The 57388-nt window shown below is 70.6% G+C and carries 53 protein-coding genes (1 of these 53 cut by a window edge); 37 read left to right on the forward strand and 16 right to left on the reverse strand.

What is annotated here, in order from left to right:
- A partial coding sequence (locus FB561_RS38130) for a hypothetical protein (protein WP_170284962.1) occupies positions 1-1072 on the forward strand: 1072 nt, incomplete at its 5' end.
- On the opposite strand, the gene FB561_RS36575 is transcribed toward FB561_RS38130, so the two are convergent.
- Together FB561_RS36575 and FB561_RS36580 are read right to left on the reverse strand one after the other, a co-directional pair.
- On the reverse strand, positions 1041-2651 hold the full coding sequence (locus tag FB561_RS36575) for a GxGYxYP domain-containing protein (RefSeq protein ID WP_145814692.1): 1611 nt from the start codon (positions 2649-2651) through the stop codon (positions 1041-1043). The two genes, FB561_RS38130 and FB561_RS36575, sit on opposite strands and share 32 nt — an antisense overlap.
- A 112-nt stretch (positions 2652-2763) precedes the next feature.
- The gene (locus FB561_RS36580; protein WP_145814693.1) at positions 2764-3378 is read right to left on the reverse strand and encodes an HAD-IA family hydrolase; all 615 of its coding nucleotides are present in this window, start codon (positions 3376-3378) and stop codon (positions 2764-2766) included.
- A gap of 198 nt (positions 3379-3576) precedes the next feature.
- On the opposite strand from FB561_RS36580, the gene FB561_RS36585 reads away from it, so the two are divergent.
- From FB561_RS36585 to FB561_RS36600, 4 genes are read left to right on the forward strand one after another with little or no spacing between them, the layout of a single operon-like run.
- On the forward strand, positions 3577-4860 hold the full coding sequence (locus FB561_RS36585) for an ABC transporter substrate-binding protein (RefSeq protein ID WP_145814694.1): 1284 nt from the start codon (positions 3577-3579) through the stop codon (positions 4858-4860).
- Between the two features lies 1 nt (position 4861).
- Positions 4862-5896, forward strand: coding sequence for a carbohydrate ABC transporter permease (locus tag FB561_RS36590; RefSeq protein ID WP_145814695.1), 1035 nt, complete (start codon positions 4862-4864; stop codon positions 5894-5896).
- A complete protein-coding gene (locus tag FB561_RS36595; protein WP_145814696.1) occupies positions 5886-6713 on the forward strand; it encodes a carbohydrate ABC transporter permease in 828 nt (275 codons plus the stop codon). The genes FB561_RS36590 and FB561_RS36595 overlap by 11 nt, the downstream gene beginning before the upstream one ends.
- A 22-nt stretch (positions 6714-6735) precedes the next feature.
- Complete coding sequence (locus tag FB561_RS36600; RefSeq protein WP_145814697.1) at positions 6736-8733, forward strand: aldo/keto reductase; 1998 nt, start codon at positions 6736-6738, stop codon at positions 8731-8733.
- 351 nt (positions 8734-9084) lie between these two features.
- Here the strand turns inward: FB561_RS36600 and FB561_RS36605 are convergent, their stop codons facing one another.
- Genes FB561_RS36605 through FB561_RS36640 form a run of 8 tightly spaced genes read right to left on the reverse strand, consistent with a single transcriptional unit; the run spans position 9085 to position 16669 of the window.
- Positions 9085-10599 (reverse strand): ABC transporter substrate-binding protein, encoded by a 1515-nt coding sequence (locus FB561_RS36605; RefSeq protein WP_145814698.1) that lies wholly within the window; start codon positions 10597-10599, stop codon positions 9085-9087.
- Between the two features lie 29 nt (positions 10600-10628).
- The gene (locus FB561_RS36610; RefSeq protein ID WP_145814699.1) at positions 10629-11426 is read right to left on the reverse strand and encodes an endonuclease/exonuclease/phosphatase family protein; all 798 of its coding nucleotides are present in this window, start codon (positions 11424-11426) and stop codon (positions 10629-10631) included.
- Entirely contained in the window at positions 11423-12067 is a 645-nt protein-coding gene (locus FB561_RS36615; RefSeq protein WP_145814700.1) for a histidine phosphatase family protein, read from the reverse strand. The genes FB561_RS36610 and FB561_RS36615 overlap by 4 nt, the downstream gene beginning before the upstream one ends.
- On the reverse strand, positions 12064-13080 hold the full coding sequence (locus FB561_RS36620) for an ABC transporter ATP-binding protein (RefSeq protein ID WP_145814701.1): 1017 nt from the start codon (positions 13078-13080) through the stop codon (positions 12064-12066). Before FB561_RS36620 ends, FB561_RS36615 begins: the two co-directional genes overlap by 4 nt.
- A complete protein-coding gene (locus FB561_RS36625; RefSeq protein ID WP_145814702.1) occupies positions 13073-14080 on the reverse strand; it encodes an ABC transporter ATP-binding protein in 1008 nt (335 codons plus the stop codon). Before FB561_RS36625 ends, FB561_RS36620 begins: the two co-directional genes overlap by 8 nt.
- A complete protein-coding gene (locus FB561_RS36630) occupies positions 14080-14979 on the reverse strand; it encodes an ABC transporter permease (RefSeq protein WP_145814703.1) in 900 nt (299 codons plus the stop codon). The genes FB561_RS36625 and FB561_RS36630 overlap by 1 nt, the downstream gene beginning before the upstream one ends.
- Positions 14976-15905 (reverse strand): nickel ABC transporter permease, encoded by a 930-nt coding sequence (gene nikB / locus FB561_RS36635; protein WP_145814704.1) that lies wholly within the window; start codon positions 15903-15905, stop codon positions 14976-14978. Before nikB ends, FB561_RS36630 begins: the two co-directional genes overlap by 4 nt.
- Entirely contained in the window at positions 15905-16669 is a 765-nt protein-coding gene (locus FB561_RS36640) for a helix-turn-helix domain-containing protein (RefSeq protein ID WP_145814705.1), read from the reverse strand. The genes nikB and FB561_RS36640 overlap by 1 nt, the downstream gene beginning before the upstream one ends.
- A 200-nt stretch (positions 16670-16869) precedes the next feature.
- Between FB561_RS36640 and FB561_RS36645 the strand changes: the two genes are divergently transcribed.
- From FB561_RS36645 to rpmB, 4 genes are all read left to right on the forward strand, one after another.
- The gene (locus FB561_RS36645; protein ID WP_145814706.1) at positions 16870-17814 is read left to right on the forward strand and encodes a DUF6772 family protein; all 945 of its coding nucleotides are present in this window, start codon (positions 16870-16872) and stop codon (positions 17812-17814) included.
- 5 nt (positions 17815-17819) lie between these two features.
- Positions 17820-18137: a hypothetical protein gene (locus FB561_RS36650; protein WP_145814707.1), complete on the forward strand. Its 318-nt coding sequence runs from the start codon at positions 17820-17822 to the stop codon at positions 18135-18137.
- Between the two features lie 37 nt (positions 18138-18174).
- Positions 18175-19221, forward strand: coding sequence for a LacI family DNA-binding transcriptional regulator (locus FB561_RS36655; RefSeq protein ID WP_145814708.1), 1047 nt, complete (start codon positions 18175-18177; stop codon positions 19219-19221).
- Between the two features lie 106 nt (positions 19222-19327).
- Complete coding sequence (gene rpmB / locus FB561_RS36660) at positions 19328-19549, forward strand: 50S ribosomal protein L28 (RefSeq protein ID WP_145814709.1); 222 nt, start codon at positions 19328-19330, stop codon at positions 19547-19549.
- A gap of 92 nt (positions 19550-19641) precedes the next feature.
- Here rpmB and FB561_RS36665 read toward each other — a convergent pair whose 3' ends face one another.
- A complete protein-coding gene (locus tag FB561_RS36665) occupies positions 19642-20652 on the reverse strand; it encodes an SAM-dependent methyltransferase (protein ID WP_145814710.1) in 1011 nt (336 codons plus the stop codon).
- Positions 20653-21988: 1336 nt separating this feature from the next.
- Here FB561_RS36665 and FB561_RS36670 point away from each other — a divergent pair.
- From FB561_RS36670 to smc, 10 genes are all read left to right on the forward strand, one after another.
- Positions 21989-23620, forward strand: coding sequence for a DAK2 domain-containing protein (locus FB561_RS36670; RefSeq protein ID WP_145814711.1), 1632 nt, complete (start codon positions 21989-21991; stop codon positions 23618-23620).
- Entirely contained in the window at positions 23617-25863 is a 2247-nt protein-coding gene (gene recG, locus FB561_RS36675) for an ATP-dependent DNA helicase RecG (protein WP_145814712.1), read from the forward strand. The genes FB561_RS36670 and recG overlap by 4 nt, the downstream gene beginning before the upstream one ends.
- A complete protein-coding gene (gene rsmD, locus FB561_RS36680) occupies positions 25860-26447 on the forward strand; it encodes a 16S rRNA (guanine(966)-N(2))-methyltransferase RsmD (protein WP_145814713.1) in 588 nt (195 codons plus the stop codon). Before recG ends, rsmD begins: the two co-directional genes overlap by 4 nt.
- On the forward strand, positions 26444-26914 hold the full coding sequence (coaD, locus tag FB561_RS36685) for a pantetheine-phosphate adenylyltransferase (RefSeq protein WP_145814714.1): 471 nt from the start codon (positions 26444-26446) through the stop codon (positions 26912-26914). Before rsmD ends, coaD begins: the two co-directional genes overlap by 4 nt.
- A gap of 152 nt (positions 26915-27066) precedes the next feature.
- On the forward strand, positions 27067-27588 hold the full coding sequence (locus FB561_RS36690; RefSeq protein ID WP_202881028.1) for a YceD family protein: 522 nt from the start codon (positions 27067-27069) through the stop codon (positions 27586-27588).
- A gap of 67 nt (positions 27589-27655) precedes the next feature.
- The gene (gene rpmF / locus FB561_RS36695; RefSeq protein WP_077012766.1) at positions 27656-27847 is read left to right on the forward strand and encodes a 50S ribosomal protein L32; all 192 of its coding nucleotides are present in this window, start codon (positions 27656-27658) and stop codon (positions 27845-27847) included.
- A 34-nt stretch (positions 27848-27881) separates the two neighbouring features.
- Positions 27882-28613, forward strand: coding sequence for a ribonuclease III (rnc, locus tag FB561_RS36700; protein WP_145814716.1), 732 nt, complete (start codon positions 27882-27884; stop codon positions 28611-28613).
- Positions 28614-29468 (forward strand): bifunctional DNA-formamidopyrimidine glycosylase/DNA-(apurinic or apyrimidinic site) lyase, encoded by an 855-nt coding sequence (gene mutM, locus FB561_RS36705; protein WP_145814717.1) that lies wholly within the window; start codon positions 28614-28616, stop codon positions 29466-29468. It abuts the gene before it with no gap.
- 187 nt (positions 29469-29655) lie between these two features.
- Positions 29656-29808 (forward strand): hypothetical protein, encoded by a 153-nt coding sequence (locus tag FB561_RS36710; RefSeq protein WP_238335336.1) that lies wholly within the window; start codon positions 29656-29658, stop codon positions 29806-29808.
- A 348-nt stretch (positions 29809-30156) separates the two neighbouring features.
- Entirely contained in the window at positions 30157-33714 is a 3558-nt protein-coding gene (smc, locus tag FB561_RS36715; RefSeq protein ID WP_170284963.1) for a chromosome segregation protein SMC, read from the forward strand.
- Positions 33715-33747: 33 nt separating this feature from the next.
- On the opposite strand, the gene FB561_RS36720 is transcribed toward smc, so the two are convergent.
- Positions 33748-34071, reverse strand: coding sequence for a nuclear transport factor 2 family protein (locus FB561_RS36720; RefSeq protein ID WP_145814720.1), 324 nt, complete (start codon positions 34069-34071; stop codon positions 33748-33750).
- Positions 34072-34165: 94 nt separating this feature from the next.
- Between FB561_RS36720 and FB561_RS36725 the strand changes: the two genes are divergently transcribed.
- The 4 genes from FB561_RS36725 to FB561_RS36740 all read left to right on the forward strand — a co-directional run bounded on the left by FB561_RS36725 (position 34166) and on the right by FB561_RS36740 (position 37220).
- Positions 34166-34708: a COG4315 family predicted lipoprotein gene (locus FB561_RS36725; protein WP_170284964.1), complete on the forward strand. Its 543-nt coding sequence runs from the start codon at positions 34166-34168 to the stop codon at positions 34706-34708.
- 138 nt (positions 34709-34846) lie between these two features.
- On the forward strand, positions 34847-35404 hold the full coding sequence (locus FB561_RS36730) for a sigma-70 family RNA polymerase sigma factor (protein ID WP_238335337.1): 558 nt from the start codon (positions 34847-34849) through the stop codon (positions 35402-35404).
- Entirely contained in the window at positions 35401-36087 is a 687-nt protein-coding gene (locus tag FB561_RS36735) for a zf-HC2 domain-containing protein (protein ID WP_145814723.1), read from the forward strand. The genes FB561_RS36730 and FB561_RS36735 overlap by 4 nt, the downstream gene beginning before the upstream one ends.
- A 32-nt stretch (positions 36088-36119) precedes the next feature.
- Complete coding sequence (locus FB561_RS36740; protein WP_145814724.1) at positions 36120-37220, forward strand: threonine aldolase family protein; 1101 nt, start codon at positions 36120-36122, stop codon at positions 37218-37220.
- 153 nt (positions 37221-37373) lie between these two features.
- Here the strand turns inward: FB561_RS36740 and FB561_RS36745 are convergent, their stop codons facing one another.
- Together FB561_RS36745 and FB561_RS36750 are read right to left on the reverse strand one after the other, a co-directional pair.
- Complete coding sequence (locus tag FB561_RS36745; protein ID WP_145814725.1) at positions 37374-38279, reverse strand: M56 family metallopeptidase; 906 nt, start codon at positions 38277-38279, stop codon at positions 37374-37376.
- A complete protein-coding gene (locus FB561_RS36750) occupies positions 38276-38680 on the reverse strand; it encodes a BlaI/MecI/CopY family transcriptional regulator (RefSeq protein WP_145814726.1) in 405 nt (134 codons plus the stop codon). Before FB561_RS36750 ends, FB561_RS36745 begins: the two co-directional genes overlap by 4 nt.
- An 83-nt stretch (positions 38681-38763) precedes the next feature.
- Here FB561_RS36750 and FB561_RS36755 point away from each other — a divergent pair, with 83 nt between their 5' ends.
- The 7 genes from FB561_RS36755 to FB561_RS36785 all read left to right on the forward strand — a co-directional run bounded on the left by FB561_RS36755 (position 38764) and on the right by FB561_RS36785 (position 48302).
- A complete protein-coding gene (locus tag FB561_RS36755) occupies positions 38764-40182 on the forward strand; it encodes a cytochrome ubiquinol oxidase subunit I (protein WP_145814727.1) in 1419 nt (472 codons plus the stop codon).
- Between the two features lie 10 nt (positions 40183-40192).
- Positions 40193-41188, forward strand: coding sequence for a cytochrome d ubiquinol oxidase subunit II (cydB, locus tag FB561_RS36760; RefSeq protein WP_145814728.1), 996 nt, complete (start codon positions 40193-40195; stop codon positions 41186-41188).
- A complete protein-coding gene (gene cydD / locus FB561_RS36765) occupies positions 41185-42837 on the forward strand; it encodes a thiol reductant ABC exporter subunit CydD (RefSeq protein ID WP_145814729.1) in 1653 nt (550 codons plus the stop codon). Before cydB ends, cydD begins: the two co-directional genes overlap by 4 nt.
- Positions 42834-44450 carry a thiol reductant ABC exporter subunit CydC gene (cydC, locus tag FB561_RS36770; protein ID WP_145814730.1) on the forward strand — a complete coding sequence of 539 codons (1617 nt, stop codon included), beginning with the start codon at positions 42834-42836 and terminating at the stop codon, positions 44448-44450. Before cydD ends, cydC begins: the two co-directional genes overlap by 4 nt.
- Positions 44451-44493: 43 nt before the next feature.
- Entirely contained in the window at positions 44494-45675 is a 1182-nt protein-coding gene (gene ftsY, locus FB561_RS36775; RefSeq protein WP_202881029.1) for a signal recognition particle-docking protein FtsY, read from the forward strand.
- Between the two features lie 56 nt (positions 45676-45731).
- Positions 45732-47033, forward strand: a complete 1302-nt coding sequence (locus tag FB561_RS36780; protein ID WP_145814731.1) for an NAD(P)/FAD-dependent oxidoreductase — start codon at positions 45732-45734, stop codon at positions 47031-47033.
- A gap of 69 nt (positions 47034-47102) precedes the next feature.
- Positions 47103-48302, forward strand: coding sequence for an RNA polymerase sigma factor (locus FB561_RS36785; RefSeq protein WP_238335338.1), 1200 nt, complete (start codon positions 47103-47105; stop codon positions 48300-48302).
- A 45-nt stretch (positions 48303-48347) separates the two neighbouring features.
- Here FB561_RS36785 and FB561_RS36790 read toward each other — a convergent pair whose 3' ends face one another.
- A complete protein-coding gene (locus FB561_RS36790; RefSeq protein ID WP_145814733.1) occupies positions 48348-48926 on the reverse strand; it encodes a helix-turn-helix transcriptional regulator in 579 nt (192 codons plus the stop codon).
- Positions 48927-49005: 79 nt separating this feature from the next.
- Between FB561_RS36790 and FB561_RS36795 the strand changes: the two genes are divergently transcribed.
- The 3 genes from FB561_RS36795 to FB561_RS36805 are packed head-to-tail and all read left to right on the forward strand — an operon-like array spanning position 49006 to position 51683.
- A complete protein-coding gene (locus FB561_RS36795) occupies positions 49006-49962 on the forward strand; it encodes an NAD(P)/FAD-dependent oxidoreductase (protein WP_145814734.1) in 957 nt (318 codons plus the stop codon).
- A 27-nt stretch (positions 49963-49989) separates the two neighbouring features.
- Complete coding sequence (locus FB561_RS36800; protein WP_145814735.1) at positions 49990-50442, forward strand: sigma factor-like helix-turn-helix DNA-binding protein; 453 nt, start codon at positions 49990-49992, stop codon at positions 50440-50442.
- On the forward strand, positions 50439-51683 hold the full coding sequence (locus FB561_RS36805; RefSeq protein WP_145814736.1) for a hypothetical protein: 1245 nt from the start codon (positions 50439-50441) through the stop codon (positions 51681-51683). The genes FB561_RS36800 and FB561_RS36805 overlap by 4 nt, the downstream gene beginning before the upstream one ends.
- A 9-nt stretch (positions 51684-51692) precedes the next feature.
- Here FB561_RS36805 and FB561_RS36810 read toward each other — a convergent pair whose 3' ends face one another.
- Positions 51693-52289: a TetR/AcrR family transcriptional regulator gene (locus tag FB561_RS36810; RefSeq protein ID WP_145814737.1), complete on the reverse strand. Its 597-nt coding sequence runs from the start codon at positions 52287-52289 to the stop codon at positions 51693-51695.
- A 253-nt stretch (positions 52290-52542) separates the two neighbouring features.
- Between FB561_RS36810 and FB561_RS36815 the strand changes: the two genes are divergently transcribed.
- The 4 genes in view from FB561_RS36815 to FB561_RS36830 are tightly spaced (at most 10 nt apart) and all read left to right on the forward strand, a layout consistent with a single transcriptional unit that may run on beyond the window.
- A complete protein-coding gene (locus tag FB561_RS36815; protein WP_145814738.1) occupies positions 52543-53898 on the forward strand; it encodes an ammonium transporter in 1356 nt (451 codons plus the stop codon).
- Positions 53895-54233, forward strand: coding sequence for a P-II family nitrogen regulator (locus tag FB561_RS36820; protein WP_145814739.1), 339 nt, complete (start codon positions 53895-53897; stop codon positions 54231-54233). The genes FB561_RS36815 and FB561_RS36820 overlap by 4 nt, the downstream gene beginning before the upstream one ends.
- Entirely contained in the window at positions 54234-56492 is a 2259-nt protein-coding gene (locus FB561_RS36825) for a [protein-PII] uridylyltransferase (protein ID WP_145814740.1), read from the forward strand.
- Between the two features lie 10 nt (positions 56493-56502).
- Positions 56503-57388, forward strand: partial view of a DUF2332 domain-containing protein gene (locus FB561_RS36830; RefSeq protein WP_145814741.1) — the 5' portion only. Its footprint extends 158 nt past the window's final position; the window shows 886 of its 1044 coding nt (coding positions 1-886); its start codon is at positions 56503-56505; its stop codon lies off the right edge, out of view.

Below are 57388 nucleotides of genomic sequence, written 5' to 3' on the forward strand. Positions count from 1 at the left end.
GTCGTCGGCGTTCGCGATCGGGCTGCTGATCGTGGCGGCCGTCGGTCCGTTCGTCCTGCGCTCGGACGCGCGCATGCTCGTACTGCGGGCCGGCGCGCTCGTCTGCGCGAGTGGCGCGGTGCTGCTCGCCGTGGCGCCGAGTCTGGTGATCGCGTTGCTCGGCGGCCTGCTGATCGGGCTCGGTGGGGCCCTGATGCTGCTGGTCGTCCCGCTGATGCTGAACGGCCCGGACGCCGCGAGCCGGATCGCCCGGGCCAACGCGATCTCCAGCAGTCTGAGCATCTTCGCCCCGCTCATCATCGGAGCCGTCGACGCCTTCGCGCCGACCGGTCGCCTGGCACTCCTGCTGACCCCGCCGCCCCTCATCCTCCTCACCTTCCTCTGCGGCAGAGTCTCAACGGTCGGCGTTGCTGGAGCGGACGCCGACCGTACGGTCTACGCGACTCCCGCGCCGGACGGATCGGTCTCGGCCAGCCCGGCACCCTCAAGGCAGCGGCGGATGCGTACTCCGGCCGGTACAGCGTTCACCCGGTGGTCACGGGTGGTCCTGGCGGTGAGTGTCGAGTTCTGCTTCGTCATCTGGGCGGTGGCCCGGCTTGTCGACGCGGGCTTGCCGGCTCCGACGGCCGCGGTGCTCGGCAGCGCCTTCCCGCTCGGTATGGCAGTCGGCCGGTTGATCGGTCCCGTACAGCTCGGCCGCTGGCCTGCAGTCGCTCCCGGGGTCGCGGTGGCCGCGGTGGGGACGGTGATCGTCTGCGCGAGCGACTCGGCCGCGCTCGTCACGGTCGGGCTTGCCCTGGCCGGGCTGGGCGTCGCCACGCTCTACCCGATCACCGTCGCCGACCTGATCGGTACTCCCGGCGTGCGGCCCGCGCAGCTCGCGTCGTTGAGCGCGTTCGCCTCCGGTACGGCGATCCTCGTGGCTCCCGCTGTGCTGGCCGCGTTGGCGGGGGTGGTGGACCTGCGGACCGCCTTCCTGTTCGCGCTTCCGCTGTTGGCGGTGCTGCTGGTGATCCGGGTCCACCACCCCGCGTCGGCGGCTACGGGCGAGCGTTGCGGCCAAGCATCCTGACCAGGGTGTCGGGCGGGATCACCTTGACGTGCGGGGCCAGGCCGTCGACCACGGTCATCACGTCGTCGAGGGTCTTGCTCCACGCGTGCCAGAGGACGATCGAGTACCCGGCGGTCGAGGACGGGTCACGGGGCGCCGCGTTGAGTTCGGCCGTCACGCTCGCCTCGTCCGCGCCGGGCAGGCCGTCCCACAGCATCGTCCGCGCCGACACGACCGGCTTTCCTTCGGCCCAGACCACCTTGCCCTTGTGCTGGTCGTACCGCGAGTACTCCAGATAGATCAGCCCGTCGATCTCCGGCTGCCGCAGGTACGACGACCAGAGCCGGGTGTCCGGGAACGAGTCGAAGTCGATGATCTGCACCACGGACAGATCGGCTCGCGCCATCGACCGGCCCAGGGTGCTCGTGTGCTTGCGCAGTTCGGCCTCCGGGTACCGGCTCGGGTACACGTAGCCGCCACCGGAGGGGCCGACGACGAAGCGGTCCTTCGGCGACCGGTCGTAGTACCAGCGCAGGACCGTCGGGGCCAGGTCGGTGAGCGAAGGGGAGACCGCCCAGCCCAGGTCGAGTTCGCCGCGGCGCGGGCTGCCGAACCACCGCTGGTCGGTCGGGAAGTCGCCCAGCATCCACTGGATGTTGTCGCCGTCGGTGATCAGGAAGCTGACGTAGTGCGCGTCCGGGTCGGGCTTGGGCAGGTCGCCCTGGGCGGCCAGCGCCGGATCGAACAGCCGGCCGCGCTGCTGGAACCGTTCCTCGCGGATCCCGGACAGCACCGACAGGTTGCGGGCGTGGTCGGCCGGGATCGCCTTCACCCCGGCGTCGGAGTTCGGGCCGACGAACCGGTCCTCGCCGTTCGCCGCGTCACCCCAGCCGATCACCGCGGCGTCGTCGTCGAGTTTGCCGACCACCTCGGCCCGGAACGCGGAGTTGCCGTCGAAGAACGCGAACGCGCCCGCCATCGTCGCGTAGTCGCGCAGCCGCTCGGCGATGTCGGCGCGCTGCTCGATCACGACGTCGTGGCGGAGCCGGTGCCAGTACCGGTCCAGGACCCAGCGGTCGTCCTTGCCCCGGACGTCCATCACCTTGCGCAGCCCGGTCCGGATGGCGGTCGCCTCGAGGCTCTCCTCGACGGCCACGGCGCCGGTCAGTCCAGCGAGACTGGTGGCCACGTTCACCGACGGCGTGCCCTGCTTGTACAGCAGATACCCGTCGATCCGCGATCGGCCGAGCAGCTTCCACAGGTCACCGGTCTGCAGGCGGACGCCGTACCTATCGGCGAGGTCGCCGAGCCAGAGGTTGTAACCGAGTGACGGAAGATTCAGGTACAGGCCCTCGGTGCCAGTGCGGGCCAGGAGGCCTTGCAGGGTGGTGGCGAGGGTGCGTTCCGGCAGGGAGAGCGTGCTCTCGTCGAAGACGGTGAGCAGCCGGGGCTTCAGGCCTTTCGGGTACCCGGCGGCGGCCGCGGTGGCGCCGGTGGCGAAGGCGGTGGACGGTGCGGTCTGGGTGAGGGCGGTCAGGCCGAGCGCGGCACCGAGTCCGAGGGCGTGCCTGCGGGTGAGTCGGGGATTTCGTGCGGACATGATGCCTCCAGGGCGGATGGGGTCACTGTCCTACGTTGTCAACCGGCCGTGACGATGCCACAGGCGGCGAGCCCCGACAAGACCTCGGCCGCCTCGAATACCAGGAGAACTGTCAGCCGAGCGGGAGACCGTGGCTCGTCAGCAGGGTGCGGAGTGCGGCCGGACCGGTGTCCAGGTCGTACTGCTCCGCGTGCAGGCCGGCCTCGCGCGCACCCTCGATGTTGGCCGCGTTGTCATCGACGAACAGCACCTCGCCCGCGGGCCGGTCGATCGCGGTCAGGATCGCCTTGAAGTACGCCGGGTCCGGCTTCGCCACCCCGAGGTCGCAGGAGTAGAAGGTCTGGTCGAACCAGGCCCCGTACTGCCGTTCGTCGTGCATGATCGCGCGCCGGTACGGCTGCTGGTTGGTCGCCAGATGGCAGCTGATCCCGGCCGCGCGGAGCTCCTGGATCATCGCGACCACGGTGTCGTCGGCCGCGAACCGGTGCCACAGATCGAGGACCTGGTCGAGCTCGGCCGTCGACTCCCAGCGGGCCAGCACCTCGGCCATCGCGGTCCGGAAGTCGCCCTTGCCGACCAGCGACGGCTGCTCGGCCGCCATCAGGTCGAGGAAGAACTCCTCGGCCGGCCGGCCCGGCGGGACGTACGAGGCCAGCGTGCTCCGCCAGTCCACGGTCGGGCGCTGGATCACGCCGTCGGCGTCGAAGAGCACGGTCGTGAGAGTCATGGCGTCATCCAATCAGGGCCGGACAACCGGACGGGCCTGGCCTACCGTGACTACGGACCGCTCCCGGTCAGTCGACGCAGCGGCAGCTTGACCCCTTGACCGGTTCAGTTGGTATGCGCTTACCTTAGGCCAGGCTGAACATTTGTGGACAACTTCTGGCGTAAACGAACACACAGAGAGAGCCGCGGGTGAGGCGTCATGACAGTGACGAGACGGAAGTTCCTGGCCCTGTCCGCCGGTGGCGCCGCTGCCGCCACGGGCCTCACCGGGTGCGGTGGCTCCCGGAGTTCGCTCGGCGCGGCCGACGAGCTGAGTATGTGGGCGTGGACCGGGTCGGTCAACGACGACCTGATCGCCCAGGCCGCCAAGGGCATCCAGGGCACCGACAAGAAGATCGCGCTGACCCGGGTCGGCGGTGATTACAAGACCAAGCTGCTGACCTCGCTGGCCGGCAAGTCGATGGTGCCCGACATCGTCGGCCTGAACGACGACGTGGCCACCTACTTCCCGAACGCCGACCAGTTCCACGACCTGCACGAACTCGGCGCGGACAAGTTCAAGGGCGACTTCCTGGAGTGGAAGTGGAAGCTCGGCATCACCCCGGAGAACCGGATGATGGCGTACCCGATGGACACCGGGCCGACCGCGTTGTTCTACCGTCGCGACCTCTTCGAGAAGGCCGGTCTGCCGACCGAGCCCGCGGACGTCGCCGCCGCCGCGCCCGGGTGGAACGAGTACATCGAGCTCGGCAAGAAGCTCAAGCAGGCGATCCCCGGCTCGGCGATCACCGACAACATCACCTCGGTGTTCCAGTACGCGCTGGCCCAGTTGCCGAAGCGGTACATGACGCCCGAGGGCGAGTACATCGGCGATGGCGACCACATCAGGCAGGCCTGGGACCTGGCGGTGCGGGTGGTCAAGGAGGGGCTGTCCGCGAACGCGCAGGACGGCAGTACCGATGCCAACGCCGTGGTCACGAACGGCCGGCTGGTCGCCTTCGTCGCCGCGGTCTGGTGGGCCCAGCTCGGCCCGAAGAACGCCGCGCCCAAGACGAAGGGGATGTGGCGGGTGACCCCGGCCCCCGGCGGTCCCGGCAACCGGGGCGGGTCGTTCCTGGCGATCACCAAGTACTGCAAGGATCCCGAGGCCGCGTTCGCCTTCATCACCTGGCTGGAGTCGGCGAAGAACCAGGCCCAGTCCTTCCTCGACCCGGTCCTGTTCCCGTCGACGCCGGCCAGCTACGACGACCCGAAGATGACCGGTCCGGACGCATTCTTCGGCGGCCAGAAGATCGTCGACGTGTTCGCCGAGTCCGCGAAGAAGTACCCGGGCACGTACTTCAGCCCGTACGACTCGACCATCGGTGACCCGATCAAGGCCGAGCTGGTCAACGTCGAGATCGGTGCCAAGTCGTCGGACCAGGCCTGGCGGGACGCGCAGAGGCTGATCGACCGCGAGCTGACCAGGGTGGGGGCGATCTGAGATGGCCGTCAGCGACGCGGTACGTCCGGCCACCACGGTGCGCGGCAGCGACACCGATCCGGCCAAGCGCCCGAACAAGTTCCGGCAGGCCTTCCCGCAGTACGTCGCGGTGTCGCCGTTCTTCATCCTGTTCGCGATCTTCGGCGCGTTCCCGGTGTTCTTCTCGATCTGGCTGTCGTTCCACTCCTGGGACGGCATCGGCCAGCTGAAGTGGGTCGGGCTGGAGCAGTACAGCTACCTGTTCACCGACCCGACGTTCTGGAAGTCGATCACCAACACCCTGATCATCTGGGTGCTCTCGACCGTTCCGATGCTGCTGCTGGCCCTGGTGATCGCGAACGCGTTGCACAACGCGACGCGGTTCCGCAGCTTCTACCGGATCGCCTACTTCATCCCCAACATCACCTCCGTCGTCGCGGTGACGATGGTGTTCGGCTCGGTCTTCAGCAACAACTTCGGCCTGCTGAACGCGTTCCTGACCTCGATCGGGCTGGACAAGATCGAGTGGCTCAGCCAGCCGTGGGGGATCAAGGTCGCGATCGCCACCATCGTCGCCTGGCGCTGGACCGGGTACAACGCGATCATCTTCCTGGCCGGCCTGCAGGCGATCTCGTCCGACATCTACGAGGCCGCCAAGGTCGACGGCGCGTCACCGCGACAGCAGTTCTGGCAGATCACCGTGCCGCTGCTCCGCCCGGTGATCCTCTTCACCGCGGTCACCTCGACGATCGGTGGTCTGCAGATCTTCACCGAGTCGCAGGTGCTGTTCGGTGCCAGCGGCTCGATCGGCGGGCCGGGCGACGGCGGTCTGACCATCGTGTCCTACCTGTACGACAACGCCTTCGGCTCCAACCAGTTCGGCTACGGCGCGGCGATCGGCTGGGCCCTGTTCATCCTGATCGTGCTGTTCTCGATCATCAACTGGCGGCTGATCGGCGGGTCCGACGACGAGCGCCTGACCAAGCGCGCGGCCCGCCGGGCGCAGCGCAAGATCGCCGCCGAGCGGGCCGGGAAGGAGTACGCCGATGCGCACTGAACGAGTTCGTGAGGTGACCAGCCACGTCGTCCTGATGCTCGGGGTCCTGGTCTCGCTCTTCCCGTTCTACTGGATGCTGGTGATGGCCTCGAACACCACGCCGGACATCTTCGCCTACCCACCGAAGCTGCTGATCGGCTCGCACCTGTGGGAGAACATGGGCAACGTGCTGGACAACATCGACTTCTTCGGCGCGATGCTGCTCACGTTGTTCGCCTCGCTCGGCGTCACCGTGCTGGTGCTGTTCTTCGACTCGCTGGCCGCGTTCGCGTTCGCCAAGTACGAGTTCCCCGGCCGGAACCTGCTGTTCGGGATCCTGCTGGTCACCTTCATGATCCCGTCCCAGCTCGCGCTCGTTCCGCAGTTCGTCACGCTGGCCGAGTTCGGCTGGATCGGGTCGCTGAAGGCGCTCATCATCCCGGGCGCGGCGAACGCGTTCGGGATCTTCTGGATGCGCCAGTACGCCAAGGGCGCGATCCCCGACGAACTCATCTCGGCCGCCAAGGTCGACGGCGCCGGCTTCTTCCGGCAGTACCTCACCGTCGGCCTGCCGGTGCTCCGGCCCGGTCTGGCCTTCCTGGGCATCTTCACCTTCATCAACGTCTGGAACGACTACCTCTGGCCGCTGATCGTGATGACGGACCCGAACCGGCTCACCCTGCAGGTCGCCCTGCAGCAGCTGAACGGTGTCTACGGCACCGACTACAGCATGGTGATGGCCGGCGCCCTGATGAGCGTGATCCCGCTGATCGGGGTCTTCATCATCGGCGGCCGGCACTTCATCGCCGACATCGCCGCCGGCGCCATGAAGTTCTGACCACTCCTTCGAAGGGAACACCTTGACCTCCACTGCGCCTGGAACCAAACTCCGCTGGGGCATCCTCGGCACCGGCAACATCGCGTCCCGGTTCGCCAGTCAGGTGCCGCACTCGGCGACCGGCGAGGTGGTCGCGGTGGGCAGCCGCAGCCAGGCCTCGGCCGACGAGTTCGGGGACAAGTACGGCATCGCGCACCGGCACGGCTCGTACGCCGACCTGCTCGCCGACGACACCGTGGACGCCGTCTACATCGCCACCCCGCACCCGCTGCACCCGGAGTGGGCGATCCGGACGGCGGACGCGGGCAAGCACGTGCTCTGCGAGAAGCCGCTCGCGATCAACCGGGCCTGGGCCGAGGCGATGATCGAGGCCGCGGTCCGCAACGACGTCTTCCTGATGGAGGCGTACATGTACCGGTGCCTGCCGCAGACCAAGCTGATCACCCAGCTGGTCCGCGACGGCGAGATCGGGACGGTGCACCAGATCCAGGCCTCGTTCGCGTTCCGGTCCCAGTTCCGGCCGGAGAGCCGGTTGTTCGCCGACGACCTGGCCGGCGGCGGCATCCTCGACGTCGGCGGGTACCCGGTCTCGATCGCGCGGCTGCTCGCGGGCGCGGCGATCGGCCAGCCGTACGCCGATCCGGCCGCGGTGACCGCCGTCGGACAGGTCGGCGACACCGGCGCGGACGAATGGGCCGTGGCGACGTTGTTCTTCGACAGCGGGATGACCGCCCAGGTCAGTACCGGCGTCCGGCTGTCCGACGAGAACCGGGTCCGCGTGCTGGGCTCGGAGGGGTACCTGGTGATCGAGGACCCGTGGTTCGGCGGCGACGGCAAGCCGACCCACGTCACCCTGCACAAGGTGGGCGAGGAGCCGCGCGACATCTCCGCCGAGCCGGCCTACATCTACGCGGCCGAGGCGGACGCGGTGGCGGCGGCGATCGAGCAACGGCAGGCCCCGGAGATGTCGTGGGACGACACGCTCGGCAACCTGACCGTCCAGGACGCCTGGCGCAAGGCGATCGGCCAGCAGTACGCGAGCGAGCGGGAGGACGCGAAGATCCCGACCGCCACGGGTGCGCCGCTGACCCGTCGTGCCGACGCGCCGATGACGTACGGCGAGGTCGCGGGCGTGGACAAGCAGGTGTCGCGGCTGGTGATGGGCGTCGACAACCAGGAGACGCTCACGCATGCCGCGGTGATGTTCGACGACTTCGTGGAGCGCGGTGGGACCACGTTCGACACGGCGTACATCTACGGCGGTGGGCGTGGTGAGGAGCTGCTCGGTCAGTGGATGAGCTCGCGGGGCAACCGGGACGAGGTCGTTGTCATCGGCAAGGGTGCGCACACGCCGTACTGCGACCCCGAGTCGATCACCCGGCAGCTGTCCGAGAGCCTGGACCGGCTGCAGACCGATCACGTGGACCTCTACCTGATGCACCGGGACAACGAGGAGATCCCGGTCGGCGAGTTCGTCGACGTGATGGACGAGCACTTCCGGGCCGGGCGGATCAAGGCGTTCGGCGGCTCGAACTGGTCCACCGAGCGCTTCGACGAGGCGAACGAGTACGCCAAGGCGAACGGCAAGCAGCCGCTCACCCTGCTGAGCAACCACCTCAGCCTGGCCCGCGCGTACGACGTCCCGTGGAAGGGCTGCCGGCACGTGTCCGACGACGACTCGCAGGCGTGGTTGCGGGATCGTCAGGTCGCGCTGTTCCCGTGGTCGAGCCAGGCCCGCGGCTTCTTCACCGGCCGTGCCAAGCCGGAGGACACCTCCGACGAAGAGCTGGTCCGCTGCTTCTACTCCGACGAGAACTTCGAAAGGTTGCGCCGGGCCCGCGAACTGGCGAAGAAGAAGGGCGTCGAGCCGACCGCGATCGCGCTGGCCTGGCTGCTGCACCAGCCGTACCCGGTCTTTCCCCTCATCGGCCCCCGCCACATCGCCGAAACCCGCACCTCCCTCCCAGGCCTCTCGGTCGAGCTGACCGACGAGGAAGTCACCTGGCTGACGGAGCACTGACGGAAGAAGGTGCCGGGCCGGCGGAGGCATGATTCTCTCCGCCGGCAACCGGCGGGACCACGAGCGAGCTCGCGGCTGTGGTTAGGGTGCTGTAACCCCGGACCCCGGCGTGGGCCTGCGGCCGCCCTCGGGGGCGAACACCGCCTGCCCCACCACAGCTGCGAGCTCGCTCGCGTTCCTGACCAGGCAGGTGCCAAGCTGCCTGTTGGGGCAGCGGCGGTGGTCGGTGGAAGCGGACCTGCACCACTCACCAACCCCCTGACCACACCGCCACGCAACGCCCTCCACGCCTACTCCAGCCCGACCAAGCGGCCGGCCGCGCACGCTGGTGAGTGGTGCAGCTCCGCCTTCTCAGTTGGAGGAGACGGTGACCTTGGTGAAGAGGGGGCGGCCGCTCGGGGGCATCTTGAAGTTTTGGACGCGGTCTCGGTGGGCGCTGTTGCTGGCCAGGTCGGCCGGGAAGACTCCTACCGCGTCGTCCCAGAGGATTTGGCCCGCCTGTGTGTAGAGCTTGGCTCGCTCGCCTTGGTCGATCGTGGTGCGCGCGTCGAGGAGGAGCTTGTCGAGGTTCGGGTTGCAGTAGCCGTTGCGTTTGGCGGTGCAGAGGTAGAGGCGGGCGAGGGTGTAGTCGGCGTCGCCGGTGCCGGTGACGTTGGTCTGCAGGTTCATGTCCCAGTTGAGTTTGCCGAAGTCCTCCAGCCACTGGGCGCGTTCCTTCTCCAGCGGCTGGACCTTCACGCCGACCTTGGCCCAGTCGGAGATCATCGCCTGCGCCAGCGCCCGGATGTTCGGCCCGCCCTCCAGCGGCCACTGCATCGACGTGCTGAACCCGTTCGGGTACCCCGCCTCGGCCAGCAGCTGCTTCGCCTTCGCCGGGTCGTAGCTATACGGCGACAACTTCGGTGCGCCGATCACCCCTTGCGCGAGTGGTGCCTGCGCGACCGAGGCTAGGTCGCCGTAGAGGTCCTTGACGGTGCCGTCCAGGTTCAGCGCGTACCAGAGCGCCTGCCGGACCCGCTTGTCGTTGAACGGCTTGCGGTTGTGGTTGAACCAGTCGAAGTAGTACGTCCAGCTCGGCGTGGTCGAGTACGCGATGCCCTTGCTGTCCTTGACCTGGGCGACCTGGTCCGGCGGGATCTGGGTGAGCACGTCCACCTCACCGTTCTCCAGTCCGGTGATCCGGCCCGCGACCTCAGGGATGTTGACGAACTCCAGCTTGCTCAGCGCCGGCGCCCCGTCCCAGTACTCCGGGTTCGCGGCCAGTTCGAGCTTCTCGTCCGGCAGGAACGCGCTGACCGTGAACGGCCCGGTCCCGATCGGCTTGGTGAAGAACCCGTCCGCGTCGACCTTGCCGGCCGGCCCGATGAACAGCAGGGTCAGCGAGCTGAGCAAGGTACCGAGCGGCTTGCTGGTCTTCACCGTGACGGTGCCGTCGTCGGTCGCGGTGAACGCGGTGACGCTCGCGTACAACGGGACCAGCGGGCCGTCCAGCTTCTGGTGCCGCTGGTACGACGCGACCACGTCCTTGGCGGTGAACGGGGTGCCGTCGGAGAACTTGACGCCCTGGCGCAGTTTGAAGACCCAGGTGTTCGGGTCGGGGTTCTGCCAGGACTCGGCGAGCACCGGGACCACCTTGCCGTCCTCGACCCGGACCAGCGGTTCCATGATCTGCTGGATCGCGGTCTGGACGGCCTCCTCCCCGGCGTACTTGTGGGTGTCCAGCGAGACCGGGAACATCGCCGGCGCGTACCGCAGGGCCTGGTCGCCGGCGGCCGGCTCGCTGGCCGGCGAGCAGGCACTCAGCCCGGTCGCCAGCGCGGTCACGGCGACCAGCGCCGCCACGACCAGCTTTCGCTTCCTCAACACAGTCGTTCTCCTTCTTGCGGGCAGGGCCGTCACGCCGTGGGGCGGGTGAACGTGTAGGTGGCGGCCACCGGGTGGTGGTCGGACGGCGCGCGGCCGTCCCGGAAGTACTCGACGACCTCGCTGCTCCGGGCCGCGAGCGGGCCGCGGCCGAAGATCCAGTCGATCGCCTTGGGTGGTGAGGCGAGCGGCGACAGCTTGGTCCCGATCGGGCCGGGTGCCACCGTGGGAACCACCGGATGGGTGACCGGTGAATGCCGGCCGAGCGCGGTGAAACTGTCCAGGAACCCGGCGTTGCCGAGCTCCCACTGCGGCGGGCCGATGTCGTTGATGTCGACGGTGAACAGGCAAGCGCCCTGCCCGGCCAGCCGTTCCAGCTGTTCGCCGATCGCGCGGGCCTGGGTGACCCGGCGGTTGCCGAGGTCGGCGCGCTCGTCCGGGTGCCCGGGCCAGGTCAGGTGCGCGGTACTGAACACCAGCTCGGGGCAGGACTCGTCGGCCGGCCGCAGCCGGACCCAGAACAGGCGCGCGCCGGGGGACAGGATGCCGACGTCCTCGGCCCCGGACTCGACCAGCTCGAACAGGTCGCGCCGCCACCACAGGTTGCTCTGCGTCTCCCAGCCGTCGTCGCCCTGGACCCGGTCGTGGCCGGGCAGCAGGTCGTCGAGCAACTTGCGGGTACTGCCGCGCAGCTCCTGGACGGCGAGCAGGTCGGGCGGCCGGGTCTCGAACAGTCCGGTGATCGCGTCGCGGCGCTGGTCCAGGTGGTAGTCGGCCCACAGGTTGTAGGTCATCGCGACGAAGCTGAAGGTGCTCAAGGCAACGGTCATGCCGGCTGCTCCTCGGCGGGCTCGGTGGCGGTGGAGGTCGGGACGTTGTACGTGCTGAGGCTGCTCGTGGTGAGCTCCGGATCGACCCGCAGCGTGGTGATCGAGCAGTTCACCGGCGGATCCAGCAGGACGTGGCCACCCGGCGGCAACCGCAACGCCGCCGCGGCCGCGACCCGGATCGGCCCCCCATGTGTCCCGACCAGGACCTGGCGAGCCCCGGTGGCCGCGAGGTCACCGATTGCCGTCCAGATCCGGCTCCGCAGTTGGGCGACCGTCTCACCGCCGCCTCGGGCCACGTCCTCGCCCCGAGCGAAGGCGGCGACCACCTCAGGCTCCTCGGCGAGCACCTCGGTGAAGGTCCGGCCGCCCCACGTCCCGACGTCGATCTCGCGCCACCGCGGATCCACCGTGACGGCCGGGCAGCCGCCGTCGACGTACGGCTTGAGGGTCTCGGTGACGCGCTGCAGATCGCTGGCGACCACGGCGTCGAAGGTCATGCCGCGCAGGTACTCCGCGGCCAGCTTGGCCTGGTGCTGACCGAGCGGGCTGAGTCCGGTGCCCTGCTGGCCCTGGTACCGGTCCTCGGCGTTCCACAGCGACTCGCCGTGCCGGAGCAGGACGAGTTCGACGGTTCGGCTCATCGCACCGCCTCCACCAGGTCGGTGGCGAAGTGGCAGGCGACGGGGTGCCTGTCCAGCCTTGGTTCGAGAGCGGGGTCGGTCGTGGCGCACACGTCGTCGGCCTTCCAGCAGCGGGTCCGGAAGCGGCAACCGGACGGTGGATCGGCGGGGGACGGGACGTCGCCGCCGATGATGATGGGTTCGCGCGGCGGCCGGTTCCACGGCTTCGGGTCCGGGACCGCGGACAGCAGCGCCTGCGTGTACGGGTGCAACGGCCGGCTGAACAGCTCGTCCTGCGTCGCCGTCTCGACCACCCGGCCGAGGTACATCACCGCGACCCGGTCGGAGATGTGCCGGACCACGGACAGGTCGTGGGCGATGAACAGGTACGCCAGGCCGAGATCGCGGCGCAGGTCCTCCAGCAGGTTGAGCACCTGGGCCTGGACGGACACGTCGAGCGCCGACACCGCCTCGTCGCAGATCACCAGCTTCGGCCGGAGCGCGAGCGCCCGGGCGATCCCGATCCGTTGCCGTTGGCCCCCGGAGAACTGGTGCGGGTACCGGCTCGCGTGGTCGGGGTTGAGCCCGACGCGCTCGAGCAACTCGCGGACCTCGGTCCGGAACCGGGCCCGCGGGACCACGTCCGGGTGGATCTCCCAGGCCTCGGTGACGATCTGCTCGACGGTGGCCCGCGGGTTCAGCGAGGCGTACGGGTCCTGGAAGATCATCTGCAGCTGCCGGCGGACCCGCCGCATCGAGGCCGGTGGCAACGAGGTCAGCTCCTCGCCGTCGAACCGGATGCTGCCGGACCGCGCCTTCTCCAGCCCGACGATGGTCCGCGCCACGGTGGACTTGCCGGATCCGGACTCGCCGACCAGGCCGAGCGTTCCGCCGGCGGAGACGTCGAACGAGACCCCGGCGACGGCCTGGATCTGCCCGACCGTCCGGCGCAGCAACGAGGACCGCAACGGGAAGCTGGTGTGCAGGTCGCGGACCGACAACAGCGGCTCGGCGGAGTTGGTTGCTTCAGGCATCGTGCAGTACTCCCTCGGCGTCGCGCAGCACGTGCTCGGTGCGATGACAGGCGGCCCGGTGACCGTCGGGACGTCCGGGGGCCGCGAGCAGTACCGGCTCCCGCTCGGCGCAGACGGACTCGGCGTACCGGCACCGTGGCCGGAACGAGCAGCCGGACGGCAGCGCGAGCAGATCCGGTGGTGCGCCCTGGATCGGGGTGAGGCGTTCGCGCGGACCGTCGATGACAGGGACCGACCCCATCAAGCCGCTCGTGTACGGATGTGCGCTGTGCTCGTACACCTCACGGATCGGGCCCGTCTCGACCACGCGGCCGGCGTACATCAGCACGACCCGGTCGGCCACGTCGGCGACGACGCCGAGGTCGTGGGTGATCAGGACCAGCGACATGCCCTCCTCGGCCTGGAGCCGGGCGAGCAGTTCCATGATCTGCGCCTGCACGGTGACGTCGAGGGCCGTGGTCGGTTCGTCGGCGATCAGCAGCTTGGGGGACAGCGCGAGCGCCATCGCGATCATCACTCGTTGCCGCATCCCGCCGGAGAACTGGTGCGGGTAGTCGTCCAGCCGCTTCTCGGCCGCCGGGATCCCGACCCGGCGCATCAGCTCCAGCGCCTCGGCCCGGGCCTCCTTGCGGGACGCGCCGCGGTGCCGGCGGAACATCTCGCCGATCTGGGTCCCGACCCGGAACACCGGGTTCAGCGAGCTCAGCGGATCCTGGAACACCATCGCGATCTCCCGGCCGCGCAGCTTCCCCGCCGTCCCGGGAGCGAGCAGGTCGCGGCCGTCGTACTCGACGCTGCCGCCGGTGATCCGGCCGGCCGGCTTCGGCACGATGCCCAGGACCGCCTGCGCGGTGACGCTCTTGCCGCTGCCGGACTCGCCGAGCAGCGCGACGGTCTCGCCGGGCGCGACGTCGAACGAGGCGCCGTCGACGGCGGTCACCGTCCCGGCGGACGTGGTGAACTCGACCCGCAGGTCCCGGACACTCAGCAACGCGCTCATCACAGGCTCCTCAGCCGCGGGTCGTACCGGTCCCGCAGCGCGTCGCCGAGAACGCCGAGCGAGACCACCAGGAAGGCCAGCGCGATCCCGGGCACAGTGGAGATCCACCACGCGTCGGCCAGGTAGTTGCGGCCGTTCGCGATCGTCACGCCCCAGCTCGGCGTACTGGCCGGGGTGCCGAGGCCGAGGAAGCTGAGCGACGCCTCGGCCAGGATCACGTGCCCGATCTCGACCGTCGCGACCACCAGCACCGGCGCGATCGAGGCGGGCAGCACACACCGGCGGATCAGCCGCCAGGTCCCGGCGCCGAGGGTCCGGGACGCGTCGACGAACTCGCGCCGCCGGGTGGCCAGCGCCTGGCCGCGGGCGACCCGGGCGAACGTCACCCAGTTCGACACGGCCAGCACGATCACGACGTTGACCACGCTCGGCCCGAGCAGCGCGGCGATGAAGATGGCCAGCAGGATCGACGGGAACGCCAGCTGGATGTCGGCCAGCCGCATCAGCACCCCGTCCAGCCAGCCGCCGAAGTACCCGGCCGCGATCCCGATCGTGACGCCGATGGTGCCGGCCAGCACCAGGGTGGCGAGCCCGACGGCGATCGAGATCCTTGCCCCCTGCAACATCTGGGCGAGCAGGTCCTGGCCGACCTGGTCGGTACCGAGGAGCGCCAGCGAGCCGTCGGACAACCGGGTACCGGGTGGTTTCAGCCGGTCCTGGGTCCGGGTCGCGACCGAGTCGTAGCGGACCAGCCAGGGCCCGATCGCCGCGGCGACGACGTACACGCCGATCACGATCAGGCCGAACCGGATCCGCGCGGTCCCGGCCCGGGACTTGCGGGGGCGTACCGCGGCCGGCGCGACGGCCGGGGTACTGAGGTCGAGGTCGGTCGAGGTCATCGGTCACCAGCCAGGCGGACCCGCGGGTCCAGGAAGCCGTAGAGCAGGTCCACGAGCAGGTTGATCAGGACGAAAATGGTGGCCACCAGCAGGATCGACGCCTGCACGACGCCGTAGTCGCGGCGGCTGATCGAGTCGATCAGCAACCGGCCGACACCGGGCCAGGCGAACACCGTCTCGACGATCACGGTGCCGCCGAGCAGCGCGCCGAACTGCAGACCGACCACGGTGACGATCGGGATCAGCGCGTTCCGCAGCGCGTGGACGAGGATCACCAGGCTCTCGCCGAGTCCCTTCGCCCGCGCGGTCTGGACGTACCCCTCGTGCACCACCTCGAGCAGCCCGCTGCGGGTCAGCCGGACCAGGATCGCGAGGAACGGCAGCGCGAGCGTGACGGTCGGCAGCACCAGGTGGGACCAGGTCCCCGAGCCCGCGCTCGGCAGCACCTGCAGGCCCCGGGCGAAGACCAGGATCAGCACGATGCCGAGCCAGAACGACGGCGTCGACTGACCGAGCAACGAGAACACCGAGATCGACCGGTCGACCCAGCTGTTCGCCTTGAGCGCGGCCATCACCCCGAGCGGCAGGCCGATCACGAGCGACAGCAGCAACGCGGTGGCGGCGAGCTGGATGGTGGCCGGGACCCGTTGCAGGACCAGGCTCATCGAGTCCGCGTTGAGCCGGAACGACTGGCCGAAGTCCAGGTGCACGACGTTCGCGAGGTACGTGGCGTACTGCTGCGCGAGCGAGTGGTCCAGGCCGAGCTGGGCCCGGAGCGCGTCCACCTGCGCCTGGTCCGCATCCGGCCCGAGCATGATGTACGCCGGATCGCCGGGCACCAGCCGGAGGACGACGAAGATGATCGTGACGGCACCCCAGAGCACGAACAACGAGAAGAACAACCGCCGGACGACATAAGCCCCCATCAGGCGCCCCGCCGCCCCACCACGGTCACCGGTTCGGTCGTGTGCTCGATCCGCAGCCCATCCCGGTGGCCGTGTCGCCGCCTGGGCGCGAGCTGGTGGGCCGCACGGCGGAGGGCCGGGACGACGCGGCGGATCTGGTCGATCGAGATCGGTTCGGTCAGTTCGGCGCCGAGCGCACCCGTGCACCGGCCGTCGCCGTCGAGCACCGGAACGGCAACCATGCGGGGGAGTGCGGCGACCTGCCGTGCGTTGTGGGCGAACCCGGTCTCCCGGATGCGCCGCAGTGCCTCGTGGAGATCCGGAGTGCCGTCCACCTCGTCGACGGGAAGCGCAGAGAGGTACGCACGACCGAGCGCGCTCCCACGCAGGGACACCGCGCATCCCTGCCGTACCTCCGGGCCAGCCGCTCGGGTCGGGCCTCTGCCTTCGCCTGCGACCGTGGCGACCTCCAGGACCGTTCCTGTGGTGCGGCGGAGCGGGCGGGCGAGGACGACCAGGCAGGCGAGCCTGGTACTGACCGTGGTGAGGAGCTGGTCGGGACCTGGTTGCGGGGGAGTGGCACGGAGGACGGCGAGGCCGTCGGCGGCCGAGTACAGGTGGTCGTCGACGCGACGGGCCAGCCCGTGATCGCAGAAGGTGGCGAGGATCCGGTGCACGGTGCTCTTGTGCAGCCCGACCGCCACGGCCAGCTCGGTCACGCCGTAGGCCCGGTCCTGCCGGTTCAGCTCGGCCAGCACGGTGAGGGCTCGGCTCAGCGACTGCATGGCGACCTCGTTTCAGACGGAAGAGGTGGGGACGCGGCCGTGTTACATGAACGTTAACGGTAGCGTTAATGCACCGTAGAAGCGTGATATTTCCGTGTCAATAGACCGCCGTTCCAGAGAGCGCAACCGTCGATTGACGGTAAAATCCCGTGAACGTTAACGTCGGCCTCCATTCACCCCACCACTTCTGGGAGGCACGCGTGACAACGTCCGACGTCCGGGCCGCGCTGCTGTCGGCCGACCCGCGTCTGTCCAAGTTCTCGCCGCTGAAGCGCATCCTGGCGTTCGACGACTTCGACAGCGGGACGCACGGCTGGTGCGAGCTGCTCGGCAACTACAACGGCCGCGGCGACCTCAGTACGGTCGACGCCCACATGCGCGACTTCCGGCCGCCGCAACTGTCGGCCTGCAACTTCTTCGACATCGGGACCCACGGCGCGCTCAGCGGGACGTACGCGCTGAAGCTGGCGACCCGGCCGTACAAGGGCCACACCGCGGTCGCGATCCGCCGGCTCACGATGAGCGGTCGCGGCCTGGTCCAGCTGGAGACCTACTTCGCCTTCAAGTCCGAGGCGACGCTGGGCGGCGGACCGGAGCTGGACACCTTCGGCGACGTCCAGTGGGACGGCAACACGCACCCGTCCGAGGCGCAGTTCGGCGCGTTCACCGTCGCGACCGACCTGTGCGGCGACGGCGGCCTGCGGTACCACACGGTCGCGCGGTACCAGAACACCGATCTGGACAACCGGTTCACCCGGCAGTGGGTCGCACCGACCGTGCCGGAGCCGACGCCCCGCGAGCACTTCGAGGGCAAGGTCAAGCTGGAGTACGCCGCGGACTTCACCGCGCCGAACCCGGAGGACTGGAAGCCGTTCGGCGAGCCGCAGGAGCTCTGCTACAACGAGGTGCCGACCAAGGTGAACTGGCACTACCTGCGCTGGCTGGTCGACACCGATGCGCGCCGCAACGTCGAGCTCCAGGTCAACGACCGGGTGATGGACATGCGCGACGTCCCGGTGCCGCCGTACGAGGAACGGTACGAGACGCTCGAGAACCTGCTGAACTTCTACTTCTCGGTCCGGACCCACTCGGCGGTGCGCAACTTCCTGTTCCTGGACTCGGTCCTCATCTCGGTGGATTGGTAGGCGACATGCGACAGTCGATGACCGCGGTGCTGGAACGCGACACCGAGTTCCAGAAAGACTTCGAGACCGAGCCGTACGAGGTGGCGTGGGCGGGCGAGGCGCGCTGGTTCGTCCAGCACGTCGGCGGCGACGGCACCGCGCGGTACGTCACCCAGGTGTCGCCGGACGGCATCACCTGGTGCGACCTGGACGGGGACGAGCACGTCGCCGCGCCTGGTGCGCTGGTCTCCTGGCCGGCCAGCGGGTTCGGTCACTGGCTGCGGTTGCGCGCCGTGGTCGAGGGCACCGCGGTGGTGCGGATCCATCTGGCGGTGAAGGCATAGTGTTCTCTGCCTGAACGGCGGGCTACGGGGAGGTCTGATGGTGGAGGCGCGGCGTCCGACGTTGCGCGACATCGCCGCGGCGCTGGGGTTGTCGATCAACACCGTGTCGCGGGCGCTGGGCGACAAGGACAGCGTCAGCGCGGCGACGCGGTCCGCGGTGCAGGCCGAGGCGGCCCGGATCGGCTACGTGCCGAACTCGCTGGCCCGGTCGCTCGTGCTCGGTTCGGCGATGACGCTCGGCCTGGTCATCACCAACCCGTCCAACCCGTTCTACGCCCAGCTGATCAGCAGTATCGAGCTCCGGGTCCGCGCCCAGGGGTACTCGCTGCTGTTGCTGGTCACCGACGAGAGCGTGGAGAACGAGAAGCGGGCGACCGACGCGCTGCTGCGTTCCGCGGTCGACGGCGCCGTGGTGGTCCCGGTCCAGGCCGACTGGGACCACTGGCGCCGGGTCCGCGACTCCGGGATCCCGATGGTGTTCGTCAACCGTGACGTGCCCGAGCTCGACTGCGACATGGTCGGCGTGGACAACGAACGCGGTGGCTACGAGGCGACCTCCCACCTGATCTCCGGCGGCGCCCGGAAGCTGCTGGTGCTGGAGGAGGACCTGCCGATCACCACCACCGCGGACCGGGTGGCCGGATTCCGCCGGGCGATGGCGGACGCGGGACTCGAGGTCTCCGCGGCCACCGTCCGCGCCGTACCGACCAAGCGGTACGAGTCGCTGGCGTTGCCGTGGCAGCCGGAAGAGGCGTACCGGTTCGCGTCGTCGTTGCTGGCCGAGGGGGATCGGCCGGACGGGATCGTGACCGGGAACGACTACTTCGCGCTCGGTCTGCTCCGGGTGCTGGCGGAGCTCGGTCTGGCGGTCCCGGGCGACGTAGCGGTGACCGGGTACGGCGACCATCCGTACGCGGGGTATCTTCAGACACCACTGACGACCGTGCGGCTCCCCGCGGCGGAAGTCGGTACGACCGCGGTGGACCTGTTGCTGCGGCGCATCCGGGAAGGCAGTGGCGGCCGGCCACGCAAGACGTTGATCCGGCCGGAACTCGTCGTCCGGGCGTCGTCGGCGACCGGCTGATCGGCGGCCGGCGTGGCGTGGCTCACGCGGCCGGGACCGAATTGGTCGTGCTCGCAGCCCTGTGTAACATGGTCTGTCGGTGCCACGACCCTGAACACGGAGAATCATGTCTAAGAAGTGCGATGTTTGCGGCAAGCAGCCGACGTTCGGCAACAGTGTTGCGCGGCTGGGTAAGGGCGCGATGATCCGCCGGGTCAAGGCGCGTACGCCGCGGCGGTTCAACCCGAACATCCAGCCCGTGCGGGCGATCATCAAGGGCACGCCCACCAAGCTGAAGGTGTGCACCTCCTGCATCAAGGCCAACAAGGTCCAGCGCGTCGTCGGCTAGTTCTTCCGGCCGTTCCTGACGGCCGGTCCTCCGTACAGGGCCTTTCAGTAGGCGCTCGGGCATCGTCCCGGGCGCCTACTGCTGTTTGCTGCCTACGGCCGGCGGCCGATGACGGTGAGCTCGCGGCGGTTGTGGTGCAGCTGGCGGGCGTGCAGGATGTCGTACTCCTTGGCGAGGACGTCGAGACCGCGCCGGGCCGAGTCCAGCGGATTGCGGCCGCCGCCCTTCAACGTGACGACGGCGAGCGCGCCGCGACGCAGGTGCGGTACGGCGTCGAGCATCACCCGGGCACTCAGTACCTGATCCATCCGCATGTCGTTCACCACGACGTCGAAGCGGACCTGGTTCCGCCGGAAGAACTCGCCGGCCGTGGTCCCGACGTGGTGGATCCGCCGGTCCCCGCGCAACCGCGGATCCAGCGACCCCGGATCGACCGACCACACCTCCTGGTCGTGCTGCCGCAGGATCCTGGTCCAGCCACCCGGACTGGCCCCGAGGTCGAGCGCCTTCCCACCGGGACGAAGGTCCAGCCCGAAGGTCGCGATCGCCTCCTCCAGCTTGAACTCCGACCGCGATACCCGCTCCTCCGCCCGAGCCAGCCGCATCCGCCCCCCGGGCCAGTCCGACAAGCTGTGCTGCCGTTCGTTGAGCCCGAGCAGGACGACCTTGTCGGTGACGAAACAGGAAACGATGTTGTCCTGCCCGGACCTGGTGACCTCGACTCCCCGAGCCCCGAGGCCTTCAGCCAACAGGTGGTAGTACGAACCGCCCGTCCCCGCGCCGTCGGTCCACGTCTGCACGGCGAGCACCGACGGATGCCGCGGTACCTCGGCCAGTACCAGCTCGGCCAGCTCGTACGGCGGCGGAACGTCGTCGGGCGCGAAACTCGCGATCTCCCGGGTGAGGTGGCGGACGAACATGATCCGGCCCTCGTCGCAGCAGACAGCGAGCTCGGCGATCGGGGGAGCACCTTCGACGATCCGGCCGAGGTCGGCGCTCACCCGCTCACACCGCAGGTCCCGGCCGAACTCCTCGCGAAGCTCCCGCACCACCAACTCGTAACTGTCGGTCGCCACCGAGAAGAGGACCCCCGCACCCGTCACGCGCAAAGCAACCCCTCACCTCGAGTCCCAACCACAGCCCGTCGATCGTAACCGCCCCCACCCCGACCCCACGCCCACGCTCCCACCAACAACCTCCCGCCCCTGAACACTTTGAGCACGCATCAGCCACCCGCGCGCCTCCGTACCTCGACTTTGGGCACGCACCAGCCACCTCCCGCCCCTCGGACCTCGACCTTGAGCACCCGTCAGCTACGGATCGCTGCGGTGGGTGACCGGCTGGTGCACAAGGTGGGCCGCGTGCTGCCACGGCTGCTGCGTACTTCCTTCCGGTACCGGGCCGGCGCGGGCCTCGTGCGCGGCGGGGCTGGCGTCACTGGACTTTGGGCACGCACCAGGCAGTTGCGGCCCGAGTACGTCGACTTTGAGCACCCGGCAGCTACGGATCGCTGCGGTGGGTGACCGGCTGGTGCACAAGGTGGGCCGCGTGCTGCCACGGCTGCTGCCTACTTCCGGTACCGCGGGCTGCGGGAACCTCCGCCGGGTAACGGGGGGACGGCCGGTGAGGTGGGTTGACCTTGTGCGCCCACCGACCACGTTCGTCGCCCAGCACCTCGACTTTGGGCACGTGCCAGCCACCTCGCGCCCCATGGACCTCGACCTTGAGCACCCGTCAGCCAGGGAGCGCCGGGATGGGTGACCGGCCGGCGCACAAAGTGGCGGGTTTCGGTGTACTGCGGGCCTGCTCGGGGGCTCGTGCGTTGTGGGGCTGAGGTCGCTGGACTTTGGGCACGCACCAGCCAGTTGCGGCCCGAGTACGTCGACTTTGAGCACCCGGCAGCCGCGGATCGCCGCGGTGGGTGACTGGCTGGTGCACAAGGTGGCGGGTTGGGTGTACTGCGGGCCCGCTCGAGGCTCGTGCGTTGTGGGGCTGGACTTTGAGCACGCACCAGCCAGCCGGCGCCCCAGCTCGTCGACTTTGAGCACCCCTCAGCCACCGAGCGACCTGGTGGGTGACCGGCCGGTGCACAAAGTGGCGGGGGTGGGGGACATTGTGCGCGGGCTGGTCGTGGGTGGGTGGTGGCTTTGGTTGGTGCGTGCTCAAAGAGGTGACGTGGCCGGCGGGGCGGCGGGGCGGGGGGACGCGAGTGGGTTGGGTACGCGAGCCCCCAGCGGGGGACGCGAGCCCGCGGGGTTGGCGAGTGGATGTGGTGCACGGGGTTCGCCGGGTGCCCGGGGCGTCGGGTCGCGAGGGCATGAGGGTGCACGGCGCCGCGGGGGCGCGGGGGCGCGGGGGCGCGTACGCGCGGTACGCGAGCGGGCGCGGGGGCGAGGCGCGGGGGGAGAGGTATGTGGGGGAGCGGCTAGCCTTCCGGGCGTGGATGTGCTGACGGTGGGGGTGCTGCGGGCTTGGGCTCGGGTTGCGCTGGTGGAGTTGGGGCGGGCGCGGGCCGAGATCGACGAGCTGAACGTGTACCCGGTGCCGGACGGGGACACCGGGACGAACCTCTACCTGACCTGGGAGGCGGCTTGTGAGGCGTTGCCCGAGGGGGAGCTGACTTTTGCCGAGGCCGTGCAGGCGTTCGGGCGAGGGGCGCTGCTCGGGGCCCGGGGGAACTCGGGCGTGATCACCTCGGAGCTCGTGCGGGCTTGTGGTTTGCGGCTGGCCGAGAATCTGCCGCGGGACCAGGTGGATGCGCCGGGTTCGGTGCTCGCGGATCCGCCGATGAGTGAGCCGGTCGCGTTCGCGGATGCGCTCGTGTTCGCGGCCGACGCGGCGTACGGGGCGGTGGCGCAGCCGGTCGAGGGGACGATGTTGACGGTCGCGCGGGCTGCCGCCGATGCCGCTCTGGCTGCCGCGAACGAGGGCAAGACGCTGGCCGAGGTCTGCCTGGTCGCGGTCGCGTCGGCGCGGCAGGCGTTGACGAGGACGACCGAGCAGCTCGAGGTACTCCGGCGCGCGGGCGTGGTGGATGCCGGGGGCGCCGGGCTCGTCGTGATCCTCGGTGCGATGGAATCGGTACTGTCCGGCCGAGCGCCCGGGGAGAGTACCGGCGTACCGGTCCGGCAGCCCGTCGCGGCGGAGAACGGGACCGACCTCGGTCCGGACGGGCCGGCGTACGAGGTGATGTACCTGCTGGACGCGCCGGACGAGGCGATCGGGGCGTACCGGCGGGCGCTGGCCGGGCTCGGGGATTCGGTGGTCGTGGTCGGTGGGGACGGGCTGTGGAATGTCCACGTGCACACCGACGACGTGGGGGCCGCGATCGAGCTCGGGATCGGGATCGGGCGGCCGCATCGGATCCGGGTCACGCACTTCGCCGACCTCGTACCGCATCCGCAGGCCCCAGGACGGGCCGTGATCACGGTCGCCGCCGGGGACGGGTTGGCCGCGTTGTTCGCCGAGGCCGGGGCCGTGGTCATCCGGGGCGGACCGGGCCGGCGGTGTTCGACCGGGGAGCTGCTGACCGCGATCGAGGAGTCGAAGGCGCCCGAGATCGTGCTGCTGCCGAACGACCGGGATTCGATCGCGGTCGCGGAGGCGGCGGCGACGGTGGCCCGGCAGGACGGGATCCGGGTCGCGGTGATCCCGACCCGCGCGCAGGTGCAGGGGCTGGCCGCACTCGCCGTCCACGATCCCGGCCGCAGCTTCGAGGACGACGTGGTGCACCTGTCCGCGGCGGCCGGCCAGACCCGGCACGGGGCCGTCACGATCGCGGTCAAGGACGCCTGGACGATGGCCGGGACCTGCCGGATCGGCGACGCGCTCGGCGTGGTGGACGGCGACTTCGCGCTGATCACCGCGGACCTGACCGCGGCCGCGACCGGCGTGGTCGACCGGCTGCTCGGCGGCGGTGGTGAGCTCGTCACGATCGTGACGGGTCAGGAAGCCGGGGCCGAGTTGGTCGACGCGGTGGTGCGGCACGTGCGCCGGCACCGCAAAGATGTCGACGTCGTGGTGTACGACGGAGGACAGCAGAGGTACCCGTTGCTGATCGGGGTGGAATGAAGACAGACACCGAGCGGAAGCTGCGCGACTTCCTCGGGGCGCGGACGGCCAAGACGTTCGCCGAGGTGCTCGGCATCGAGACCGTCGGCGAGCTGCTGCGGCACTATCCGCGGCGCTACCTGAAGAAGGGCGAGCTGACGCCGTTCGACGAGCTCGAGCTGGGCGACCAGGCGACCGTCAGCGGCCGCGTCAAGAAGGTCACCGTGCGCTCGCTGGACTCCAAGCAGGAGATCCGGCCGGACGAGATCGGCAGGTTCCGGCGGCACCGGACCATCACCAAGGTGGTGGTCACCGACGGCCGCAACGACCTGGAGCTGGCGTTCTTCAACCAGCCCTGGCTGGCGAACAAGCTGACCCCGGGGACGGCCGCGCTGTTCTGGGGCGAGGTGACGAAGTTCCGCGACATCCTGCAGCTGAAGGGCCCCGGCACCGAGATCCTCGACGAGGAGGACCTCAGCGAGGCCGAGATCGAGCGCCGGGCCCGCCCGTTCCGGCCGCTCTACCCGGCCAGCGCGAAGCTGCCGACGGCAACGATCGAGCGCAGCATCAAGATCGTGCTGGACAGCCTGGACGACGTCGAGGACCCGATCCCCGAGCTGATCCTGCGCAAGGAGAAGTTGCTCGGGCTGCGGGACGCGCTGCAGAAGATCCACCTGCCGGAGACCGAGAAGGACTGGGACAGCGCGCAGCGCCGGTTCCGGTTCGAGGAGGCGCTGGTGATGCAGACGGTACTGGCCCAGCGCCGGGCCGTCACCGACTCGCTCAGCGCGATCCCGCGGGCCCGGACCACGGGCGGGCTGCTGGACGACTTCGACGCCCGGTTGCCGTTCGAGCTGACCGAGGGACAGGCCGAGGTGTGCGAGGAGATCTTCGCCGACCTGGCCCGTGAGCACCCGATGCACCGGCTGCTGCAGGGCGAGGTCGGGTCCGGCAAGACCGTCGTCGCGCTGCGGGCGATGCTGTCGGTGGTGGACTCCGGCGGGCAGGCGGTCCTGCTCGCGCCGACCGAGGTCCTGGCGACGCAGCACCACAAGACGCTGACCAAGATGCTCGGCGAACTGGCCGAGGAGGGCATGCTCGGTGGCGCCGAGCGGGCCACCCGCGTCGGTCTGCTGACCGGCTCGCTGAACGCGGCGGCCCGGCGGGCGGCGATGCTGGACGCGGCGAGCGGCGCGGCCGGGATCGTGGTGGGCACGCACGCTCTGCTGGAGGACAAGGTCCAGTTCGCCGATCTCGGCCTGGTCGTGGTGGACGAGCAGCACCGGTTCGGCGTCGAGCAGCGGGCCGCGCTGAGCCAGAAGTCCGGCGACAACACCCCGCACGTCCTGGTGATGACGGCGACCCCGATCCCGCGGACGGTCGCGATGACCGTGTTCGGCGACCTGGCCGTGTCGACGCTGACCGAGCTGCCGGCCGGCCGGTCGCCGATCAAGTCCTCGGTGGTCCCGGCCAAGGAGCGGCCGGCCTGGCTGGAGCGGGCCTGGGAGCGGGTCCGCGAGGAGGTCGGCAAGGGCCACCAGGTGTACGTGGTCTGCCCGCGGATCGGCGACGACGTGAAGAACGCCGCCGACGAGGAGGGCGAGTTCGCCGCCGGGGGCGAGGACGCGGACGCCGAGGCGAAGGGCAAGCCGCGGCCGGCGATCTCGGTCCTGCAGGTGGCCGAGGTGCTCGAGCAGGTCCTGGCCGGGCTGCGGATGGAGATCCTGCACGGGCGGCTGCCGGCCGAGGAGAAGGACGCGGTGATGACACGGTTCGCGGCCGGTGAGGTGGACGTGCTGATCGCGACCACGGTGATCGAGGTCGGCGTCGACGTCCCGAACGCGTCGACGATGGTGGTGATGGACGCGGACCGGTTCGGCATCTCCCAGCTGCACCAGTTGCGCGGCCGGGTCGGCCGGGGCAAGGTCCCTGGGCTCTGCCTGCTGGTCACCGACAGCTGGCCCGCCTCGAAGTCGCGCGAGCGCCTGGACGCGGTCGCCTCCACCACGGACGGGTTCGAGCTGTCCCGGATCGACCTGGAGAACCGGCGCGAGGGCGACGTGCTCGGCGTGGCCCAGTCCGGCCGCCGGACCAGCCTCAAGCTGCTCAGCGTGCTCCGCGACGAAGACGTCATCTACACCGCCCGGCACGTGGCGAACTCGATCGTCTCCGTCGACGCCGACCTCGCCGGGTACCCGGAGCTCCGCGCGGTGGTCCGGAGCGCGCTGGAGTCCGAGACCACCGAGTACCTGGAGAAGACATGACCCGGATCGTCGGGGGAGCGGCGGGCGGCCGGCGGATCGCGGTGCCGCCGGGGAGCGGGACCAGGCCGACCGCGGACCGGGTCCGGGAGGCGCTGTTCTCGTCGCTGGAGTCGGAGTTCGGCAGTCTGCACGGGCTCGCGGTGCTCGACCTGTACGCGGGGTCCGGCGCGATCGGGCTGGAGGCGTTGTCCCGTGGCGCCGGCCGGGCGGTCCTGGTCGAGGCGGACCGGAAGGCGGCCGACGTGATCGCCGCGAACATCCGTACCCTCGGCCTGCCTGGCGCGACGTTGCTCGTCCGGCCCGCCGAGAAGGTTGCCCAGGGCGACGGTTCCGGTGATCCCTTCGACCTGGTCTTCGCCGACCCGCCGTACGCGCTGGAGACGCTGGAACTGCAGGAGGTACTGCTGGCGCTGGTCGAGCACGGCCGGCTGGCCGAGGACGCGGTCGTCGTGGTCGAACGCGGCAAGCGGGAGCCGTGGGAGTGGCCGGCCGGGTTCGCGGCGCTGCGGGACCGCAAGTACGGCGAGGCCCGGCTTTGGTACGGTCACCGCCATGATCCCCGGACGGGTGGAGTAGCCGAATGAGCCGAGCCGTGTTCCCGGGGACCTTCGACCCGCCGACGAACGGGCACCTGGACGTGATCGCCCGGGCCGCCGTCGCGTTCGACGAGGTGATCGTCGGCGCCGGGGTGAACCAGGCCAAGCAGCGGTTGTTCAGCGACGCCGAGCGGGTCGAGATGCTGACCGAGATCGCCGCGCCGTTCGGCAACGTCACGATCGGCACCTTCGACGGGCTGCTGGTCGACTTCTGCCGGTCGGTGGACGCGCCGGTGATCGTCAAGGGCCTGCGCTCGGGCAGCGACTACGACTACGAGCTGCGGATGGCCCAGATGAACCACAAGCTCACCGGGGTGGACACGGTGTTCCTGCCGACGGCGCCGGAGAACGGTTATGTCTCGTCCAGCCTGATCAAGGAAATTGCGAGACTCGGCGGTCCGGTCGACGCCTTTCTGCCGCCGGCCGTGCACGCACGGTTGCTGGACAAGCTCTAGTCCTGCGCTCCGCGCCACGCTAGGGTCACCCCGGATTGGGCGAGCGGTGCCGGAGTTGCTAATGTTGACCCTCGGTCTCGACGAGACCGAGATTCAGCCTGCCCACGCCTGAAAGGGATGTCCTGAGCGCCTTGGACCCGCGGTCCCCACTCGTGATCGACACCCACGAGCTGACACGCCGCGCCGGGTCCCAGCGCGAGATCTCCTTCACGGCGGCGGCACCGGCCGATCTCGGAATCGACGTGATCGGCGTCCCCGAGGACGACCCGATCCAGTTCGATCTGCGACTGGAGTCGGTCGTCGAAGGGGTGCTCGTCACCGGTACGGCCCGTGGCCGGCTGGTCGGGGAGTGCGCGCGGTGCCTGGTAGACATCGAGGACGAGTTCCTCGCCGACTTCCAGGAGCTGTACGTCTACCCGGAGAGTGACGCCGAGCCCGATGAGGCCAGCCGGATGGAGGGCGATCTGATCGACCTCGAGCCGGTGCTGAGGGACCAGGTGGTGCTCGCACTGCCGTTCCAGCCGTTGTGTACGGACGACTGTCCGGGTCTGTGTCCCGAGTGCGGGACACGCCTGGCGGACGCCCCGGGACACCGGCACGAGGACGGCGTCGATCCCCGCTGGTCGGCGCTCAGCGGCCTGCTCCGGCAGGATGAAGGACCGCAGGACCAGTAGTAGTTACCGACAACGTCAGCCAGCCGGCCGGGTCACCAGCCACCGGCCGAACCGAGGAGTCATAACCGTGGCCGTTCCGAAGCGGAAGATGTCGCGCAGCAACACCCGCAGCCGCCGGGCCCAGTGGAAGACCACTGCCCCGTCGCTGGTCACCTGCGTGAACCCGGCCTGCCGCGCGAAGCACCTGCAGCACACCGTCTGCCCGACCTGCGGTCAGTACGGCGCCAAGGGCGAGCGTCGCCAGGTCGTCGAGAGCTGAGCGACAGCTCACCAGTGAATTCGGTCAACGCTCTATGAATTCGCCAGAACACGGGGGCCTCTACGCCGAGCTGAACCAGCGGCTCGGCGTATCGCTGGCTGACGAGTTATTGGAGCACGCCTTCACCCACCGTTCGTTCGCGTACGAGAACGGTGGGTTGCCGACGAACGAGCGGCTGGAGTTCCTCGGGGACTCCGTGCTCGGCGTCATCGTCACGGAGTCGCTGTTCCGCAATCACCCGGACCTGTCCGAGGGCCGTCTCGCCAAGCTGCGCGCCGCTGTGGTCAACATGCGCGCGCTCGCCGGGGTGGCCCGGGAGCTCAAGCTCGGCAAGTACCTCCGGCTCGGCCGGGGCGAAGAGGCCACCGGCGGCCGGGACAAGTCCTCGATCCTCGCGGACTGCGTGGAGGCGCTGATCGGCGCCGTCTACCTGGACCGCGGCTTCGAGGTCGCCGGCCGCGTCGTGCACACGTTGTTCGACGACCTGATGGAGTCGTCGGCACGGCTCGGCGCCGGGCTGGACTGGAAGACGTCGCTGCAGGAGCTGGTCGCCCAGCTCGGCGTCGGCGTCCCGGAGTACGTGATCGCCGAGTCCGGGCCGGACCACGCCAAGACGTTCGAGGCGCGGGTCCGGATCGGGTCGGACACCTACGGGCACGGCATCGGCCGCAGCAAGAAGGAAGCCGAGCAACAGGCCGCCGAGACGGCCTGGAAGGCCCTGCGCGCGGCGCATCCCGACAGCATCGATCCGTCGCAGCAGCCCTAGGTGCCAGAGCTCCCTGAGGTAGAGGTCGTTCGCCGCGGGCTCGCGGATTTCACCACCGGGCGGACGATCGACGCCGTCGAGGTGCTGCACCCGCGGCCGGTCCGGCGGCACCTGGCCGGGCCGGACGACTTCGTGGCCCGGCTCAAGGGGCAGACGTTCGCCGAGCCGGCCCGCCGCGGCAAGTACCTGTGGCTGCCGCTCGCGTCGGGTGACGCGGTGCTGACCCACCTCGGGATGAGCGGGCAGTTCCGCGTCCAGCCGGTCGGGGCGCCGGACGAGAAGCACCTGCGGGTGCGGTTCCGGTTCGCCGACGACGGCGGCGAGGTGCGGTTCGTCGACCAGCGGATGTTCGGCGGGCTGTCGTACTCCGAGGGCGGTGCCGAGTTGCCCGCCGAGATCGCCCACATCGCCAGGGATCCGTTCGATCCGCTGTTCGATCCCGACCTGTTCGTCGCGAACGTGCGGCGGCGCAAGACCGGGTTGAAACGGGCGTTGCTGGACCAGACGGTGATCTCCGGGGTCGGCAACATCTACGCCGACGAAGCCTTGTGGCGTTCGAAGCTGCACTACGCCCGGGCCACCGAAACGCTGAAACCCCAGCAGATCAAGGGGATTCTCGCCGACGCGCGCGCCGTGATGGCCGAGGCGCTGGACGTCGGCGGCACCAGCTTCGACGCGCTGTACGTCAACGTGAACGGGGAATCCGGGTACTTCGAGCGGGGTCTGGCGGTCTACGGCCAGGAGGGTTCGCCGTGCCGCCGCGACGGCCGCCCGATTCGTCGCGAACCGTTCATGAACCGTTCCTCGTTCCGCTGCCCGAAGTGCCAGCCGGTCCCGCGACACGCCCGGTGGTGAGCGGGAAATCGTGAAGTGGCGTAGCTCAGGTTGACCCCTGGCCTCACCGGTGACACCCTGAAAGGCGGCACACATCTTTTTGGAGGCGCTCCTCGGACCAGGAGCGCAAGGCCAGAAAACCCTTCCGGAGGACAGCACAATGGCCAAGGCTCTTCTAGGGCACCTTGGAGGCACTGACCCGCGCTTGGTGGAGCAGGTTCGTCTGCTCAACCGACGTGTCGCCGATCTGGAGGCGCACGTGATGCGCCTGCAGGCAGAGAACGACCACCTGGTCGCGGCCGTTCACGACGGCCGTCTGCTCACCGTGGACGAGGCACTGACCGCCCCGGCCTCAGTCTGAGGACCCGAGCCACAGCACAAGCACCACCCATCAGCAGTACCCGTACCGTCCGCACCACCCACGGCGGCGGCCCCTGTTCGGGCCACCGCCGGTTTCATGTCCGCACCGACATCGCGCCGCGGCCGCTCCCGTCGAGCCGGCTCCCGCGGCGGTGCCCCGCCTGACCCGGGGCCGGACGTGGGGCCGGGAGCCGTCCACCGGCTGACCGGCCCCGCCTCCCGAGGATCGGCAGCGGCGCTCGGTAGACTCCGAGACGGAACGACTTCCCCCGGGTAGCGGCAGCGTCACCAGCAGTCACGACGGTTCCCTTCGGTATCGTCTGTCCTTTCACGGGTTGGGAGCAACGCTTTGTACCTGAAGAGCATGACGCTCCGAGGTTTCAAGTCGTTCGCATCGGCCACGACGATGAACTTCGAACCAGGGATCACCTGCATCGTCGGCCCGAACGGCTCCGGCAAGTCCAACGTCGTCGACGCGCTCGCCTGGGTGATGGGCGAGCAGGGCGCGAAGTCGCTGCGCGGCGGCAAGATGGAGGACGTCATCTTCGCCGGGACGTCCGGCCGCTCCCCGCTCGGCCGCGCCGAGGTCGTGCTCACCATCGACAACACCGACGGCGCGCTGCCGATCGAGTACTCCGAGGTGACGATCTCGCGGACGATGTTCCGCAACGGCGGCTCGGACTACCAGATCAACGGGCAGAACTGCCGCCTGCTGGACGTCCAGGAACTGCTCAGCGACTCCGGCATCGGCCGGGAGATGCACGTCATCGTCGGCCAGGGCCAGCTCGACTCGATCCTGCGCGCCACCCCCGAGGGCCGCCGCGGCTTCGTCGAGGAGGCCGCCGGGGTGCTGAAGCACCGCAAGCGCAAGGAGAAGGCGCTGCGGAAGCTGGAGGCGACCGAGGGCAACCTGCACCGGCTCGGCGACCTGATCACCGAGATCCGCCGTCAGCTCAAGCCGCTCGGCCGCCAGGCGGAGGTGGCCCGCCGGGCGGTGACGATCCAGTCCGAGGTCCGCGACGGCCGGTCCCGGCTGCTCGCCGACGACATCGTCCAGGCCCAGTCCGCGCTCGAGGCCGAGCTGAAGGACGAGGCGCTGCTGACCCAGCGGCGGACCGAGATCGAGGCCGCGCTCCGGGAGGCCCGCGAGCTGGAGGCCGAGCTGGAGGAGGCGCTGCGCGAGGACGCGCCGGCGCTGCAGGCCGCGCAGGACACCTGGTATCAGCTGTCCGGCTTCGGGGAGCGGATCAAGGGCACCGCGCGGATCGCCGCGGACCGGATCCGTTCGCTCAACGACGAGGCCGAGGAGCCGCGGGCCGGCCGGGACCCGGAGGAGCTGGAGCTGGAGGCCGCCCGGGTCCGGGAGACCGAGGCGCAGATCGAGGCCGAGGTCGAGGCGCACTCCGAGCTGCTCGCCGAGTCGATCGAGCGGCGCCAGCAGCTGGAGGCGCAGCACGCCGAGGAGGAGCGCCGGGTCGCCGCGCTCGTCCGGGCCGCCGCCGACCGCCGCGAGGGCCTGGCCCGGCTGACCGGCCAGGTGAACGTGCTGAAGAGCCGCGCGTCCGCCGCCGAGTCCGAGATCGGCCGGCTGGAGACCAACAAGCGGGAGGCCGAGGCCCGGGCCGCGAAGGCGCAGCACGACTTCACCGCGCTGGAGACCCAGGTGGCCGGCCTGGACGCGGGCGAGCGGGGCCTCGACGAGGAGTACGAGGCCGCGCAGAGCGTGCTCGACGAGCTGGACGAGCGGCTCGCCAAGCTGCGCGCCGAGGAGCGCGACGCCGAGCGGGAGCGCACCGGTCTGGCCGCGCGCAAGGAGGCGCTGGAGCTGGGCCTGAACCGCAAGGACGGCGCCGGCGCCTTGCTGGCCGCCTCCGAGCAGGTCACCGGCCTGATGGGCTCCGTTGCCGCCCTGCTGAGCGTGCGCGCGGGGTACGAGACCGCCATCGCTGCCGCTCTCGGTGAGGCCGCTGACGCGGTCGCCGTGACGCACACCGCCGCGGCCGTCGAGGCGGTCGGGCACCTCAAGGAGCACGACCTCGGCCGGGCCGGGATGCTGCTCGGCGACGCCCCGGCCGACGACTACCCGTCCTGGCCGCAGCTGCCGTTCGGCGCGAAGTACGCGGTCGACGTGGTGGACTGCCCGGACAAGCTGCGGGCCGCGCTGCGCCGGTTGCTCCGCAAGGTCGCCGTGGTCGACGACGTACCCGCCGCGCAGTCGCTGGTCCAGCACCTCCCTGACGTGACCGCGACGACGCGGGCGGGTGACGTCCTCGGTGCGCACTTCGCGTACGGCGGGTCGGACGCGGCGCCGAGCCTCATCGAGGTGCAGTCCGCCGTCGACGAGGCGGCCGAGAAGCTCACCGAGGCCACCGCGCGGAGCGAGCGGCTGCGGTTCGAGCTGGCCACGATGGAGCAGGACCGGACCCGGCAGAAGGAGTCCGTCGAGATCACCCTGGCCCGGCTGCACGAGTCGGACGCGGCGATGGCCGCGGTGGCCGAGCAACTGGCCCAGTTCGGGTCCTTGGCGAAGGCGTCACGCGGTGAGGCGCAGCGGATGGCCGAGGCGATCGCGGCGGCCGAGGAGGAGCGCGACCGCAACCTGGCCGGCCTCGCCGACCTCGAGGAGCGGCTGACCGAGGCCGAGCAGTTCGAGGACGACGGCGACGAGCCGGACGCGGTCGAGCGGGACCGGCTGGGCGAGGAGGCGAAGGCCGGTCGCGCGGCCGAGATGGAGGCGCGGCTCGCCCTGCGGACCACCGAGGAGCGGGCCCGGGCGCTGTCCGGCCGGGCCGACTCGCTGGAGCGCGCGGCCCGGCAGGAGCGGGAGGCCAGGGCCAGAGCGGTCGCCCGGGCGGCCCGGCGGGCGCGTCAGGCCGAGGCGGCGCAGGCGGTCCACCTGGCCGCGGGCCACGTCCTCGCCCGGCTCGAGCAGTCGCTGCAGCTGGCGGCGACCGAGCGTTCGGCGATCCAGGCGCAGCGGTCCGACCGGGAGCAGGCGCTGGCCGAGGCCCGGTCCGCGACCCGCAACCTGAGCTCCGAGCTGGAGCAGCTGACCAACACGGTGCACCGCGACCAGCTCGCCCGGGCGCAGCAGAAGATGCGGCTCGAGCAGCTGTACGAGAAGGCGCTGGGGGAGCTCGGGACCGAGGTCGACGCGCTGATCACCGAGTACGGCCCGGACCAGCTGGTCCCGCCGCTCGCCAAGGACGGCCAGGACCCGGCCGAGCTCGAGGGCGAGCCGTTCGACCGGGCGAAGGTGGAGAAGCGGCTCAAGCAGGCCGAGCGCGCGCTGAACCAGCTCGGCAAGATCAACCCGCTCGCGCTCGAGGAGTTCGAGGCGATGGAGGAGCGGCACCGGTTCCTGTCCGAGCAGCTGGACGACCTGAAGAAGTCCCGGCGCGACCTGATGGACATCGTCAAGGAGGTCGACGACCGGGTCGAGCAGGTCTTCACCGAGGCGTACCGCGACGTCGAGGTCGCCTTCGAGCACGTCTTCAGCCGGTTGTTCCCCGGCGGTGAGGGCCGGCTGGTACTGACCGACCCGAGCGATATGCTCGGCACCGGGATCGACGTCGAGGCCCGGCCGCCCGGCAAGAAGGTCAAGCGGTTGTCGCTGCTGTCCGGTGGTGAGCGCTCGCTGGTCGCGGTCGCGTTCCTGGTCGCGCTGTTCAAGGCCCGGCCGTCGCCGTTCTACATCCTCGACGAGGTCGAGGCAGCGCTCGACGACACGAACCTGGGCCGCCTGCTGGAGATCTACGAGGAGCTGCGCGAGAACAGCCAGCTGCTGGTGATCACCCACCAGAAGCGCACGATGGAGGTCGCCGACGCGCTGTACGGCGTCACGATGCGCGGCGACGGCGTCTCCGCGGTCATCTCCCAGCGCATCCGCGAGGCCGAGCCGGCCTGACCTCGCCGCCGGTGTACTCCGGCGGTGCCAGGGTCAGGCGGTGATCGTCATCGAGGCGATCCGGTCGCCCTGGACGTCGAAGGTGAAGTGCGACGGGCCGTTGAAGCCGTCGCCGCCGACCTGGGTGAGCAGGGTGATCGGATTGCCCGGGGTGGACACCTCGGTGCCGGTGAAGGTGGCTCGTTTGCCGATCAGTTCGTTGTCGCTCCAGGACCGGATCTGGCCGTGGCCGCGGAACTGCCGGCCCCAGTCGTCCACGTAGCCGTCCTCGGCGAAGGCGGCCGCGAAGGCGTCGTTGTCGAGCTGGTCGATGGCGTCGAGGGCGCGGCGGACCGCGGCCGGAATGTCGGTGCTCATGCCGCGACGATAACGCGGTCGCGAGGGTTGAACCGGTGGCCGCTCGCAGCCGTATGGGTGGTGTCGGATGTCCCGAGACCCGAGGGAGCCACCCATGAAACGCATCCTGTCCGTCCTCGGCGCGGTCGTGCTCGGCGCCGCGGTGCTCACCGCCTGCGGGGGCGGCAGCGGTAACGGTTACGGCGGTGGCGGTTCGTCCGCGCCGTCCAGCAGCGGCCCGACGACGGCGCCTGCGAACGGTGCGGCCGCCGGTCCGGCGAAGCTGGGCACCGCGGACATCGGGGCCCTTGGCAAGGTCGTTGTCAACGGCAACGGCCGGACCGTCTACGTGTTCGACGAGGACACCGCGAAGCCGTCGATGTCAAGCTGTGTGGCCAGCTGCGCCGCCCTGTGGCCACCGGTACCGGCCGGGTCGGGCACGCCGCGGCTGAGCGGTGTCGACGCCACCCTGGTCGGCACCGTCACCCGGCCGGACGGCAGCAAGCAGCTCACCCTCGCCGGGTGGCCGCTGTACGAGTACGCGAAGGACAGCAAGGCCGGCGAGGCCGACGGCCAGGCGGTCGGCGGTACTTGGTGGGTGATCGCTCCGGACGGCGCCAAGAACACGTCCGTGCCGGCCTCCTCGGAGGGCTACTGACGGCCGATGGGTCCCCTCGAGTCCCTCCTGCTGGGCCCCGGCGTGGCAAGCGCCGAGGGCCCGGCGGGGCTGTCGCCTGCCGCGGCCGGATCGCCTATCGTACGAACGACGGCGACAACCGAGGCCGGGAGGACAGCGGTGGCTGGGATCGACCGCCGCCCGGACAGCGCGGAGGCCTTGGTCCGCGCGCTCTACGCCGAACACGGTCGCAGCCTGCTCGCGTACGCCACCCGGCTCACCGGGGACCGGGCCGCGGCCGAGGACGTGGTCCAGGAGACGTTGGTGCGAGCGTGGAAACACGCGGACGACCTCAGCACCGGCCGGGGGTCGGTCCGGGGCTGGCTGCTCACGGTCGCTCGCAATCTCGCCACCGACCGGGCCCGGGCCCGCGCGGTCCGGCCGGCCGAGGTGGCCGAGGTCGAGGACTTCCCGCCGGTCGAGGGTGACCACGCCGAGACGGTGGTGAACTCCATGGTCGTCCTGAGCGCGCTCGACCAGGTGTCGGCGGAGCACCGCGACGTCCTGGTGGAGCTGTACTACCGCGGCCGGTCCGTGACCGAGGCCGCGAAGGAACTGGGCATCCCGCCCGGTACCGTGAAGTCGAGGTCGTTCTACGCCCTGCGCGCGCTGCGGGCCGTGCTGGGCGGGCCGGGCAACAACCCCGGGGACGGTACGGGAGCGGAGGTGACCGGATGACCGAGCACGACCGCTCGCAGCTCGGTGCCTATGCGCTCGGCGCCCTGGAGCCGGACGAGGCCCGCGAGGTCGAGCAGCATCTGGCCGGATGCGCGGAGTGCCGCACGGAGCTGGCCGAGCTGGAGGAGCTGAAGGCGTACTTGGGCGAGGTCCCGCCCGAGGCGTTCCTGGACGGCCCGCCGCCGGACGGTGACCTGCTGCTGCAACGGACGCTGCGCGAGGTACGGGACGCGGAGACGCCGCCGCCGGTACCGGTGCGGAAGAGGTCCAGGTGGCTCGCGGTGGCAGCGGCTGTCGTGGTGCTGATGAGCGCGGTCGGTGGTGGTGTGGTGGTCGGGCGGCAGTCGGTCGAGCAGGTGGCCGAGGCGCCGTCGGCCGGGGCCAGGCAGGTCACCGCGACCGATGCCGTGACCGGGGCGAAGATGGCGACCACCGTGGAACCGCGCAGCGGCTGGAGCTGGATCGATGTCCAGATCAACGGTCTGACCGCCGGGGCGGAGTGCAAGCTGCTCGTCACCGACACCAGCGGCAAGGTGTGGACGGCCGGCAGCTGGGTGGTCTCGGAGAAGGCGGCGCAGGACGGGAGCAGGTTCGGCGGCGGCGTGCTGGTCCCGCTGGACCAGGTGAAGTCGGTGGAGATCCAGACCCTGCAGGGGGAGCACGTCGTCACGACCCAGCTGTGAGCGGCCGGTCATGTCGGAGGGAGGATGGAGCCGTGGCTTACTCGACCAGTTCCTCCGAAGATCTCCGGGCGCGGCGCAAGGCGGCGGCCGCCGAGTGCACGCGCTGGCTGTCCGGGAAGCGGCCGTCCGTGGCCGACACCCTGCGGCAGTTGGCCGAGGTGGCGACCGCGGACGAGCGGGACGGGTACGGCAACGGCGGTGAGGTCGCCCTGCTCGAGCAGGAGGTCGCCGAACTGCTCGGGAAGCCCGCGGCCGTGTTCATGCCGACCGGGATCGCCGCCCAGCAGAGTGTGTTGCGCGTCCACGCAGAACGCGCCGGAACGCAGCGCGTCGCATTGCACGGGCTGTCCCACTTCCTGCAGCACGAGCTGAACGCGCTGGAGGAGGTCCACGACCTGCGGATCGAGCGGCTCACGTCGGAGCGCCGTCAACCGCGCCCCGACGAGCTGGCCGCGATCCCCGGTCACCTGGCCGCCGTGTCGCTGGAGCTGCCGCTGCGGGACGCCGGGTTCGTCCTGCCGAGCTGGGACGAGCTGGTGATCTTCGCGGAGGCGTGCGCGGACCGCGGTGTACCGCTGCACCTGGACGGGGCACGGTTGTGGGAGAGCACGCCGTACCTGGAGCACAGCCTGGCCGAGGTCGCCGCGCTGGCGTCGACGGTGTACGTGTCGTTCTACAAGGGACTCGGCGGGCTCAGTGGAGCCGCGGTCGCCGGTCCGGCCGATGTGATCGCGGAGGTACGCCGCTGGCAGCGCCGGCTCGGTGGCAACGTGTACACCCTTTTCCCGTACGCGGTGTCGGCGCGGGAGGGGATCCGCAAGGTGCTGCCGTTGATGGGCGACCTGCACCAGCGCGCCGTGGAACTGGCGGCCTCGTTGCAGGCGGCCGGATTCCGGGTGTTCCCGGAGCCGCCGCACACGAACTCGTTCCGCGTGTACGCCCCGCTGCCGGCCGAGCGGATCGAGCTCGCGACCGTTCGCCGGATGGAGCAGACCCGCGAGTCGATCGCCTACACCTGGCAGCCGGCGGACGTTCCCGGCTGGTCCTGGGTCGAGCTGGTGGTGACTCCGGACACGCTGGCCTGGCCGGTCGAGGAAGTCGGTAAGGCGTTCGCGGAACTTCTGGAACAATGAGGTCGTAAGACCCAGTGAGGTCGGAAATTCAAGGCGGGGAGAGATGTAGTTCAGTGCTGACTTTCGTCATCACCATGGTGGTTCTGCTGGTTCTGTCGGGGCTCGTTCTGCTGGCTGTCGCCCGGGGTGAGGGCAGACACTTCGGGTAGGACGTCAATCGAGTGCGGTCGCCAACGCCTCGAGGATCGGCGCGGCCACGGTCACCGTGGGGACGATCAGCAAGGCGGCGGCGACCGCGTATGTAGTTGCTGCAAGCAACGGATAGTTGGGGGCCGGGTCGGCCAGTCGCTGGACCCGCAGCACGGTGGAGGACCGGGCGGCCGCGAGACCGGCCTCCGGGGCGGGGGCACCGGCCAGGGCGACCAGCGCCCGGGCCAGGGGAAGCGGGCCGTTCCGGCGGCGCGCGTCGTCGTCGGCAAGCAGCTCCACGAGCGTCCGCGCCTGTTCCAGCGCCACGTCACTCCGGACGAACCGCGGGAACGCCATGTGCAGTGCCGTGAACGCCTCCAGGACCAGGTCGTGCCTGGCTCGGAGGTGCGCTTGCTCGTGCGCGAGAACGGCGCGCAGCTCACTCTCGTCGAGGCGGTCGAGCGCGCCCACCGACACGACCACTCGGGCACCGCGGATCGCGGGCAGGCAGTACGCGAGCGGTGTCTCCTCGGAGAGCACGCGCAGACCGGGAATCAGGCCGTCCGGCGTGGCCAGGATGTCCACCAGGTCACGATGCCGGCGACGGCGTGCTCTGGTCCCGACGGCGACGCGGCCGGCAGCCCAGAGCAGCCGGATGCCGACCATGGCGGTCAGGGCGAGGACGGCGGCCGCCGCGAGATCACGGGGTGCGGTCGGGTCGAACCGTGGCTCACCGGGCTCACCCGCGGTCGAGTACGACAGCGCGATGCCCGCGCCGAGGGCGGCCAGTACCGCCGCCAGTGAGATCGCCTGCCACAGCGCGACGGCCGCGCGCGGGATCCGGTACGGCCAGGTCGAGCGGGCCAGCAACGCCGGGGCCGGTCCGGTCAGCACCAGCGCCAACGCGGCCAGCAGGAGCGGCGTGATCACCCGTCCCGAGCCTCCGCCTCGCCACCGGCCTCCAGCCGGCTGAGCGCCTCGCGGAGCAGGGCGGCCTCCTCGTCGGAGACCTGCCCGACGAACCGGACCAGGGCCTCCCGGCGGTCGCCGGCCCGGTCGAGGGCGTCGCGCATCAGGTCGGCGGCCAGCTCCTCGCGCGGCGCGGCCGCCCGGTACCGCCAGGCCTTGCCGTCGCGTTCGCGCTCGGTCAGCTTCTTCTTGGCCAGCCGGTCCAGCACGGTCATCACGGTCGTGTAGGCGAGGTCGCGGCTGATCGAGAGGCGGTCGTGCACCTCGCGCACGGTGAGGGCGCCGGGGGCGGCCCAGAGCTGCTCCATCACCAGCCGCTCCAGGTCGCCGAGCGGCCGCGGGGCCTTGGGGTCGGTGCTCACGTGACCAGTATAACTACGCGTTGTAGTAGATCCACGCTAGCATCTACTACGTAACGTCGTAGACGGCTCGGGAGGGCTCGCGCGTGGACACCCTGGATCTGGCCCGATGGCAGTTCGCCATCACCACCGTGTACCACTTCTTCTTCGTCCCGGTGACGCTGTCCCTGGTCGCGATCACGGCCGGGCTGCAGACCGCGTGGTACCGCACCGGCAAGGACAAGTACCTGCGGCTGACCAAGTTCTACGGGAAGCTGTTCCTGATCAACATCGCGCTCGGCGTCGTCACCGGCCTCGTCCAGGAGTTCCAGTTCGGGATGAACTGGAGCACCTACTCGCGGTTCGTCGGCGACGTGTTCGGCGCCCCGCTCGCGCTGGAGGGGCTGCTCGCGTTCTTCCTCGAGTCCACCTTCATCGGGCTGTGGATCTTCGGCTGGGACCGGCTGCCGAAGAAGGTCCACCTGGCCTGCATCTGGATGGTCGTGCTGGGCACCCAGCTGTCGGCGTACTTCATCCTGGCCGCGAACTCGTGGATGCAGAACCCGGTCGGCTTCCGGTACAACGCCGAGCGCGGCCGCGCGGAGCTGACCGACATCGGCGCGGTGCTGACGAACAAGGTCGTGCTGGTCACCTACCCGCACACCATCTTCGCGGCGTTCATGGTCGGTGGCGCGTTCGTCGCCGCGGTCGCGCTGTGGCACCTGCTCCGCCGGCCCGGGACCGACACGGACGTGTTCCGGACGGCGCTGAAGCTCGGCGCGGTGATCGTGATCGCGGCCGGCGCCGGGGTGGCGGTCAGCGGGGACCTGCAGGGCAAGGTGATGACCGAGGTTCAGCCGATGAAGATGGCGGCGGCCGAGGCGTTGTACGAGACCGAGAAGCCGGCCGCGTTCTCGGCGTTCACCGTCGGCACCCTGGACGGGTCCCGGGAGATCTTCTCGGTCAAGGTGCCGTACCTGCTGTCGTTCCTGGCCACCGGCACGTTCGACGGCGAGGTGAAGGGCATCAACTCGCTGCAGCAGGCGTACGAGGAACTGTACGGACCCGGGTCCTACAAGCCGAACATCCCGCTGACCTACTGGACCTTCCGGTTGATGATCGGGGTCGGGATGGCGGCCGCGGCGGTCTCCCTGTGGTTGCTCTGGGCAACCAGGAAGGGCCGGGCCCCGGCGCGCTGGCTGGCCTGGCTGGTGGTGCCGCTGCCGCTGTTGCCGCTGGTGGCGAACTGCTTCGGCTGGATCTTCACCGAGACGGGCCGGCAACCCTGGCTGGTGTTCGGGCTGTTACGGACCGCGGACGGGGTCTCGCCCGGGACCACCACGGCCGAGGTGCTCACCTCGCTGATCGGCTTCACCGCCCTGTACGGCGTGCTCGCGGTGGTCGAGGTGAAGCTGCTGACCAAGTCGATCCGGGCCGGTCTGCCGGAGGTCGGCGGCGACGCCGGCCGGGACGGACCGGACACACCCGAGGACGACGAGTCCAAGCCACTGTCGTTCGCGTACTGAGGGGACCGAGATGGAACTCACCACCTTGTGGTTCGTGGTCATCGCGTTTCTGTGGATCGGCTACTTCGTGCTGGAGGGGTTCGACTTCGGCGTCGGCATCCTGCTCCGGGTGCTCGGTCGCGACGAGCCCGAGCGGCGTGCCGTGGTCACCACGATCGGCCCGGTCTGGGACGGCAACGAGGTCTGGCTGATCGTGGCCGGTGGTGCCACCTTCGCCGCCTTCCCGGAGTGGTACGCGACCTTGTTCAGCGGGTTCTACCTGCCGTTGTTCGCGATCCTGGTCGCGCTGATCCTGCGTGGTGTCGCCCTGGAGTACCGAGGCAAGCGGGACGACCTGCTCTGGCGGGGACGGATGGACACGCTCATCACGGTCGGCTCGGTGATCCCCGCGCTGCTGTGGGGCATCACGTTCGCCAACCTGGTCCGCGGGGTCCCGCTGGACGCGGACCACGAGTACGTCGGAAGCCTCGGCGATCTCCTGAGCCCGTTCGCGTTGCTGGGCGGGGTCGCCTTCACCGCGGTCTTCGTGGCGCACGGCGCGATCTTCCTGGCCCTGCGGACCACGGACGAACTGCGGCAACGGGCGAACCGCCTCGCCGCGCGGACCGGCCTCGTGGCGGCCGTGCTCGTCGTCGCCTTCCTCCTCTGGGCGCTGAACCTTCGCGGTGACACCGCGTCGGCCGTCGTGGCCGGTGCGGCCGTGGTCGCGCTGGTGGCCGCGCTGGTCGCGAACAAGTACCGCCGGGAGGGCTGGGCGTTCACGGGGACCGCATTGGCGATCGCGCTGGCCGTGACGGCGCTGTTCGTCGCGATGTTCCCTGCGGTGATGCCGTCGACGGACCCGGCCACGACACTGACCGCGGTCGAAGCGGCGTCCACGCCGTACACGTTGAAGGTGCTGACCTGGATCGCGGGGATCTTCACGCCGCTGGTGATGCTGTACCAGGGCTGGACGTACTGGGTGTTCCGTAAGCGCGTCACGGTCGAACCGGTCGCGGTCGCATGAAGCCGCTCGACCCGCGGCTGCTGCGCCGGGCCCGCCCGGCCCGGGTGTTCCTGGCCGGGTCGGTGCTGATCGGGGTGGCGACCGGCCTCCTGGTCATCGTTCAGTCCGTCCTGCTTGCCCGGGGGATCACCGACGTCGTACTGCGGGACGCGGGGATCGGTACGGTCGCGTGGTTGCTCGCTGCCGTGGTCGCGGCGCGGGCCGGGCTGGTATGGCTGCAGGAGGTGGTCGCGCAGCGGGCGGCGGCCGCGGTGAAGTCGACGCTGCGCCGGCAGGTCCTGGAGCACGCGCTGAAGCTCGGTCCGGCGTGGCTGGGTGGCGAGCGGAGTAGCCGGTTGACCACTTTGCTGACCAAGGGCCTGGACGACCTGGACCCGTACTTCGCCCGGTACCTGCCGCAGTTGGTGCTCGCGGCAACGGTTCCGGCGGGCGTGGTCGGCTGGATGGCGACCGGGGACCTGATCGCGGCCGGGACGGTGCTGGTGACGCTGCCGTTGATCCCGGTGTTCATGGCCCTGGTCGGCTGGGCGACGCAGGCGCACAGCCGACGGCGGCAGCGGGCGCTCGACGTGCTGGCGCATCACTTCGCCGACGTGGTCGCGGGGATGCCGACGCTGAAGCTGTTCGGCCGGGCGAAGGGGCAGGCGGCCGCGGTCGAGCGGGTGACCGACGAGCACCGGGTGGCGTCGATGTCGAGTCTGCGGCTGGCGTTCCTGTCGTCGCTGGTGCTGGAACTGCTGGCGAGCATCTCGGTCGCGCTGGTCGCGGTCGGCGTCGGCCTGCGCCTGGTGGAGGGACAGCTCGGACTGGAGACGGCGCTGCTGGTGCTGATCCTGGCCCCGGAGGCGTACCTGCCGCTGCGGCAGGTGGGCGCGCAGTTCCACGCGAGTGCGGACGGGGTCGCGGCGAGCGAAGAGGTACTGCGCGTCCTGGACACGCCGCTGCCCACCACCGGGGAACGGACCGACGTACCGGATCTCCGGCGCGTGCCGCTGTACTTGCACGATCTGACGGTGCGGTACCCGGATCGGGACGCCGCCGCGGTGGACGGGTTCGACCTGGAGCTGTGGCCCGGTGAGGTGGTGGCGCTGACCGGGCCGAGTGGCGTCGGCAAGTCCACGGTGCTCGCGGCGATCCTCGGCTTCGTCGTACCCGAGCGGGGCGTGGTCGTGGCTGGTGGGAGTGCGGCCGACGAGTTCGTTCCCGAGTTGTGGCGGAAGCAGTTCGGCTGGGTACCGCAGCGGCCCGGACTGCGGGCGGGAACGATCGCGGCCAACGTGCGGCTCAGCCGACCGGACGCGACCGACGAGCAGGTACGCCGCGCGCTGGACGAGGCCGGTGCGGGCGAACTCGCGTTGGACACGGCCGTCGGTGAGCAGGGGCAGCTCTTGTCGGGCGGACAGGGGCGCCGGGTCGCGTTGGCACGGGCGCTGCTGACCGAGGCGCCGGTCCTACTGCTCGACGAACCGACGGCCGGCCTGGACGCGGACACCGAGGCCGCGGTCGTCGCCGGACTGCGGGCAACCGGGCGCACAGTACTGCTGGTCGCGCACCGTCCCGCGTTGATCGAGGCCGCGGACCGCGTTGTGCAGGTGGGGACGGAACACGTTGGACCCGAGCGACAGCGAGCGGAGTTGGTGACGTCATGACCGCGTTGACGATGGCTCTCCCGGACCGGCGACTCGCGGGGCGGCTCGGACTCGCGCTGCTCGCCGGCGTGCTGGCGTCCGCGTCCTCGGTGGCGCTGCTGGCGACGGCGGCTTGGCTGATCGTTACCGCCGCAGCCCAGCCGCCGGTGCTGACGTTGATGGTGGCGATCGTCGCGGTCCGCGCGTTCGGGGTGGGCCGCGGGGTCTTCCGGTACGTGGAGCGGCTCGCGGGCCACGACGCGGCGTACCGGGTGCTGGGGAAGACGCGATCGCAGATGACCGAACGGATCGAGCGACTGGCTCCCGCCGGCTTGTCCCTTCGTCGCGGCGACCTGCTGACGCGATTGCTGCTCGACGTGGACGCCGTACTGGACCTGTGGTTGCGCGTGGTCCTGCCCGTGTTGGTCGCTGCGGTGACCGCGACGGCGACCGCTGCGCTGATCGTCGTACTGCTCCCGTCCGCCGGGGTCGTGGTCGCGTTGGCGGTGCTGGTGGCTTGCACGATCGTGCCGTGGTTGACCGCGAGGACGGCGCGTCGGGCAGAGCGGTCGATCGCGGGTGCCCGGGGCGACGTGGCCGCGCACTCCACGGAGGACCTGCTGACCGCGGCCGACGTGGTGGCCTTCGACGCGGTGGACGATGTGCTCGACGCGTTCGCTGCCGCGGACGCACGGCTCGCCGCCGCGGAAAGGCGCTCGGCGTGGAGCGCGGGACTGGGCAACGCGCTTCTCGTGGTGTGCGTCGGCGGTGCCGCCCTGGCCGGATTGGTGCTGGGCAGCCAGGCCGACCTGGCCGGGCCGACGTTCGCGGTCATCGTCCTGACACCGCTCGCGTTGGCGGACGTCCTCGGCGGAGTACCGCTGGCCGCGCAGCTCGCGATCCGGGTCCGTGGCTCGTTCGACCGGCTCCAGGAGATCCTCACCACCCCGGTACCGGTACGGGAGCCGGACGAGCCGGTCGAACTCCCGCCGGGCCGAGGTCTGCGGGTCCATGGTCTGCGCGCTGGATACGGCGACGGCCCCGACGTCCTGCGGGACCTGGAGCTCGACATCCCCGAGGGGAGCCGGGTGATCGTGACCGGGGCGAGCGGATCGGGCAAGAGCACGCTGGCAGCCGTGTTGCTGCGGTTCCTCGACCAGCGGGACGGCGAGGTCCTGCTCGACGGGGTGCACGTGACCGCGCTCGGCGGCGACCGGATCCGGTCCACGGTCGGTCTGCTCACCCAGGAGAGCCACGTGTTCGACACGAGCATCCGGGAGAACCTGCTGCTCGCCGAACCGGACGCGAGCGACCTGCGGCTGTGGAACGCGCTCTACCGCGCTCGCCTCGGTGACCTGGTCGAGCGGTTGCCGAAGGGGCTGGACACGCTGGTGGGGGAGCACGGCGCCCGGTTGTCCGGCGGGGAGCGGCAGCGGCTCGCGTTCGCCCGGCTCCTGCTCGCGGACCACGACGTCCTGGTCCTGGACGAGCCCACCGAGCACCTGGACGAGGAGACGGCCCGGGTCCTGCTGACCGACCTGTTCGCCGCCGCGGGCAACCGAACGGTCGTTCTGCTGACCCATCGACCGGAGCTGGCTCCTCACCCAACGCGACCGGTGGTTCGCCTGCAGTGAAGGATGCGGGTCCGTGCCTTGGCTTCTGTCAAGATGGGGAACCGTGTTGACTTCTCAGCTCGTCCCTCTGCTCGCCGACGCGGTTCTGTACGCCATCATCGCGGTGGCCGTCGTCCTGGTTGCCGGTACCGCCGGCCTGGTCGTCACCCGGCGACGCCGGTCCGAGCTGCCCGCGCCGGCCAAGCCCGCCCCGCTGGACACCGCGGCGCCGGAGGCCGAGCCGACGGTCGGCGAGGACGCGGAGGAGCCGCGGGACACGCCGACCCGGACGCTCGAGGACACCGAGCTGCCGACGCTGGAGAAGCCCGAGTCCGCGCAGGGCCGGCTGGTCCGGCTGCGGTCCCGGCTGGCCCGGTCGCAGGGCTCGCTCGGCAAGGGCCTGCTCGCACTGCTGTCCCGGGACAAGCTGGACGAGGAGGCGTGGGAGGACATCGAGACCACGCTGATCACCGCCGACGTCGGTGTCGCCCCGACCCAGGAGCTGGTCGAGCGGCTGCGGACCCGGCTGCGGGTCGAGGGCGGGGGCGGCGACCAGGCCCGCGCGGTCCTGCGCGAGGAGCTGATCGACCTGGTCGACCCGAAGCTGGACCGCTCGCTGAAGGTCGACCGCAAGGACGACCAGCCGGCCGTCGTGCTCGTCGTCGGCGTGAACGGCACCGGCAAGACCACTACCGTCGGCAAGCTCGCCCGCGTGCTGGTGGCCGAGGACAAGCAGGTCGTGCTCGGCGCGGCCGACACCTTCCGCGCCGCCGCGGCGGACCAGCTGCAGACGTGGGGCGAGCGGGTCGGCGTACCGACCGTGCGCGGTCCCGAGGGCGGAGACCCGGCGAGTGTCGCGTTCGACGCGGTGAAGCAGGGCGTCGCCGAGTCCGCCGACGTGGTGCTGGTGGACACGGCCGGCCGGCTGCACACCAAGACCGGATTGATGGACGAGCTCGGCAAGGTCAAGCGGGTGATCGAGAAGGCCGCCGAGGTGGACGAGGTGCTGCTCGTCATCGATGCCACCACCGGGCAGAACGGACTCACCCAGGCCCGGGTGTTCGCCGAGGTGATCGACGTGACCGGCCTGGTGCTGACCAAGCTGGACGGCACCGCCAAGGGCGGCATCGTGATCGCGGTCCAGCGCGAACTCGGTGTCCCGGTCAAGCTCGTCGGTCTCGGCGAGGGCGCGGACGACATGGCCCCGTTCGACGCTGAGCAGTTCGTCGACGCGCTGCTCGACTGACCCCCGGGATCGGGCCGAGCCCGTTTGGAGCCGGCCGGATCTGGTACCCAGGGGGTATGAGCCGACCGAGGATCGTCATCGTCGGGGCCGGGTTCGCCGGTTTCCACGCGGCCCGGAAGCTGAGCCGGCTGGCCGGTGGGCGGGCCGAGATCGTGCTGGTCAGTCCGACCGACTACTTCCTGTACGTGCCGCTGCTGCCCGAGGTCGCGACCGGGATCCTGGAGCCGCGCCGGATCACCGTGTCGCTCGCGGACACCCTGCCCGGGGTCCGGCTGGTCCTCGGAGAGGTGGACGCCTTCGACCTGGACGGGCACGCGGTGTCGTACCGCGATCCCGACGACCGGCCCGGCCGGCTCGGGTACGACCGGCTGATCATCGCCGCCGGCAGTGTGAACAAGCTGCTGCCGATCCCGGGCGTCGCGGAGTACGCCCACGGGTTCCGCGGCATCCCCGAGGCCGTGTTCCTGCGCGACCACCTGACTCAGCAGATCGAGCTGGCGGACGCCACGGACGATCCTGCCGAGCGGGACGCGCTGTGTACCTTCGTCGTGGTCGGCGCGGGGTACACGGGGACGGAGGTCGCCGCGCACGGTGTGCTCTACACGGACCTGCTGAGGAAGCAGCGGCCCCGGCTGCGTGACCAGCGGATCCGGTGGATGCTGCTGGACGTGGCGGATCGGGTACTGCCCGAGCTGGACCAACGGCTGTCCCGTACGGCCGACATGGTGCTGACCGAGCGGGACGTCGAGGTGCGGATGGGGACGTCGGTCGAGGAGGCGGCGCCGGACTGCGTGCGGCTGACCGACGGTACCGAGGTCTCGACACGCACGCTGGTCTGGTGCGTCGGGGTCCGGCCCGACCCGGTGGTCCAGGCGCTCGGGCTGAAGACCGAGAAGGGCCGGCTGGTCGTCGACAAGTACCTGAACGTGCCCGGGCATCCGGACGTGTTCGCGTGCGGCGACGCGGCCGCGGTCCCGGACCTGGCCCGGCCGGGGGAGATCACCCCGATGACGGCCCAGCACGCCGAACGCCAGGGCAAGCAGGCCGCGCACAACGTCGCGGCGACCTTCGGCCACGGACAGCGGGAGCCTTACTTCCACAAGGACCTCGGGTTCGTCGTCGATCTCGGCGGGACCCAGGCCGCCGCCAACCCGCTGCACCTCCCGCTCTCCGGGTTCCCCGCCAAGGTGGTCACCCGCGGGTACCACCTGATGTCGATGCCCGGGAACCGGATCCGGACCGCCACCGAGTGGGTGTTCGACGCCGTCCTCGGTCGCCAGAGCACGCATCTCGGCGTCATCCCGGCCGACGACGTCCCGCTGGAGACGGCGAGCCCGGAACGGGTCCGGCGCCACTAGGGATGTCCACTCCCGGTCACCCGGTGGTAGGCCATGATCAGGGGGACCCGGACGACAGGGAGGGGCGCGGTGAGCGGTACGAGCCGGCTGGAGGATCTGCTGCGGGAGCTGGCACCGCGGGTACTCGGCGCGGTGGTCCGGCGGACCGGTGACTTCACGGCCGCTGAGGACGCCGTCCAGGAGGCGTTGCTGGCCGCGGCCAGGACGTGGCCGCGGGACGGGACGCCGGACAACCCGCGCGGCTGGCTGATCCAGACCGCGCACCGGAAGGTGATCGACGAGATCCGGCAGGAGCAGGCGCGCCGCCGCCGGGAGGAACTGGCGGCCCACCGCGAGGTCCCGGCCGGTGAGGTCGAGGACACCGACGACACCCTCCGGCTGCTCTTCCTGTGCTGCCACCCGGACCTCACCCCGGCGTCCGCGATCGCGTTGACGCTGCGGGCCGTCGGCGGTCTGACCACGACCGAGATCGCGGCGGCGTACCTGGTCCCCGAGACGACGATGGCGCAGCGGATCAGCCGGGCGAAGCAGAAGATCAAGGGCGCCGCGTTCGAGCTGGACCCGAGCGACGAGCGGCTGCGCAACGTCCTGCACGTGCTGTACCTGATGTTCAACGAGGGGCACACCAGTACCAGCGGGCCGGAGTTGCACCGCAGTGACATCGCCACCGAGGCGATCCGCCTGACCCGGATGGTGCACGGGCTGCTGCCGGACAACGCCCAGGTCACCGCGTTGCTCGCGTTGATGCTGCTGAACGACGCGCGCCGCGATGCCCGGACCGGGGACAGCGGCGAGCTCGTCCCGCTCGCCGAGCAGGACCGGTCGAAGTGGAACCAGGAGTACATCGCCGAAGGCGTCGCGCTCGCTGTGGAGGCGTTCGACCAGCCGCCGATCGGTGAGTACCAGCTGCAGGCCGCGATCGCCGCGCTGCACGACGAGGCGGAACGACCCGAGGACACCGACTGGCCGCAGATCCTCGCGCTCTACGGTCTGCTGGAGCAGTTGTCGGGCAACCCGATGGTGACGTTGAACCGGGCCATCGCCGCGGCCATGGTGGACGGCCCGAAGGTGGGCCTGACGATGCTCGAACCGCTCGACGCGAAGCTCGCCGGGCACTACCGCCTGGACGCCGTCCGCGGCCACCTGTACGAGTTGCTCGGCGAACCGGGGACCGCGGCCGAGCACTTCCAGGCCGCGGCGCAACGGACCACCAGCCTGCCGGAACGCGAGTACCTGACCACGAAGGCGGCCGCGGCCCGGGCCTCGTAAGGACGACGCGGGCGAATCCTGCTGTCGGAACCGGCCGCCGCAGGTCTATTTGGACCGGGCCCGGACGTGCATGCGCTCGCCCTGCGGCCCGAACAGGCTCAGCGTCTCCACCGGTCCGGGCCCCGGATTGCCGAACCAGTGCGGGATCCGGGTGTCGAACTCGGCCACCTCACCGGCCTTGAGGACGAAGTCCTTGTCGGCGAGCACCAGCCGTAGCTGCCCGGACAGCACGTAGACCCAGTCGTACCCCTCGTGGACCTGCTGGTTCACCTCGCCACCCGGCCAGCCCGCCGGCGAGATCTGCTTGTACGCCTGCAGTCCACCCGGCCGCCGGCTCAACGGGATGATCACCGAGCCGTTGCTCCGGATCGGTCGCGAATGCACCCGGGGATCGCCGGTCGGCGGCGCGTCCACCAACTCGTCCAGCTGGACCTGGTGCGCCCGGGCCAGCGGCAGCAGCAGCTCCAACGTCGGCCGCCGCTGCCCGGACTCCAGCCGGGACAGCGTGCTGACCGAGATCCCGGTGGCCTCGGACAACTCGCTCAGCGTCGTGCCGCGATCCTGCCGGAGCTTGCGCAGCCGCGGTCCGACCGCCTCCAGTACCGCGTCGAAGGATTCCGTCATCTTGCCATTGTGGCAAAGAAACTTGTCGATCCGGCCAGAACTGCGGACGCTCGGGTCAGGAGAAGCGAGAGGAGACGACATGTACGACGTGATCGTGGTCGGCGGGGGCGCCGCGGGACTGGCGGGCGGCCTCGCGCTGGCCCGGGCCCGGCGGTCTGTGCTGGTGGTCGACCAGGGGGACCCGCGGAACGCGCCCGCCGGGCACGTGCACAACTACCTGACCCGCGACGGCGTACCACCGGCCGAGCTGTACGCGCTGGGCCGGGCCGAGATCACCGGGTACGGCGGTGAGGCGATCACCGGGTCGGTGGTGTCGGCGAGGTCGATCGATACGTCTCCGGACGCACCGCGGTTCGCGGTCGAGCTGGCGGACGGGCGGACGTACGAGGCGCGCCGGCTGCTGGTGACGACCGGGGTGACCGACCAGCTGCCCGAGGTCGAAGGACTGGCTGAGCGATTCGGGCGCGACGTGCTGCACTGCCCGTACTGCCACGGCTGGGAGGTGCGGGACCAGGCGATCGGTGTAATGCAGAGCGGGCCGATGGGGATCCACCAGGCGCAGTTGTTCCGGCAGTGGAGCGAGGACGTGACCCTGTTCCTGCACAACGGTCCGGAGCCGACGGACGACGAGTGGGAGGAGCTCGCGGCTCGCGGGATCTCCGTGGTCCAGGGCGAGGTCGAAGCCGTGGAGACCGACGGCGACCAGCTCACCGGAGTACGGCTACGGGGCGGCAGGGTGATCCCGCGGCAGGCGGTGGTCGTGCAGACCGTCCTGAGTGCGCGGGCCGGGTTCCTGGCCGAGCTGGGGCTCAAGGCGGTCGAGCGGGAGGCGCGTGGTGTGACCATCGGGACCGCGGTCGAGGCGGGACCGACCGGAGCGACCCAGGTACCGGGAGTGTGGGTGGCGGGCAACGTGACCGAGCCGATGGTCCAGCTGATCACCGCGGCGGCGAGCGGACTCGCGGCCGGTGCGGCGATCAACGCGGACCTGATCGCCGAGGAGGTCCGGGAGGCGGTGGCCGTGCGGCGCGGATGAGGGGTTCAATGGGGGTGGGGAGGGTGGATGCGCGACCTTGTCGACCCCGAGTTCGCCTCGTTCGTCGATGCGCGCCAGGCCAAGTGGCTCCGCGAGGCGTACTTGGTCTACGGCGAGCGGCATCGGGCCGAGAGGGAACTGCTGCGCGCCTTCGCCCGGCTCGCGACCCGGTGGGACAAGGTGGACGACCCGGACGTGTTCGTCCAGCGGCTGCTGTTCCAGCCCGCCTTGTCCCGTTGGCATCCGCCGAAGCGGTACCCACCGAGTGACGACGCGGTGCGCAGTGCGCTGGCCGCGTTGTCGCCCGCGCAGCGCACCGTGTTCGTGCTGCTGCACTACGAGGAGCTCACCGAGTTCGAGGTCGCGGACGTGCTCGTACTGTCGCATCACACGGTGCACGGCCTCTCCCGTTCGGCGCTGACCGCGTTCCGTACCTCGCTCGGGCTGGGCCGGTGGAAGGCCGCGGGGGACCGGCCGTGAAGGTCGACGAGGTCCGGCCGCTGCTCGAACGGGTCACCGAGGACCTGCCCGAGCCGGAGCTCACCGACGCCGCCTGGGCGAACGGACGCGGGCTGCACCGCCGCCAGGTTCGTGGGACGGCTTTGCTCGCCTTGCTGGTCGCGTTGGCGATCGTCGCGATCGGGCTACTCGCGTCTTCGGGTGGGCGGCTCCGGTTCGTCCCGCCCGACACACCGCCGACGCACCCGCCCGGGTACGTGGCGCCGACCGGGCAGATCGCGGGGATCGACTTCTGGACGGCTCCACCGAGCGGTAGCGAGCGGTTCCTCGACCGGTTGGAGACGCCGCTTGGGGACCTGCTGCGGCTGCCGGACCACCCGGACGAGCTCACCACCGAGCCGATCGACCGGATCGCGGCCGTCGTACTGGCGCGGCGCGAGGGCGGGTACGAGCCGCTCCTGCTCGCACCGAACGGCCTGTGGGCGCGGACCGACATGCTGCTCGCGCCGATCACGACCGGTTCGCCGCTGAGCGCCGGTGCGGTCTCGCCGAACGGCCGGATGGCGGCGTTCCCGCAACCCGGTCACGTCGCGGTGATCGACGCGACGACCGCGGAGGTCCGGCGACTCCCGCTGCCGGTGCAAGACATCCGCAGCGTCTCCTGGACGCCGGACTCCGAACACTTGCTCGCCGGCGCCCCGACCACGACGTACCGCGTGCTGGTCGGCCACGGGGACGAGCCGTTCACCGTGGTCGAACCGACGCGGGACCCGGACTCGGCCACCGCGCCGTACCGGCTGGACGGGACCGAGGGCCAGGTGGCGGTCCGCCGGTTCACCGCCGGTGGGTGGATCGTCGAGACGATGCCGGACCTGCCGGTGAGCCAGTGGAACGGGCAGACGTTCACCGGCGACGACGTCATGGCACGGTTGTTCGTGGCCCGGCACCTGGTCCAGGTCCGCACAGTCGCGTCCGTGCCGCAGATCGTGGCCGCGATGTCGACGGTCCAGCGCGAACCGAGCCGGCTCCTGGTGCTGGGCGAAACCCCGGCCGCGACTCCGGCACCGGTACCCGAACCGTCGCCGCCCGACGCGATCCGGACGCTGGGCTGCTGCTCCGTGCTCGGCTGGTACGACGGGGACACGGTGCTGTTCCAGGTCACCGGATGGGTGCTCGCGTGGGACCTGCCGACCGGCCAGGTCCGCCGGGTCACCGAGCTCGAGGTCCCCGGACTCGCGATCGGCGCGGGCATCCGCGGCTGACGGCCGTGATCACTCGAGGATGCAGCGCAGCGTCATCTCGGCCAGGTGGTCGGCGTCCTCGACCGCGGGCATCGGATCCCCGGTGAGGGTGCGGACGATCAGCAGCCCCGCGAGCCACTGGACCATCAGCACCGGATCCGCGGTCGCGCGGACCGGTTCGCCGCGCTCGCGGGCCCGGTCCAGCGCGGCCCGGGTGAGCTCGATCCGCCGGTCCAGGAACGACCGGTACAGCCCGGCGATCTGCGGGTCCCGGGTCGCCTCGGTCACCGCCAGCCGGATCAGCGCGATGCCCTCCTTGGCGCTCACGAAGGCGAGCGCGTCGCGGTACACCTGCCGCAGGTCGCCGCCGATCGAGCCGGTGTCGGCGTCCGGGATCTCGATGTCGAACAGCTCCGCCATCGCGTCGTTGGCCAGCTCTTCCTTGCTGGCCCAGCGCCGGTAGATGGTGGCCTTGCCGACGCCGGCCGCCTCGGCCACGTCGTCCACGGTCATCCCGTCGAAGCCGCGTTCCAGCAGCAACCGGACGGCGTACCGGCGGATCCGCGGCTCGGCGTCCGGGTCGCGCGGCCGGCCCCGGCGCGGTCTCTCCCCGTCTTTCGTCCCCATCAGAAAGCTTCCCCAGGTCGGACGGGCGCAGTGGCGCAGCTGCGGCCCGTGTGATCAGGCCAGAGTGCCACATCCGGGCCGATGTCACCTGGATGTCACTTGGGAAGTTGCTTTGTCACATCCCCGAAACATCGCGACCGATCGGTTGAAACCGCGCGCCGACACCGTGTCCGGTGTGGCCAGGCGCGGGCTTCCCGGCGTTGTGGAGTTCACCCCGATGAGGACGCCGGCCACCCCCAGATCGATGGAAGGGATGACGTTGATGGAGATCAACGCCGGCGATACCGCCTGGGTCTTGGTCAGTGCCGCCCTGGTGTTCCTGATGACACCGGGCCTGGCTTTCTTCTACGGCGGCATGGTGCGCATGAAGAGCGTGCTGAACATGATGATGATGAGCGCCATCACCATCGGGGTCGTCACCGTGTTGTGGATAGTGGTCGGCTACTCCCTCACGTTCGGCGGTGACAACGGGGGCGTCATCGGGAACTTCTCCGCCGCGGGCCTGAAGGGTCTGCTCGCGCCGGAAGCGGTCAGTGGCACCATTCCGACCCTGTCGTTCGTCGCCTTCCAGTTGATGTTCGCGATCATCACCCCGGCGCTGATCTCCGGCGCCATCGCCGACCGGGCGTCGTTCCGCGGCTGGATCGTGTTCGTCGCGCTGTGGACCTCGCTGGTGTACTTCCCGGTCGCGCACTCCGTCTGGTTCCTCGACGGCGAGGGTGGCGGCGGCTTCATCGGTACGGGCATCAAGGCGGTCGACTTCGCCGGTGGTACCGCGGTGCACGTCAACGCCGGTGCGGCCGCGCTGGCCCTGGCGATCGTCCTGGGCAAGCGGATCGGCTGGCGCAAGGACCCGATGCGGCCGCACAGCCTGCCGCTGGTCGTGCTCGGTGCCGGGCTGCTGTGGTTCGGCTGGTTCGGCTTCAACGCCGGCTCGGCGCTGAGCGCCGGCACCACCGCCGCGATCACCTTCGTCAACACCCAGGCCGCCACCGCCGCCGCCGTGATCGGCTGGCTGATCGTCGAGCGGATCCGGCACGGCAAGGCCACCACGCTGGGGATGGCGTCCGGTGCGGTCGCCGGTCTGGTCGCGATCACCCCCTCCTGTGGCGCGGTCACCCCGGTCGGCGCGCTGATCCTCGGTGTCGTCGCCGGTGCCATCTGCGCCTTCGCGGTCTCGCTGAAGTACAAGCTCGGCTTCGACGACTCGCTCGACGTGGTCGGCGTGCACCTGGTCGGCGGTCTGGTCGGCTCGCTGGCGATCGGCTTCCTCGGCTCGGCGGCGGCCCCGTCCGCGGTCGACGGCCTCTTCTACGGTGGCGGTGCGGGTCAGCTCGGCCGGCAGGCGCTGGCGAACCTGATCGTCGGTGTCTACTCCTTCGTGGTCGCGTTCATCCTGGCCAAGCTGATCGACAAGACCATCGGCTTCCGGGTCAAGGAGGACGACGAGGTCACCGGTGTCGACCAGGTCGAGCACGCCGAGACGGCGTACGACTTCCTGGCCGCCGCGGGGCTGCGCGGTCACAGCACGGTGCGGACCACGGCCGCCCCGGTCGAGGACACTGACACCGACGACGACGCTGAGAAGAAGGAGGGCGTGAACGCATGAAGCTGATCACCGCGGTGGTCAAGCCGCACAAGCTGGAGGACGTCCGGGCCGCGCTGGAGACGTTCGGGGTGACCGGGATGACGGTCACCGAGGCGAGCGGGTACGGCCGGCAGAAGGGCCACACCGAGGTCTACCGCGGCGCGGAGTACGAGGTGGACCTGGTCCCGAAGGTCCGGCTGGAGGTCGCCGTCGAGGACGGGGACAGCGCCGACGTGGTGGACGTGATCGTCAAGGCCGCGCAGACCGGCAAGATCGGCGACGGCAAGGTCTGGGTCACCCCGGTCGAGACGATCGTCCGGGTCCGGACCGGCGAACGCGACGGAGACGCCCTCTAAATGGTGGATCGGGCAGAGCAGCGGCGCGCTCGTGCCGAGGAGGCCGACGCGCTGCTGTACCTGCTCCTCTCGAAAGCCTGTGACGCCCTCGGTGTTCCCACCGAGGGCGTTGCCCTGGTCGCCGTTGGCGGCTACGGCCGGGAGGAGCTGTCGCCGTACAGCGATCTCGACGTGATGCTCGTGCACGCCGAGGGGTACCCACAGGTGGACGAGCTCGCCGCGCAGATCTGGTACCCGCTGTGGGACTCGCGGACCAAGCTGGACCACAGCGTCCGCACGATCGCGCAGGCACAGGAGGCCGCGGCCGGTGACGTCCGGGTGGCGCTCGGCCTGCTGGACGCACGGCACGTTGCCGGGGACTCCCACCTCACATTGCAACTGCGGTCCGTACTGATGGCCGACTGGCGCCGTACTGCGAAGACACGGCTGCCCGCACTCGCCGAGGCCTGCAGGGATCGCGCGCACACGGTCGGGGAGCTCGCCCATCTCGCGGAGCCCGACCTGAAGGAGGCGTACGGCGGCCTGCGCGACGCCGTGGTTCTCCGGGCCTTGGTGGCTTCCTGGTTGGTCGACGTACCGCATCCCGTGGTGGAGCGGGCGCGGCTGGACCTGCTGAACATCCGGGACGAGCTGCACACCGTTGCGGGGCGTTCCACTGATCGGTTGATCGCGGACGTGGCGAAGGATGTGGCCGCCGGGCTGGGCCTGTCCGGCCGGGACGAGCTGTTGCGGCACGTGTACGCGACCGGCCGCACGCTGGCCCACGTGTGCGACGTGTCCTGGCGGCGGATCGAGAGCCTGATGGCGAAGCCGCCACGATCCCGGCGCCGCCAGCGCACCGGTGGACCGTTGCTGCTGGCCCTGGACGAGGGGGTCGGCCAGCACGAGGGCGAGGTCGTGCTGATGCCCGACGCGCGACCCGAACGCGATGCCGCCCTCGGTCTGCGGGCCGCGGCCGTAGCCGCCGATCGCGAGCTCGTGCTCTCACCCGCTGTCTGCGCACGGCTTGCCACGTCGGCTGCGGAGTTGCCGGACCCGTGGCCGGGGGAGGCGCGTCGGTTGTTCTGCGCGTTGCTCGGTGCGGGGCAGGGACTGCTCGAGGTGTGGGAGGCGATGGACCAAGCGGGGTACGTCTCGCGCCTGCTGCCCGAGTGGGACACGGTGCGCTTCCGTCCACCGCAGTCCGCATTGCACCGCTACACCGTTGACCGGCACCTGCTGGAGACTTGTGTAGCCGCGTCCACCATGGTGCGCGACGTACGACGGCCCGACCTGCTCCTGGTTGCCGCGCTGCTGCACGACCTGGGCAAGGCCGTCGAGGGGGACCACAGTGTCACCGGTGCGGTCATCGCTGCCGACGTCGCTCGGCGGCTCGGATTCACCGAGGCGGACGCGGACACGATCACGTTGCTGGTCCGGCAGCACCTGGTTCTCGCGCAGGTGGCGACCCGGCGGGATCTGGACGACCCGATGACGGTCGAGCTGATGGCCGGCATCGTCGGCGACACGGACACCCTGGATCTGCTGGAGGCGCTCACGTACGCCGATGCGCGTGCGGCCGGTCCGGCAGCGTCCTCGCCTTGGCGGATGCGGCTGGTGGGGGAGTTGTCCCGGCGGGTCCGGGCCGAGCTGTCCGGGGGAGGTGCGGCACTGTGGACCGAAGCGCCGCCGATCCCGGTACCGGAGTTGCACCAGGTGGTCGGGGTCGGGCGACTCGGGGTGAGCGTTGCCGAGCACCACGGCGACCTGCAGGTCAACGTCGCCGTACCGGACCAGGTCGGCACGCTGTCCACGGTGGCCGGGGTGTTGGCGATCGAGCGGCTCGCCGTACGGTCCGCGGTGATTACTTCGGTCGAGGGGCTGGGGATCTCGCAGTGGACGGTCGCTGGTTCGCCGCCGGATCCGGTGCGGTTGCGGGACCGGCTGGCGGTGGCGTTGCGGGACGACGGTGATCTGGTCCGGCGATTGGCGGCGCGCGACTCGTCGGTCCGCAAGGGGGTTCCGAGCCGGGTCGACCTGTTGCCCGAGGCATCCGAAACGGCGACGGTGATCCAGGTCCGCGCCCACGACCGGCCCGGGCTGCTGTACGACGTGACGGCCGCTCTCGCCGCGACCGGGGCGGACATCCGCTCGGCCCACGTGAGCACACTCGGTGCAGAGTGCGTGGACGTGTTCTACCTGACCGACTCGCACGGCTCCCCGCTGGAAGAGGAGGACGCGCGGGTAACAGCGAAGTCGGTGCTCGACCGGTTGTCCTAATGTCTGCGGTGTGGACCTTGTAGAGGCGTTCCAGCGGCAGGCGGTGGCGTGCGAGCAGCTCGGCTCGGAGCTGTACGCGGACCTGCTGCGGCAGGTGGTGGACGACTACGAACGCGGAGGTGTGTCGACGCGGGTGCTGGCCGGCCACGAGGAGGATTCGGGACCGTCGGCGCTGGCGTTGCGGTTGCTGGGTTCCGTGCATCGGCTGGTGCTCGCCCGGGAGGCGCCCGAGCTGGCGGCTTTCTACCCGAGCACGGGTGGCGAGTGGGACCCGGTGCTCGGCTGGGAGGCGTTCGAGCAGGTACTGCAATCCCGTGGCCCCGAACTGGCCATCCTGCTCACCCAGCCACCGCAGACGAACGAGGTGGGCCGCTCCACCGCGCTGTACGGCGGCCTGCTCCGCCTGGCCGAGACGGTCGACCTCCCGATCCGGCTGTTGGAGATCGGCGCGAGTGGGGGACTCAACCTCCGCGCCGACCACTTCCACTACGCCCTCGCCGACGGCACCAGCTTCGGCCGGCCGGGCAGCCCGGTCGTCTTCGCCGACGCGTGGTCCGGGCGACCGTTGCGGCCGGCCCCCGGACTGCGGATCGCGGAACGCATCGGCAGCGACATCAACCCGGTGAACCCACTGACGTCCGAGGGCGCGCTCACTCTCACGTCGTACGTCTGGCCCGACATGACCGCGCGACTGGCCCGGCTCCGTGGCGCGCTCGAGGTGGCGCGGGAGGTACCGGCCGATGTTCGTCGTGAGGACGCGGTGTCGTTCCTGCGCAACGTGGAGCTGTCCGAGGGCCACGTGACGGTGATCTGGCATTCGGTGATGTGGCAGTACCTGTCCGCCGCCGACAAGGCGACGGCGGACGGGCTCCTCGAGGATCTCGGTGCGCGGGCTA

Source organism: Kribbella amoyensis (assembly GCF_007828865.1).
GTDB classification, from domain to species: Bacteria; Actinomycetota; Actinomycetes; order Propionibacteriales; family Kribbellaceae; genus Kribbella; species Kribbella amoyensis.

Coding starts and splice junctions, on each gene's coding strand:
- FB561_RS36575 (WP_145814692.1), bottom strand. CDS start 2,651: ATGTCCGCACGAAATCCCCGACTCACCCGCAGGCACGCCCTCGGACTC.
- FB561_RS36580 (WP_145814693.1), bottom strand. CDS start 3,378: ATGACTCTCACGACCGTGCTCTTCGACGCCGACGGCGTGATCCAGCGC.
- FB561_RS36585 (WP_145814694.1), top strand. CDS start 3,577: ATGACAGTGACGAGACGGAAGTTCCTGGCCCTGTCCGCCGGTGGCGCC.
- FB561_RS36590 (WP_145814695.1), top strand. CDS start 4,862: ATGGCCGTCAGCGACGCGGTACGTCCGGCCACCACGGTGCGCGGCAGC.
- FB561_RS36595 (WP_145814696.1), top strand. CDS start 5,886: ATGCGCACTGAACGAGTTCGTGAGGTGACCAGCCACGTCGTCCTGATG.
- FB561_RS36610 (WP_145814699.1), bottom strand. CDS start 11,426: ATGACCGTTGCCTTGAGCACCTTCAGCTTCGTCGCGATGACCTACAAC.
- FB561_RS36615 (WP_145814700.1), bottom strand. CDS start 12,067: ATGAGCCGAACCGTCGAACTCGTCCTGCTCCGGCACGGCGAGTCGCTG.
- FB561_RS36620 (WP_145814701.1), bottom strand. CDS start 13,080: ATGCCTGAAGCAACCAACTCCGCCGAGCCGCTGTTGTCGGTCCGCGAC.
- FB561_RS36625 (WP_145814702.1), bottom strand. CDS start 14,080: ATGAGCGCGTTGCTGAGTGTCCGGGACCTGCGGGTCGAGTTCACCACG.
- FB561_RS36630 (WP_145814703.1), bottom strand. CDS start 14,979: ATGACCTCGACCGACCTCGACCTCAGTACCCCGGCCGTCGCGCCGGCC.
- nikB (WP_145814704.1), bottom strand. CDS start 15,905: ATGGGGGCTTATGTCGTCCGGCGGTTGTTCTTCTCGTTGTTCGTGCTC.
- FB561_RS36640 (WP_145814705.1), bottom strand. CDS start 16,669: ATGCAGTCGCTGAGCCGAGCCCTCACCGTGCTGGCCGAGCTGAACCGG.
- FB561_RS36650 (WP_145814707.1), top strand. CDS start 17,820: ATGCGACAGTCGATGACCGCGGTGCTGGAACGCGACACCGAGTTCCAG.
- FB561_RS36655 (WP_145814708.1), top strand. CDS start 18,175: ATGGTGGAGGCGCGGCGTCCGACGTTGCGCGACATCGCCGCGGCGCTG.
- rpmB (WP_145814709.1), top strand. CDS start 19,328: ATGTCTAAGAAGTGCGATGTTTGCGGCAAGCAGCCGACGTTCGGCAAC.
- recG (WP_145814712.1), top strand. CDS start 23,617: ATGAAGACAGACACCGAGCGGAAGCTGCGCGACTTCCTCGGGGCGCGG.
- rsmD (WP_145814713.1), top strand. CDS start 25,860: ATGACCCGGATCGTCGGGGGAGCGGCGGGCGGCCGGCGGATCGCGGTG.
- coaD (WP_145814714.1), top strand. CDS start 26,444: ATGAGCCGAGCCGTGTTCCCGGGGACCTTCGACCCGCCGACGAACGGG.
- rnc (WP_145814716.1), top strand. CDS start 27,882: ATGAATTCGCCAGAACACGGGGGCCTCTACGCCGAGCTGAACCAGCGG.
- FB561_RS36720 (WP_145814720.1), bottom strand. CDS start 34,071: ATGAGCACCGACATTCCGGCCGCGGTCCGCCGCGCCCTCGACGCCATC.
- FB561_RS36725 (WP_170284964.1), top strand. CDS start 34,166: ATGAAACGCATCCTGTCCGTCCTCGGCGCGGTCGTGCTCGGCGCCGCG.
- FB561_RS36735 (WP_145814723.1), top strand. CDS start 35,401: ATGACCGAGCACGACCGCTCGCAGCTCGGTGCCTATGCGCTCGGCGCC.
- cydB (WP_145814728.1), top strand. CDS start 40,193: ATGGAACTCACCACCTTGTGGTTCGTGGTCATCGCGTTTCTGTGGATC.
- cydD (WP_145814729.1), top strand. CDS start 41,185: ATGAAGCCGCTCGACCCGCGGCTGCTGCGCCGGGCCCGCCCGGCCCGG.
- cydC (WP_145814730.1), top strand. CDS start 42,834: ATGACCGCGTTGACGATGGCTCTCCCGGACCGGCGACTCGCGGGGCGG.
- FB561_RS36780 (WP_145814731.1), top strand. CDS start 45,732: ATGAGCCGACCGAGGATCGTCATCGTCGGGGCCGGGTTCGCCGGTTTC.
- FB561_RS36790 (WP_145814733.1), bottom strand. CDS start 48,926: ATGACGGAATCCTTCGACGCGGTACTGGAGGCGGTCGGACCGCGGCTG.
- FB561_RS36795 (WP_145814734.1), top strand. CDS start 49,006: ATGTACGACGTGATCGTGGTCGGCGGGGGCGCCGCGGGACTGGCGGGC.
- FB561_RS36800 (WP_145814735.1), top strand. CDS start 49,990: ATGCGCGACCTTGTCGACCCCGAGTTCGCCTCGTTCGTCGATGCGCGC.
- FB561_RS36810 (WP_145814737.1), bottom strand. CDS start 52,289: ATGGGGACGAAAGACGGGGAGAGACCGCGCCGGGGCCGGCCGCGCGAC.
- FB561_RS36815 (WP_145814738.1), top strand. CDS start 52,543: ATGACGTTGATGGAGATCAACGCCGGCGATACCGCCTGGGTCTTGGTC.
- FB561_RS36820 (WP_145814739.1), top strand. CDS start 53,895: ATGAAGCTGATCACCGCGGTGGTCAAGCCGCACAAGCTGGAGGACGTC.
- FB561_RS36825 (WP_145814740.1), top strand. CDS start 54,234: ATGGTGGATCGGGCAGAGCAGCGGCGCGCTCGTGCCGAGGAGGCCGAC.